This is a genomic window from Streptomyces sp. NPDC027672 (assembly GCF_055566335.1).
Window position 1 is genome coordinate 55,165 of sequence record NZ_JBVHSO010000020.1, and the last position, 55,058, is coordinate 110,222.

53 protein-coding genes (1 of these 53 running past the window's edge) are annotated in these 55,058 nt (G+C 75.0%); 22 read left to right on the plus strand and 31 right to left on the minus strand.

The window, feature by feature from the left end:
• Positions 1-231: 231 nt before the first annotated feature.
• On the minus strand, positions 232-1,245 hold the full coding sequence (locus ACZ4SV_RS33780; protein WP_468010087.1) for a lysylphosphatidylglycerol synthase transmembrane domain-containing protein: 1,014 nt from the start codon (positions 1,243-1,245) through the stop codon (positions 232-234).
• Between the two features lie 570 nt (positions 1,246-1,815).
• Between ACZ4SV_RS33780 and ACZ4SV_RS33785 the strand changes: the two genes are divergently transcribed.
• Positions 1,816-2,466, plus strand: a complete 651-nt coding sequence (locus tag ACZ4SV_RS33785; protein WP_365873841.1) for a DedA family protein — start codon at positions 1,816-1,818, stop codon at positions 2,464-2,466.
• Positions 2,467-2,509: 43 nt separating this feature from the next.
• Here ACZ4SV_RS33785 and ACZ4SV_RS33790 read toward each other — a convergent pair whose 3' ends face one another.
• Positions 2,510-3,037: a gamma carbonic anhydrase family protein gene (locus tag ACZ4SV_RS33790; RefSeq protein ID WP_365873839.1), complete on the minus strand. Its 528-nt coding sequence runs from the start codon at positions 3,035-3,037 to the stop codon at positions 2,510-2,512.
• A gap of 109 nt (positions 3,038-3,146) precedes the next feature.
• Here ACZ4SV_RS33790 and ACZ4SV_RS33795 point away from each other — a divergent pair, with 109 nt between their 5' ends.
• The 3 genes from ACZ4SV_RS33795 (at position 3,147) to ACZ4SV_RS33805 (ending at position 5,231) form a co-directional block, all read left to right on the plus strand.
• Positions 3,147-3,911, plus strand: a complete 765-nt coding sequence (locus ACZ4SV_RS33795; RefSeq protein WP_468009829.1) for an acyltransferase — start codon at positions 3,147-3,149, stop codon at positions 3,909-3,911.
• A gap of 146 nt (positions 3,912-4,057) precedes the next feature.
• A complete protein-coding gene (locus tag ACZ4SV_RS33800; protein WP_365873835.1) occupies positions 4,058-4,630 on the plus strand; it encodes a helix-turn-helix domain-containing protein in 573 nt (190 codons plus the stop codon).
• A 43-nt stretch (positions 4,631-4,673) separates the two neighbouring features.
• Entirely contained in the window at positions 4,674-5,231 is a 558-nt protein-coding gene (locus tag ACZ4SV_RS33805) for a YbaK/EbsC family protein (protein ID WP_468009835.1), read from the plus strand.
• 550 nt (positions 5,232-5,781) lie between these two features.
• Here ACZ4SV_RS33805 and ACZ4SV_RS33810 read toward each other — a convergent pair.
• Both ACZ4SV_RS33810 and ACZ4SV_RS33815 read right to left on the minus strand, forming a co-directional pair.
• Positions 5,782-7,002, minus strand: a complete 1,221-nt coding sequence (locus ACZ4SV_RS33810; protein ID WP_468009838.1) for a 4-hydroxybenzoate 3-monooxygenase — start codon at positions 7,000-7,002, stop codon at positions 5,782-5,784.
• A 68-nt stretch (positions 7,003-7,070) separates the two neighbouring features.
• On the minus strand, positions 7,071-7,478 hold the full coding sequence (locus ACZ4SV_RS33815; RefSeq protein ID WP_468009841.1) for a CoA-binding protein: 408 nt from the start codon (positions 7,476-7,478) through the stop codon (positions 7,071-7,073).
• Between the two features lie 141 nt (positions 7,479-7,619).
• On the opposite strand from ACZ4SV_RS33815, the gene ACZ4SV_RS33820 reads away from it, so the two are divergent.
• From ACZ4SV_RS33820 to ACZ4SV_RS33845, 6 genes are all read left to right on the plus strand, one after another.
• Entirely contained in the window at positions 7,620-8,459 is an 840-nt protein-coding gene (locus ACZ4SV_RS33820) for a hypothetical protein (RefSeq protein ID WP_468009846.1), read from the plus strand.
• Positions 8,456-8,995 (plus strand): SixA phosphatase family protein, encoded by a 540-nt coding sequence (locus tag ACZ4SV_RS33825; protein WP_468009849.1) that lies wholly within the window; start codon positions 8,456-8,458, stop codon positions 8,993-8,995. The genes ACZ4SV_RS33820 and ACZ4SV_RS33825 overlap by 4 nt, the downstream gene beginning before the upstream one ends.
• 36 nt (positions 8,996-9,031) lie before the next feature.
• Positions 9,032-9,658 (plus strand): YigZ family protein, encoded by a 627-nt coding sequence (locus tag ACZ4SV_RS33830; protein WP_468009853.1) that lies wholly within the window; start codon positions 9,032-9,034, stop codon positions 9,656-9,658.
• Between the two features lie 107 nt (positions 9,659-9,765).
• Positions 9,766-10,929 carry an exonuclease SbcCD subunit D gene (locus tag ACZ4SV_RS33835; RefSeq protein ID WP_468009856.1) on the plus strand — a complete coding sequence of 388 codons (1,164 nt, stop codon included), beginning with the start codon at positions 9,766-9,768 and terminating at the stop codon, positions 10,927-10,929.
• On the plus strand, positions 10,926-13,919 hold the full coding sequence (locus ACZ4SV_RS33840) for an AAA family ATPase (protein WP_468009860.1): 2,994 nt from the start codon (positions 10,926-10,928) through the stop codon (positions 13,917-13,919). The genes ACZ4SV_RS33835 and ACZ4SV_RS33840 overlap by 4 nt, the downstream gene beginning before the upstream one ends.
• Positions 13,920-14,068: 149 nt before the next feature.
• Positions 14,069-15,397: a COG1361 family protein gene (locus ACZ4SV_RS33845; RefSeq protein ID WP_468009864.1), complete on the plus strand. Its 1,329-nt coding sequence runs from the start codon at positions 14,069-14,071 to the stop codon at positions 15,395-15,397.
• Positions 15,398-15,436: 39 nt separating this feature from the next.
• On the opposite strand, the gene ACZ4SV_RS33850 is transcribed toward ACZ4SV_RS33845, so the two are convergent.
• Positions 15,437-15,883, minus strand: a complete 447-nt coding sequence (locus ACZ4SV_RS33850; protein ID WP_365875704.1) for an Lrp/AsnC family transcriptional regulator — start codon at positions 15,881-15,883, stop codon at positions 15,437-15,439.
• Positions 15,884-15,977: 94 nt separating this feature from the next.
• Here ACZ4SV_RS33850 and ACZ4SV_RS33855 point away from each other — a divergent pair, with 94 nt between their 5' ends.
• A complete protein-coding gene (locus ACZ4SV_RS33855; RefSeq protein WP_468009870.1) occupies positions 15,978-16,454 on the plus strand; it encodes a rhodanese-like domain-containing protein in 477 nt (158 codons plus the stop codon).
• Positions 16,455-16,490: 36 nt separating this feature from the next.
• On the opposite strand, the gene ACZ4SV_RS33860 is transcribed toward ACZ4SV_RS33855, so the two are convergent.
• The 6 genes from ACZ4SV_RS33860 to ACZ4SV_RS33885 form a co-directional block, all read right to left on the minus strand.
• Complete coding sequence (locus tag ACZ4SV_RS33860; RefSeq protein WP_468009873.1) at positions 16,491-17,729, minus strand: cytochrome P450; 1,239 nt, start codon at positions 17,727-17,729, stop codon at positions 16,491-16,493.
• 30 nt (positions 17,730-17,759) lie between these two features.
• Positions 17,760-19,151 carry an NAD(P)/FAD-dependent oxidoreductase gene (locus ACZ4SV_RS33865; RefSeq protein ID WP_365875710.1) on the minus strand — a complete coding sequence of 464 codons (1,392 nt, stop codon included), beginning with the start codon at positions 19,149-19,151 and terminating at the stop codon, positions 17,760-17,762.
• Positions 19,141-19,371 (minus strand): ferredoxin, encoded by a 231-nt coding sequence (locus ACZ4SV_RS33870; RefSeq protein ID WP_468009878.1) that lies wholly within the window; start codon positions 19,369-19,371, stop codon positions 19,141-19,143. The genes ACZ4SV_RS33865 and ACZ4SV_RS33870 overlap by 11 nt, the downstream gene beginning before the upstream one ends.
• 151 nt (positions 19,372-19,522) lie before the next feature.
• Positions 19,523-20,194 carry a hypothetical protein gene (locus ACZ4SV_RS33875; RefSeq protein ID WP_468009881.1) on the minus strand — a complete coding sequence of 224 codons (672 nt, stop codon included), beginning with the start codon at positions 20,192-20,194 and terminating at the stop codon, positions 19,523-19,525.
• A 1,231-nt stretch (positions 20,195-21,425) separates the two neighbouring features.
• A complete protein-coding gene (locus ACZ4SV_RS33880; RefSeq protein ID WP_468009885.1) occupies positions 21,426-23,117 on the minus strand; it encodes a DUF885 domain-containing protein in 1,692 nt (563 codons plus the stop codon).
• Positions 23,118-23,170: 53 nt separating this feature from the next.
• Complete coding sequence (locus ACZ4SV_RS33885) at positions 23,171-23,656, minus strand: Lrp/AsnC family transcriptional regulator (RefSeq protein WP_365875717.1); 486 nt, start codon at positions 23,654-23,656, stop codon at positions 23,171-23,173.
• Positions 23,657-23,716: 60 nt separating this feature from the next.
• Between ACZ4SV_RS33885 and ACZ4SV_RS33890 the strand changes: the two genes are divergently transcribed.
• Positions 23,717-24,919, plus strand: a complete 1,203-nt coding sequence (locus ACZ4SV_RS33890) for a trans-sulfuration enzyme family protein (protein ID WP_468009891.1) — start codon at positions 23,717-23,719, stop codon at positions 24,917-24,919.
• Positions 24,920-25,002: 83 nt separating this feature from the next.
• On the opposite strand, the gene ACZ4SV_RS33895 is transcribed toward ACZ4SV_RS33890, so the two are convergent.
• The 3 genes from ACZ4SV_RS33895 to ACZ4SV_RS33905 form a co-directional block, all read right to left on the minus strand.
• The gene (locus tag ACZ4SV_RS33895) at positions 25,003-26,415 is read right to left on the minus strand and encodes a GNAT family N-acetyltransferase (RefSeq protein ID WP_468009895.1); all 1,413 of its coding nucleotides are present in this window, start codon (positions 26,413-26,415) and stop codon (positions 25,003-25,005) included.
• 145 nt (positions 26,416-26,560) lie between these two features.
• Entirely contained in the window at positions 26,561-28,147 is a 1,587-nt protein-coding gene (locus ACZ4SV_RS33900; RefSeq protein WP_365875723.1) for an alkaline phosphatase D family protein, read from the minus strand.
• Positions 28,148-28,265: 118 nt separating this feature from the next.
• The gene (locus tag ACZ4SV_RS33905; protein ID WP_468009901.1) at positions 28,266-29,096 is read right to left on the minus strand and encodes an alpha/beta fold hydrolase; all 831 of its coding nucleotides are present in this window, start codon (positions 29,094-29,096) and stop codon (positions 28,266-28,268) included.
• Positions 29,097-29,312: 216 nt separating this feature from the next.
• Between ACZ4SV_RS33905 and ACZ4SV_RS33910 the strand changes: the two genes are divergently transcribed.
• Both ACZ4SV_RS33910 and ACZ4SV_RS33915 read left to right on the plus strand, forming a co-directional pair.
• Positions 29,313-30,203 carry an RNA polymerase sigma-70 factor gene (locus ACZ4SV_RS33910; protein WP_468009905.1) on the plus strand — a complete coding sequence of 297 codons (891 nt, stop codon included), beginning with the start codon at positions 29,313-29,315 and terminating at the stop codon, positions 30,201-30,203.
• A 275-nt stretch (positions 30,204-30,478) separates the two neighbouring features.
• Positions 30,479-31,240 (plus strand): GntR family transcriptional regulator, encoded by a 762-nt coding sequence (locus tag ACZ4SV_RS33915; protein ID WP_397941422.1) that lies wholly within the window; start codon positions 30,479-30,481, stop codon positions 31,238-31,240.
• A 751-nt stretch (positions 31,241-31,991) separates the two neighbouring features.
• Here the strand turns inward: ACZ4SV_RS33915 and ACZ4SV_RS33920 are convergent.
• The 3 genes from ACZ4SV_RS33920 to ACZ4SV_RS33930 all read right to left on the minus strand — a co-directional run bounded on the left by ACZ4SV_RS33920 (position 31,992) and on the right by ACZ4SV_RS33930 (position 35,084).
• Positions 31,992-33,146, minus strand: coding sequence for an ROK family transcriptional regulator (locus ACZ4SV_RS33920; RefSeq protein WP_468009911.1), 1,155 nt, complete (start codon positions 33,144-33,146; stop codon positions 31,992-31,994).
• A 98-nt stretch (positions 33,147-33,244) separates the two neighbouring features.
• Positions 33,245-33,901: a response regulator gene (locus ACZ4SV_RS33925; RefSeq protein ID WP_468009916.1), complete on the minus strand. Its 657-nt coding sequence runs from the start codon at positions 33,899-33,901 to the stop codon at positions 33,245-33,247.
• 28 nt (positions 33,902-33,929) lie between these two features.
• Positions 33,930-35,084, minus strand: a complete 1,155-nt coding sequence (locus ACZ4SV_RS33930) for a sensor histidine kinase (RefSeq protein WP_468009919.1) — start codon at positions 35,082-35,084, stop codon at positions 33,930-33,932.
• 107 nt (positions 35,085-35,191) lie between these two features.
• Here ACZ4SV_RS33930 and ACZ4SV_RS33935 point away from each other — a divergent pair, with 107 nt between their 5' ends.
• From ACZ4SV_RS33935 to ACZ4SV_RS33945, 3 genes are read left to right on the plus strand one after another with little or no spacing between them, the layout of a single operon-like run.
• Entirely contained in the window at positions 35,192-36,112 is a 921-nt protein-coding gene (locus ACZ4SV_RS33935; RefSeq protein WP_468009923.1) for an ATP-binding cassette domain-containing protein, read from the plus strand.
• A 2-nt stretch (positions 36,113-36,114) separates the two neighbouring features.
• On the plus strand, positions 36,115-36,825 hold the full coding sequence (locus ACZ4SV_RS33940; protein ID WP_468009925.1) for an ABC transporter permease: 711 nt from the start codon (positions 36,115-36,117) through the stop codon (positions 36,823-36,825).
• A gap of 41 nt (positions 36,826-36,866) precedes the next feature.
• Positions 36,867-37,310, plus strand: a complete 444-nt coding sequence (locus tag ACZ4SV_RS33945; RefSeq protein WP_365875740.1) for a hypothetical protein — start codon at positions 36,867-36,869, stop codon at positions 37,308-37,310.
• Positions 37,311-37,401: 91 nt separating this feature from the next.
• On the opposite strand, the gene ACZ4SV_RS33950 is transcribed toward ACZ4SV_RS33945, so the two are convergent.
• From ACZ4SV_RS33950 to purB, 3 genes are all read right to left on the minus strand, one after another.
• Positions 37,402-38,781: a cellulase family glycosylhydrolase gene (locus ACZ4SV_RS33950; protein ID WP_468009929.1), complete on the minus strand. Its 1,380-nt coding sequence runs from the start codon at positions 38,779-38,781 to the stop codon at positions 37,402-37,404.
• A 431-nt stretch (positions 38,782-39,212) separates the two neighbouring features.
• The gene (mug, locus tag ACZ4SV_RS33955) at positions 39,213-39,731 is read right to left on the minus strand and encodes a G/U mismatch-specific DNA glycosylase (RefSeq protein ID WP_397972932.1); all 519 of its coding nucleotides are present in this window, start codon (positions 39,729-39,731) and stop codon (positions 39,213-39,215) included.
• A 71-nt stretch (positions 39,732-39,802) separates the two neighbouring features.
• Positions 39,803-41,245, minus strand: a complete 1,443-nt coding sequence (purB, locus tag ACZ4SV_RS33960) for an adenylosuccinate lyase (RefSeq protein ID WP_365941733.1) — start codon at positions 41,243-41,245, stop codon at positions 39,803-39,805.
• Between purB and ACZ4SV_RS33965 the strand changes: the two genes are divergently transcribed.
• Positions 41,246-41,425: a hypothetical protein gene (locus tag ACZ4SV_RS33965; RefSeq protein ID WP_468009936.1), complete on the plus strand. Its 180-nt coding sequence runs from the start codon at positions 41,246-41,248 to the stop codon at positions 41,423-41,425.
• A gap of 44 nt (positions 41,426-41,469) precedes the next feature.
• On the opposite strand, the gene ACZ4SV_RS33970 is transcribed toward ACZ4SV_RS33965, so the two are convergent.
• The 5 genes from ACZ4SV_RS33970 to ACZ4SV_RS33990 all read right to left on the minus strand — a co-directional run bounded on the left by ACZ4SV_RS33970 (position 41,470) and on the right by ACZ4SV_RS33990 (position 46,495).
• Positions 41,470-42,258, minus strand: coding sequence for an SGNH/GDSL hydrolase family protein (locus ACZ4SV_RS33970; protein ID WP_468009941.1), 789 nt, complete (start codon positions 42,256-42,258; stop codon positions 41,470-41,472).
• Between the two features lie 297 nt (positions 42,259-42,555).
• Positions 42,556-43,575 (minus strand): hemolysin family protein, encoded by a 1,020-nt coding sequence (locus tag ACZ4SV_RS33975; protein WP_468009945.1) that lies wholly within the window; start codon positions 43,573-43,575, stop codon positions 42,556-42,558.
• Positions 43,572-44,978 (minus strand): hemolysin family protein, encoded by a 1,407-nt coding sequence (locus tag ACZ4SV_RS33980; RefSeq protein ID WP_468009954.1) that lies wholly within the window; start codon positions 44,976-44,978, stop codon positions 43,572-43,574. The genes ACZ4SV_RS33975 and ACZ4SV_RS33980 overlap by 4 nt, the downstream gene beginning before the upstream one ends.
• A 161-nt stretch (positions 44,979-45,139) precedes the next feature.
• On the minus strand, positions 45,140-45,565 hold the full coding sequence (locus ACZ4SV_RS33985) for a GNAT family N-acetyltransferase (RefSeq protein WP_365876413.1): 426 nt from the start codon (positions 45,563-45,565) through the stop codon (positions 45,140-45,142).
• Between the two features lie 45 nt (positions 45,566-45,610).
• Positions 45,611-46,495, minus strand: coding sequence for a TIGR03621 family F420-dependent LLM class oxidoreductase (locus tag ACZ4SV_RS33990; protein ID WP_468009960.1), 885 nt, complete (start codon positions 46,493-46,495; stop codon positions 45,611-45,613).
• A 229-nt stretch (positions 46,496-46,724) separates the two neighbouring features.
• Here ACZ4SV_RS33990 and ACZ4SV_RS33995 point away from each other — a divergent pair, with 229 nt between their 5' ends.
• Together ACZ4SV_RS33995 and ACZ4SV_RS34000 are read left to right on the plus strand one after the other, a co-directional pair.
• A complete protein-coding gene (locus ACZ4SV_RS33995; RefSeq protein WP_468009963.1) occupies positions 46,725-46,955 on the plus strand; it encodes a toxin-antitoxin system HicB family antitoxin in 231 nt (76 codons plus the stop codon).
• A 33-nt stretch (positions 46,956-46,988) separates the two neighbouring features.
• Positions 46,989-47,363 carry a fic family toxin-antitoxin system, toxin component gene (locus ACZ4SV_RS34000; RefSeq protein ID WP_468009967.1) on the plus strand — a complete coding sequence of 125 codons (375 nt, stop codon included), beginning with the start codon at positions 46,989-46,991 and terminating at the stop codon, positions 47,361-47,363.
• Positions 47,364-47,913: 550 nt separating this feature from the next.
• Here the strand turns inward: ACZ4SV_RS34000 and bioD are convergent.
• The 3 genes from bioD to bioB are packed head-to-tail and all read right to left on the minus strand — an operon-like array spanning position 47,914 to position 51,122.
• Positions 47,914-48,630 (minus strand): dethiobiotin synthase, encoded by a 717-nt coding sequence (gene bioD / locus ACZ4SV_RS34005; RefSeq protein WP_468009970.1) that lies wholly within the window; start codon positions 48,628-48,630, stop codon positions 47,914-47,916.
• A 1-nt stretch (position 48,631) separates the two neighbouring features.
• Complete coding sequence (locus ACZ4SV_RS34010) at positions 48,632-49,912, minus strand: adenosylmethionine--8-amino-7-oxononanoate transaminase (protein WP_468009974.1); 1,281 nt, start codon at positions 49,910-49,912, stop codon at positions 48,632-48,634.
• Positions 49,905-51,122 (minus strand): biotin synthase BioB, encoded by a 1,218-nt coding sequence (gene bioB, locus ACZ4SV_RS34015; protein ID WP_468009978.1) that lies wholly within the window; start codon positions 51,120-51,122, stop codon positions 49,905-49,907. Before bioB ends, ACZ4SV_RS34010 begins: the two co-directional genes overlap by 8 nt.
• Positions 51,123-51,269: 147 nt before the next feature.
• On the opposite strand from bioB, the gene ACZ4SV_RS34020 reads away from it, so the two are divergent.
• A complete protein-coding gene (locus ACZ4SV_RS34020) occupies positions 51,270-52,397 on the plus strand; it encodes an 8-amino-7-oxononanoate synthase (protein WP_468009982.1) in 1,128 nt (375 codons plus the stop codon).
• A gap of 81 nt (positions 52,398-52,478) precedes the next feature.
• Here the strand turns inward: ACZ4SV_RS34020 and ACZ4SV_RS34025 are convergent, their stop codons facing one another.
• Entirely contained in the window at positions 52,479-52,700 is a 222-nt protein-coding gene (locus tag ACZ4SV_RS34025; protein WP_365875497.1) for a DUF397 domain-containing protein, read from the minus strand.
• 9 nt (positions 52,701-52,709) lie between these two features.
• Positions 52,710-53,570: a helix-turn-helix domain-containing protein gene (locus ACZ4SV_RS34030; RefSeq protein WP_397941452.1), complete on the minus strand. Its 861-nt coding sequence runs from the start codon at positions 53,568-53,570 to the stop codon at positions 52,710-52,712.
• 211 nt (positions 53,571-53,781) lie between these two features.
• Here ACZ4SV_RS34030 and ACZ4SV_RS34035 point away from each other — a divergent pair, with 211 nt between their 5' ends.
• Complete coding sequence (locus tag ACZ4SV_RS34035; protein ID WP_397972918.1) at positions 53,782-54,237, plus strand: ATP-binding protein; 456 nt, start codon at positions 53,782-53,784, stop codon at positions 54,235-54,237.
• Between the two features lie 651 nt (positions 54,238-54,888).
• Here ACZ4SV_RS34035 and ACZ4SV_RS34040 read toward each other — a convergent pair.
• Positions 54,889-55,058 carry the final stretch of a C40 family peptidase gene (locus ACZ4SV_RS34040; protein ID WP_365883237.1) on the minus strand. Its footprint extends 304 nt past the window's final position, so the window shows 170 of its 474 coding nt (coding positions 305-474); the start codon falls outside the window, past its right edge; it ends in the stop codon at positions 54,889-54,891.

Here is a 55,058-nt window from a genome sequence, read left to right on the forward strand (position 1 = left end):
CTGACGTGAGCGGCGCCGGGCCTCGTTCCGCCGGCGCCGGGTCCCTTTCGCCGGTGTCGCGCCCCGTTCCGCCGGTGTCGCGCCCTCGTTCCGCCCCGACGGCGGGACGGGGGCGCGGTCGCCTCGGGGCGCACTCACCGGACGACCACGCCGTGGACGGCCTTGGCGCCGACTGCCTCGGAGGCGGTCCGCCGGCCCTCGCGGGTCGTCCGCGGCTCGGCCAAGGCCGGTTCACAGCACCTTCGCGCGGATCAGTGCCGACAGCACCAGCGCGCCCGGCAGCAGCGGCACCCAGTCCGTCAGCACCCGGTAGCCGATGACGGTCGCCGTGGCCATCGCGGGCTCGGCGCCGAGGGCGACCAGCGTCCACACCATGGCCGCGTCGACCGCGAGTCCGCCCGGCGCGGGCACCGCCCCGCCGGCCGTGCCCGCCGCCAGGTGGGCGAGCACCACCTGCTCCCAGGGCAGCCGCAGTCCGAGCGAGGTCCCGACGCAGGCCAGCGCGCCGGCCTGGGCCAGCGGCAGCGCGGCGGCCCCGCCCCACAGGGCGAGCACCCGGCGCGGCCGGGTGTGCACCAGGCGCGCGTCGGTCAGGGCCGAGCGCAGCAGCCTGGTCACCGGCCGCCGCAACGGCCCGACCAGCAGCAGCGACCCCGCCACCGCGGCCACCCCGCCCACGGCCACGGCGACCGGGACCAGCAGCCGCCCGTCCGGTACCAGGTCCCCGAAGCGGTCCCGGGCCGGTGACACCGCGAGCAGCGCCAGTAACACCAGTGTCTTGGCGGTGGGCTTGGCCAGCGAGTACAGCCCGATGGACGCGGTCGCCCGGGCCGGCGGCACGCCCTGACCGCGCAGGAAGCGCAGGGTGACGGCGTGCGCGCCGAGCCCGCCGGGCAGCGCGTGGTTGGCGGCGCCGGCGGCGAACTGCGAGGCGAGCAGCAGCCGCGCCGGCACCCGGTCGGGCAGCGCACCCTGCCGGGCGCAGGCGGCGGCCACCCAGGTCAGACAGGTGAACCCGGCCGCCGCCAGCAGCCACCCCGGGTCGGCCGCGACCAGCCGCCGCACTCCCTCTTCCATGACGGACCGGTGGACCAGGGCCCAGCCGACCGCGAACAGCACGGGAGCCAGGCACAGGGCCAGCCGTGCGACCCGGCCCGCCCGGCGGGACCCCGGACGCCGCGAGACCGGGCCATCCGGGGGCCGGCCTTCCGGGGCCCGGCCATCGGGGGTCCGGCTCTCCGGGATCCGGGCTTCCGGGATCCGGGCTTTCGGGATCCGGGCTTCCGGGGTCCGGCTTTCCGGAACCCGGGCTTCTGGGACCCGGCCTTCGCGGACCCGGCCTTCCGGGACCGGGTGTTCCGGAGTCGCGGGCTCCGCGCCCGGGTGCTGTGGAGCCGGGCACCCGGCCCCGGGGACGGACGGCTCGACGACCGAGACGGACCCCTTGACGGCGGTCCCCGCGCCGGTCCCCGCGACGGCGGTCCCCGGACCGGGCCCCTCGGTGACGGTCCCCGTACCGGGGCGCGGCTGCGGCAGTGGGCGGGGCGGGGAGGGTGGGATCACGAGGAGGTCGTCCTTCCGCGGCGGGCCCCGGGGGCCTGGGAGAAGCGGGCCGGGCGAAACCGCGTGGGAGCCTCCCCCTCCCGGGTGACACGGGGATGTCCGGAAACGTAAGCCGTGCCGGCGCGGCGGTGGCGCGGGCGGGCGGACCCGCGGCCGTTCACCGCCGACCAGGTAGCCTTCCCTTGGGACGCGCTGTGCATGCGGTGCCCCGAAGGCCGGAACGGCGAGGTCAGCGAAGGGGAGGAACCGGCGGTGCACGTCCAGGAATGGCTCGACTCGGTGCCCGCCGCCGTGGTCTACGCCGTGGTGGGCCTGGTGATCGGTCTGGAGAGCCTGGGCATCCCGTTGCCCGGTGAGATCATCCTCGTCTCGGCGGCCCTGATGTCCTCCCAGCACACCGGCGTCAACCCGGTCGTGCTCGGCGCCTGCGCCACCGCGGGAGCGGTGATCGGCGACTCCATCGGCTACGCCATCGGCCGCAAGGGCGGACGCCCGCTGCTGGCCTGGCTCGGCCGGAAGTTCCCGCGCCACTTCGGCGCGGGCCATGTGGCCACCGCCGAGCAGTCCTTCCAGAAGTGGGGCATGTGGGCGGTCTTCTTCGGCCGTTTCGTCGCCCTGCTGCGCATCTTCGCCGGTCCGCTCGCGGGCGTGCTGCACATGCCGTACTGGAAGTTCCTGATCGCCAACGTCCTCGGCGGCATCTGCTGGGCCGGCGGCACCACGGCCGTCATCTACTACGTCGGCGTCGTCGCCGAGGACTGGCTCAAGCGCTTCTCCTACCTGGGCCTGGCCATCGCCGTCCTGATCGGCCTGGCCTCGATGCTGATCCTGAAGCGCAAGACGAAGAAGGCCCGGCCGGAACAGCGGGAAGCGGAAGCGGAACCGGTCGGCGCCGGAGACTGACGGCGCCGGGGACTGACGGCGCCGCCGGTCCGGCCGCGGGTGCCTACTCGTGCACCCCGCGATGCTCCTTCGCCAGATCGGCGTAGAGCGTGCCGTTGAGGGTCACCCCGTCCCGCTCCTCCTCGGTCAGGCTCCGCCGCACCCTCGCCGGCACGCCCGCCACCAGCGACCCGGGCGGCACCACCATCCCCTGCGGCACCAGGGCCTGGGCCGCGACGAGCGACCCGGCCCCGATCACCGCCCCGTTGAGCACGGTCGCGCCCATCCCGATCAGGCAGTCGTCCTCCACGGTCGCCCCGTGCACCACCGCGTTGTGCCCGATCGACACCCGCTCGCCGACCGTCACCGGGAACCCGGGATCGGCGTGCAGCGTGACGTTGTCCTGCACATTGGCCTGCGCGCCGACGCTGATGCGCTCGACGTCCCCGCGCACCACGGCGCCGTACCAGACACTGGCTCCCGCGTGCAGCGTGACGTCTCCGATCACGGCCGCCGTGGGCGCGACGAACGCCTCCGGGTCGACCCGGGGCTCCTTGCCCGCGATGCCCACGACCAGCGCCTTCTGCGTCATCACCGTCTCCTCGTGTCCGGGGTGTCACCGAACCGTACGACACGGGGTGGGGCAAAGATCACAGCAGCCCGCCGTCTCCGTGGAGGCGACCGGTGAGTAACGTGAGCCCGTGCCGAAGCGCAAGAACACGTTCTCATCCTGGCGACACCGCCTGGCCCAGCGCGTCGTCCACGCGGGCTGGGCGTGGGTGCAGCGCAGGGGCTCGGTGACGGCCGAGCACCCCGGCCGCTTCCGCTTCGGCGCGATCGGCGAGGCCACCCGGCTGGCCTTCCCGCTCGGCACGGTCTTCGGCGAACCCTGGATCCGGCTCGGCTCCTACTGCATCATCGGCGAGCAGGTCACCCTCACCGCGGGCCTGATGCCCGACCTGGACCTCGGTCCGGATCCGATCCTGCGCATCGGCGACGGCGTGGTCCTCGGCCGCGGCAGCCATGTCATCGCGGACACGACGGTCACCATCGGCGACGACTGCTACTTCGGCCCGTACGTCTACGTCACCTCCACCAACCACTCCTACGACGACCCGCACCAGCCCATCGGCAAGCAGTGGCCGCGGATGGAGCCGGTGGAGATCGGGCCGGGCTGCTGGATCGGCACCGGCGCGGTGATCCTGCCGGGCGCGCGGATCGGGCGGAACGTGGTGGTGGCGGCCGGCGCGGTGGTCCGGGGCACGGTGCCCGACCACGCGGTGGTGGCGGGCGCGCCCGCCCGGGTCGTACGGCGCTGGACGCCCGGCGACGGCTGGCAGCCGCCGCTGCGGACGCCCGCGCCCGTGCCGCTGCCGGACGGGGTCACACCGGGCCAGCTTCGGGCGCTGGCGGACCTGGACGAGGACGCGGTCGCCCGGCTGGCCGCGCTGGACGCCGACGGCTGACGGCTGACGGCGTCCCCGGCACGCAGGCTCCGCGGTCCGGGCCGCGCAGTACAGTTTGGTGAACGGCCGGGTGCACCGCACCGTAGTCCAGCCGGCTGGACGTCGCTCACCACACCACTGGACCCCCCGGGATATTTGGACGCAACGTGTCGGACCTCGAACTCCTGACCCAGTCCCTGGCACGGAACGTCAGGCACTGGCGCTCGGTGCGCGGCTTCACGCTGGACGTGCTCGCCGCCCGGGCCGGTGTCAGCCGCGGCGTGCTCATCCAGATCGAGCAGGCCCGCACCAACCCCAGCATCGGCACGGTCGTCAAGATCGGTGACGCGCTCGGCGTCAGCGTCACCACGCTGCTCGACTACGAACAGGGCCCGAAGGTCCGTGTCGTCCCCGCCGACCGGGCCGTACGGCTCTGGCACACCGAGGACGGCAGCTACAGCCGGCTGCTCGCCGGCACGGAGGCGCCCGGACCGCTGGAACTGTGGGACTGGCGGCTGATGCCGGGCGAGAGCAGCCCCTCCGAGCCGCACCCCGGCGGCACGGTCGAACTCGTCCATGTCACCGCGGGCGAGCTGACGCTCACCGTGGACGGCACGGAGTACCGCGTCCCGGCGGGCGCGAGCGCCTCCTTCGAGGCCAACGTCCCGCACTGGTACGGCAATCAGGGCGACGTGCCGATGGAGATGATGATGGCCGTGTCCGTCCCGCCCGTGCCGTGAGACGCCGGTCCGGCGGGCGGGCCGGCCTTGCTAGCGTGCGGCCATGCGCGCACCCATCGGAGACTTCGACACCGCCACTCCCGCCCCGGACTGCCTGGAGGAGCTGACCGCTCCCGTCGCCGACGCCGTACGCGACTGGCAGGGCACGGTCCCGGCCGACCGCATCCTCTACGTCGACACCGACCCGCGCTGGGCGGACACCGCCGTCTTCGTGGAGCACTACGGCCGCGACCTGCTGGAGCGCTCGGCGAACTGCGTGGTGGTCGCGGGCAAGCGGGCCGGCGAGACCCGGCTCGCCGCCTGTGTGATCCTGTCCACCACCCGGGCCGACGTCAACGGCGTCGTCCGCCGTCAGCTCGGCGCCCGCAAGGCGTCCTTCGCCCCGATGGAGACGGCGACCGGCGAGAGCGGCATGGAGTACGGCGGCATCACCCCGCTCGGACTGCCCGCCGGCTGGCCCGTGCTGGTGGACGCGGCCGTCGCCGACCTGCCCTACGTCCTGGTCGGCAGCGGACGCCGCCGCGGCAAGCTGCTCGTACCGGGCAAGGCACTCGCCGAACTCCCGGGCGCCGTCGTACTGGAGAACCTGGGCATCGCCTGACCCACCACGACGGGCCGACCACACCACGACCTCGCGGGGCCCTGGGCCCGGGCCCTGAGCCCCCGGACCGCCGGGCCGCGAGCCCCGGGCTGCCGGGCCCTGAGCCCTCGAGCCTCTGGGCTGCCGGGCCCCGGGCCGTCGGGCCCTGAGTCCCGGGCCCTGAGTCCCCTGGCTGCCGGGCCCCTAAGCCGCCGAGTCCCAAGCAGCCGGGCCCCGTGTCGCCGAGTTGCCGGGCCCCGAGCCGCGGGCGCTGGGCCCCGGGCCCTGAGCCGCCGCCGAGTCCCAAGCCGCTGGGCCCCGGGGCTGACCCTGAGCCATCGGGCTGCCGGGCCGCCGGGCCGCCGAGACCGAGTCGCCGGTCCCCGGGCCGCCGAGTCGCCGAGTCCCGAGCGGCCGGGCCCCGAGCGGTCGGGCCCCGTGTCGCCGAGTCGCTGGGCCGCCGGGCCCCGAGCCGCTGGACCCCGGGCCGCCGAGTCCGAAGCCGCCGGGCCCCGGGCGCCGGGCTGCCCGGCCCCGGGCCCCGGGCCGTCGGCCGCGGTCCGGTCGGGCGTCAGTATGTGTCGGCCGTGCCGAGGTACTGCTCGGCGAAGGCTGCTGCTGCGGCTGGGGAGGAGAACAGCCGGCGCAGGCGGGCCAGGGTGGTGCCGGCGCGGTAGGGGTCTGGGTGGGAGACGCCGTGGTAGACGTCGGAGAGCCACTGGGAGAACTCCTGGTAGTCCCACACCCGGCGCAGGCACGCCGCCGAGTAGCCGTCCAGGCCCGTGCGGTCGTCCTTCGTCAGGTACGCCACGAGTGCGTCGCCGAGCAGGAACGCGTCGTGCAGGGCGAGGTTCATGCCCTTCGCGGCGATCGGCGCGACGAGGTGCGCGGCGTCGCCGGCCAGGAAGAGCCGGCCGGACACCATCGGCTCCACGACGTAGTTGTGCATGTCCAGCACCCGCTTCTCCAGCAGCCGCCCCTCGGCCAGCGCCGGTCGGTCCGCCGCGTGCAGCCGCCGCCGGAGTTCCGCCCAGACCCGGTCGTCGGGCCAGGCGGCGGGGTCGTCGCCGGGCGGGCACTGGAGGTAGTAGCGGGTCAGCTGCGCACTGCGGGGCATGTGCCCGGCGAACCCGTCGGCGTGCATGCCGAACAGCACCCGGTCGGCGGACGGCGGCGCCTCGGCCAGCAGCGCCAGCCAGCCGATTCCGTAGTCGTGCCGGACGGTCCGCGCCGACGGCGGCAGCGCGGCGCGGCTCGCGCCGCGCGCCCCGTCACAGCCGGCCACGAAGTCGCAGTGCACGAGCAGCCGTTCACCGGTGTCCGGGTCGGTGTAGGAGACGGCGGGCCGGTCCGAGTCCAGGTCGTGCAGGCGCACGTCGCGCACGCCGAAGCGGATCGCCCCGCCGCGCACGTCGGCGTACTCGCGCACGAGATCGGTCACGAGCAGCGGCTGCGGGTACACCCAGTGGTGACGTCCCGTCAGTTCCGTGTAGTCGAAGCGGTAAGCGCGTCCCCCGAAGCGGAACTCGCACTCCGAGTGGCGCTCCGCCCGCTCCGGCAGCCGTCCCGCCAGCCCGCGCCGCTCCAGCCCGCGTACGGCCCACTCCTCGATGATCCCGGCGCGCGGCCGCTGTTCGATGAACTCCCGGCTCTCGCACTCCAGGACGAGGCAGTCCACACCGGCGGCCCGCAGGATGGCGCCGACGGTCAGGCCGGCGGGCCCGGCGCCCACGACGACGACCGGGACACGGGTGGCGGAAGGGGAACCGGTGTGGGGAGAAGCAGACGTCACGCGAGCATTATGACGGTGTCCCGTCAGACGGACCGACGGGACTCCGGGGCCACGAGGGACGGAAGGGGTTAGGCCAGCCGCGGGATCTCGATCGCCGGGCAGCGGTCCATCACCATCTCCAGACCCGCCGCCCGGGTCCGCTCGTACGCGGCCTCGTCGACGACACCGAGCTGGAACCACACCGCCCGCGCGCCCTTCGCCACGGCCTCGTCGGCCACCGGGCCGGCCAGCTCGCTGTTCACGAACACGTCGACCACGTCCACGTCGAACGGGATGTCCGCGAGGGAGGCGTAACCCGGCTCGCCGTGCACCGTCTCGGCCTTGGGGTGCACCGGCACGATCCGCTTGCCGAACCGCTGGAGCACCTGCGCCACGCCGTACGCGGCCCGCCGCTGGTTCGCGGACAGGCCGACCACCGCCCAGGTGTCGCCCGTCTCGGTCAGGATCCTGCGGATCGTCGCTTCGTCGCCGTACATCGGCCGCCTCCTCGTCACTGCGGGAACTGTGTGCCGGGGCAACGCCGGACCGGCGGTGCGGATTCCCTCCGTACCCCGCCACGCTGTCCGGAATCGGCGCAAGCCGCTGCATACGGCCGCGCGCCCGCCTACGCTCGCCCCGTGCTGCGCATCCTCGACGCCCGAACCGGTGAACCCGTCCCCGCCGCGCCCGCCCGCCGCGGTCTGACCCGTATCGAAGCCCATGCCTCCGGCCTGGATCCCACGGCCCTGCGGGTCCTGCTCACCGCCGACCTGCTCGTCCGTGCCCTGGAAGTGGGCGGCACCCCGGTCTGGACGGCCCTGAGCGCCCCGCGCCACAAGGCGGAGCTGCGCACCGCCGCCACCCGCCTCGCCATCCGCCCCTTCGAGGACGGCCGCGACCTCGCCTCGGGCCTCGGCGAGGCCCAGGCCATCCACGTGATGTGCCCGGACGTCACCGGCACGCCGGGGGAGGGGCCGCTGGTGTCGGTGGCCGGGGCCGAGTGGACACCGGGACCGGAGAACGCCGGGAACACCGAGAACACCGAGAACGCCGGCGGGGGCACAGAAGGGTGGCCCACCGGCGGCCCCAGCGGCCCCAGCGGCCCCGGCGCCCCCGGTCCGCTCGGCGCGCTCCTCGCCGATCCCGCCGCCCTCCGCCTCGCCCTGCTCGCCGTCCCGCGCGGTGAACCCGTGCGGCTGGACCGGGCCGCGCTGGACGACGCCGCGGACCGCCTCTCCCGCTGGCGGCGGGCCGTCGCCGGCTGGGCGCGGCGGCCCTCGCGGCCGGTCCCCGGCGAGGTCCGCGAGCGGCTGCGCGCGGCCTGGGAGGACGACCTCGACCTGCCCGCCGTGCTCGGCGTCCTCACCGAGGTGGCGAACGCGTCCGGCATCCCGGACGGCGCCCGCTTCGAGACGTACGCCTACGCCGACCGCCTGCTCGCCCTCGACCTCACGCGTGACATCGGCGGACCCGCGTGAACCGGCCGGCGGGCGGGGGTCCGCTGCGCCGGCTGGTGGTGCTGCGCCACGCCAAGTCGGCCTGGCCCGAGGGCGTCGAGGACCGCCTCAGACCGCTCGCCCCGCGCGGGCTGCGCGACGCCCCGGCCGCCGGCCGCGCGCTCGCGGCCGGCTCCCTGCCCGATCTCGCCCTGTGCTCCACCGCCGTACGCGCCCGCCGTACCTGGGAGCTGGTCGCCGCCGAGTGGGCCACCCCGCCGCCCGTGCGCCACGACCGGCGGCTGTACGGGGCCGGTGTGCCGGAGCTGCTCCAGGTGGTGCGCGAGGTGCCGGCCGAGGTGCGTACGCTGCTGCTGATCGGGCACAACCCCGGCCTCGCGGAGCTGGTGACGGAGCTGGCCGCCGACGGCCTCGACGACGCGCTGGAGCGGGTGCGGACGAAGTTCCCGACCTGCGCGGTCGCCGTCCTCTCCTGGCACGGCAGCGGCTGGCCGGCGCTCACCCCGGGCTCGGCCCTGCTCACCTCCTTCACGGTCCCGCGCGGAAAGAAGCGCTGACCGGGCGGGCACCCGGCGCTCGCATAGGCTGGCGGGATGCAGGACGAGTACCGCACAGTGGCCCGCGCGGGCGTGCACGAGACCGAGATCAACCGCTCCCGCTTCCTGTGCGCCCTCGCCCCGGCCGCCACCGAGCGGGAGGCCCAGGAGTTCGTCGCCGCCGTGCGCAAGAAGCACGCCGACGCCACCCACAACTGCTGGGCGTACGTCATCGGCGCCGACGCCTCCGTACAGAAGGCCAGCGACGACGGCGAACCGGGCGGCACCGCCGGCGTGCCCATGCTCCAGATGCTGCTGCGCCGCGACATGCGGTACGTGGTGGCCGTGGTCACCCGCTACTACGGCGGTGTCAAGCTGGGCGCGGGCGGGCTCATCCGGGCCTACGGCGGCTCGGTCGGCGAGGCCCTGGACGCGCTCGGCACGCTCACCCGGCGCCGCTTCCGGCTGGCCACGGTGACCGTCGACCACCAGCGCGCGGGCAAGGTCCAGAACGATCTGCGCGCCACCGGACGCGAGGTGCGCGACGTCCGCTACGGCGAGGCCGTCACCCTGGAGATCGGTCTGCCGGACGCCGACGTGGACGCCTTCCGGGCCTGGCTCGCGGATGTGACGGCGGGCACGGCCGGCTTCGAACTGGGCGGCGAAGCGTACGGAGATGCCTGACAATCGGCGCCAATCGGGCATAACGCCCCTGGGGGTGGGCGGTCGTGACGGGCCGGTACGGGAGTAACCGCCCGTGATGTCAGACCCGGCGGTTAGTCTCGGGGCCCATGAGACTGCTGCACACGTCGGACTGGCACCTCGGCCGGGCCTTCCACCGGGTGAACCTGCTCGGGGCCCAGGCCGAGTTCATCGGTCACCTCGTCACCACCGTGCGTGAGCGCGAGGTCGACGCGGTGGTCGTGTCGGGCGACGTGTACGACCGCGCGGTGCCCCCGCTCGCCGCGGTCGAGCTGTTCGACACCGCGCTGCACCGGCTCGCGGACCTCGGCGTGCCCACGGTGATGATCTCCGGCAACCACGACTCGGCCCGCCGCCTCGGCGTCGGCGCCGGACTCATCGACCGCGCGGGCATCCACCTGCGCACCGAACCGTCCGCCGCCGGCACTCCGGTGATCCTTGAGGACGCCCACGGCGAAGTGGCGTTCTACGGCCTGCCGTACCTCGAACCGGCCCTGGTGAAGGACGAGTTCGGCGTCGACAAGGCCGGCCACGAAGCCGTGCTCGGCGCCGCGATGGACCGCGTCCGCGCCGACCTCGCCGGCCGCGCGCCGGGCACGCGCTCCGTCGTCCTCGCCCACGCCTTCGTCACCGGCGGCCAGGCCAGCGACAGCGAGCGGGACATCACCGTCGGCGGGGTCGCCGCCGTACCGGCCGCGGTCTTCGACGGCGTGGACTACGCGGCCCTCGGCCATCTGCACGGCTGCCAGACCCTCACCGAGCGCGTGCGCTACTCCGGCTCGCCGCTCGCCTACTCCTTCTCCGAGGCCGGCCACCGCAAGAGCATGTGGCTGGTCGACCTGGACGCGGACGGCGCGGTCACCGCCGAACGCGTCGACTGCCCGGTGCCGCGCCCGCTCGCCCGGCTCCGCGGCACCCTGGAGGACCTGCTCGCCGACCCCGCGCTGAGCGGCCACGAGGACGCCTGGGTCGAGGCCACCCTCACCGACCCGGTCCGCCCGGCCGACCCCATGGCCCGGCTCACCGAGCGCTTCCCGCACACCCTCAGCCTGGTCTTCGCCCCCGACCGGGCCCCCGACGACCCCCGGGTGTCCTACGCCCGGCGCCTCGCGGGCCGCAGCGACCAGCAGATCGCCCAGGACTTCGTCGCTCATGTGCGCGGCGCCGGCCCCGACGAGCACGAGGCGGCCGTGCTGCGCGAGACGATCGACGCCGTGCGCGCCGACCACGCCGTGCGGGAGGTGGCCCGGTGAGGCTGCACCGGCTCGACGTCACCGCCTTCGGGCCCTTCGGCAACGCCCAGCGCGTCGACTTCGACGCCCTGTCCGCCGCCGGGCTGTTCCTGCTGCACGGCCCGACCGGCGCGGGCAAGACCTCCGTCCTGGACGCCGTCTGCTACGCGCTCTACGGCTCCGTCCCCGGCGCCCGGCAGAGCAGCCAGGGCGCCGGGCTGCGCAGCGACCACGCCCCGCCCGGCACCCGCACCGAGGTCCGCCTCGAACTCACCGTCGCCGGACGCCGGCTGGAGATCACCCGGCAGCCCCCGTGGGAGCGGCCCAAACTGCGGGGCACCGGCACGACGGTCGACAAGGCCCAGACCTGGCTGCGCGAGCACGACGCCCGCTCCGGCACCTGGAAGGACCTCAGCCGCTCCCACCAGGAGGTCGGCACCGAGGTGGAGCAACTGCTCGGCATGAGCCGCGAGCAGTTCTGCCAGGTCGTCCTGCTCCCCCAGGGCGACTTCGCGCGCTTCCTGCGCGCCGACGCCGAGACCCGCGCCCGGCTCCTCGGCCGGCTCTTCGACACCCAGCGCTTCGCCGACGTCGAGAAACGGCTCGCCGAACGCCGGCGCACCACCGAGGCACGGGTGCGCGAGGGCGACACGGCGCTGCTCGCCGACGCCCACCGCATGCAGCAGGCGGCCGGTGACGCCATGGAGCTGCCCGAGCTGGCCCCCGGCGACCCCGGCCTCGCCGACACCGTCCTCGGTGCCGCCGCCGTCGCCCGCAGCACCGCCCGGGAACGCCTCGCCGTCGCCCGGTGCCGCCTGGCCGCCGCCGAGTCCGCCCACACCGCGGCCCGGAGCGCGCTGGAGGAGATACGCGAACGCGCCCGCCTCCAGGCCCGGTACGCCGAGGCCCGGCAGCGCGCCGAAGCCCTCCGGGAACGGGCCGGCGCCCACGGCGAGGACGAGGAGCGCATGGCGCGGGCCCGCAAGGCCGAGGCGGTCGCGCCCGCGCTGGAACTGCGGGAGGAGGCCGACGCCGCCCACCACCGGGCCGCGGAGGCCGAGACCCGCGCGCGTGCCCTGCTCCCCGCCGCCCACGCCGGCGCGGACGCGGGCGGACTCGCCGCCGCCGCCCGCCGCACCGCCGAGGAACTGGGCGGTCTGGACGCGGCCCGGCGCGCCGAACGCCGGCTCGCCGAACTCGCCGCCGAATACACCGGACTCGACCGGCAGGAACGCGCCGACGAGGACGTGCTGCGCGAGGCCGACGCCTGGCTCGACGGCTGGGAGACCACCCGCGCCGCCCTCCAGACGCGCGTCGACACCGCCCGGGAAGCCGCCACCCGCGCCGAACAGCTCGCCGTCCAGCGCGACCCGATGCGCCGCAGGCTCGAAGCCGCCCGCACTCGGGACGCCCAGACGGCCGAGCTGGAACGGGCGGCGCAGCGCGCGCGTGAGTCGGAGCAGCGCGCCCTGGCGGCCCGCGCCCACTGGCTCGACCTCAAGGAACAGCGGCTGGCCGGCATCGCCGCCGAGCTGGCCGCCCGCCTCACCGACGGCGAGCCGTGCGCGGTCTGCGGAGCCACCGCGCACCCCGCGCCCGCGCGCAAGGTCGCCGGCCACGTCGACCGCGAGACCGAGGACCGCGCCCTCGCCGCCTCCCGCCGGGCCGAGGAACAGCACACCGAGGACGAGCGGCACGCCGGCCGGCTCCGCGAGACCCTGGCCGCCGCCGGCGCCGAGGCCGGCGACACCGCCACCGCCGACCTCGCCGCCGAGGCCGAGCTACTGGAGCGGGAGTACACCCGCGCCCGCCGGGACGCCTCCGCCCTGCACGCCGCCCAGGAGGAACTGCGGCGCGCCGAGCGGGAGCGCGAGCAGCGGCTCGCCGACCGCCAGCAGGCCGCCGTACGGGCCGCCTCCCGGCTCACCCGCCGCGACGCGCTGGAGCGCGAACAGGCCCGGCTGGAAGCGGAGTTGGCGCAGGCCCGCGGCAGCGCGGACAGTGTGGCGGCGCGCGCCGCCCAACTGGAGCGGCTCGCGGCCCGGCTCACCGAGGCCGCCGACGCCGTACGGGCCGCCGAGGGCGCCGCCGAGCGGCTGAAGGAAGCCGACGCCCGCCTCGCCGACGCCGCCTACCGGGCCGGCTTCGACACCCCGCAGGCCGCGACGGCGGCCCTGCTCGACCCCGCCGCCCACCGCGCGCTCCAGCACCGCCTGGACGCCTGGCAGCAGGAGGAGGCCGCCGTGCGCGCGGTCCTCGCCGAGACCGCCACCGCGGCGGCCGCCCGGCAGCCGGCCGCCGACCCGGCCGCGGCCGAGCGGACGGCGGCCGCCGCCGAGCGGCGGCTGCGCGAGGCGGGCTCCGCGCGCGACGCCGCCGCCCGCTGCTGCGCCGAACTGGACCGTCTCTCCGCACGCGCCGCCGAGGCGGTGCGCCGGCTCGGCCCGCTGCGCGAGGAGTACGACCGGGTGGCCCGGCTCGCCGCCCTCACCGCGGGCACCTCCGCCGACAACGAACGCAGGATGCGCCTGGAGTCGTACGTCCTGGCGGCCCGGCTGGAACAGGTCGCCGCCGCCGCGACCGCCCGCCTGCAGCGCATGTCGTCCGGCCGCTACACCCTCGTCCACTCCGCCGACCGCAGCGGGCGCGGACGCAGCGGGCTCGGGCTGCACGTCGTCGACGCCTGGACCGGACGGGAACGGGACACCGCGACCCTGTCCGGCGGCGAGACCTTCTTCGCCTCCCTCGCGCTCGCCCTCGGCCTCGCCGACGTCGTCACCGAGGAGGCGGGCGGTGTCCGCCTGGACACCCTCTTCATCGACGAGGGCTTCGGCACCCTGGACGACCAGACCCTGGACGAGGTCCTGGACGTCCTCGACTCCCTGCGCGAACGCGACCGCAGCGTCGGCATCGTCAGCCACGTCCCCGACCTGCGCCGGCGCGTGCACGCCCAGTTGGAGGTCGTCAAGGACAGGACGGGCTCGTCGCTGCGCCAGCGCGGCACGCACTGAACGCACCGGCCCCGACCTTGATCACGAAACGGTAAGGTTCACCGGCTCCGCGGCTGCTTCGCACAACCTTCCGGCTCGGCGGGCCGTCCAACCCGCGCCCGGTACCGATCAAGGAGTACCGGTTCTCGTCCGTCCAGTTGGGGGATGTCATGAGTTCTGTCTCCGTCCGGCGCGTGCTGCGCCACGGGGCGTGTGCCACGGCCGCCGGGGCGCTGCTGGCCGCCGGTCTCGGCAGCGGGGTCGCCTTCGCCGACGACGCGCAGAGCGACCAGTTGTGGATCCAGGCCCCGTCCGAGCAGCCGGTCACCGCCGCCCCGGACGGCGGTACGGCGGAGTACCGGTCGCTGGCGCTCGGCCTCTACCACGACAACGACAACTTCACCGTCACCGGCGGCCGGCTGACCGTCGACGTCTCCGGGCTCGCCGGGGTCGCCGAGGTCGCCTGGCCCGGCACGTGCGCACCGGACGACGCCGGCACCGTCGCCGTGTGCGACACCGGCGACGTGCCGACCGGCTCCGGCGCCCAGGTGCAACTGGAAGTGCGGGCCGCCGCCGGCGCCGCCGTGGGTGCGCGGGGCACCATCGCGTACTCCGCCGAGGCCACCGGGGGACCCGACGGCCGGCTCGTCGCCCCGGAGGGCGCCGAGACCGTCGTCACCGTCGGCTCCGGCCCGAACCTCGGTGTCGGCGCGTTGCGGAGCGTGTCCGGCGTCGCCCCCGGCACCAGCCTCGCCGTGCCGTTCACCGTCACCAACACCGGCGACGAGACCGCCCATGGCTTCAGCGTCAAGATGTGGGCCACCTACGGCCTCGACGTCGCGACCCGCTACCCGCAGTGCTCCTACACCGGGCCGGACGACACCGACGACGAGTACACGCCCATGACCTATGTGACGTGCTCCTTCGACACCGACGTGGCGCCCGGCGCCACCGTGGAGCTGCCGCAGCCGCTGCGGCTCGCCGTCACCGGCCACGCGCTGTACGAGCGGTTCGACTACGAGGTCCAGCCCGGCGGCGGCGCCACCGACCTCGACGGCTCGGACAACGGCAACTCCTGGAGCATCCGTGCCGCCAACACCGCCGACTTCGCCGTGCGCGGCACCGGGGTGAGCGGCGCGGCCGGCGACACCGTCACCGCCGCCTTCGAGTTCGCCAACCACGGCCCGGCCTGGGTCGGCAACGTCAGCTCCGGGGACCCGGTCGCCGTGCTCGACTTCGCCCTGCCGGAGGGCACCACTGCTGTCTCCGTGCCCGACACCTGCCACCCCGGGCCGTCCGCCGGCCACTACGCCTGCACCCTGCCGATGTGGGCCAAGCCGGACCTGACGGCCGGCTTCCCGTTCCGGCTCCGTATCGACCGGGTCGTCCCCGACGCGACCGGCCGCGTCGTCGCCCGGCCCGAGTTCGGCACGTCCTTCGCCTTCGACCCGGACAGCGGGAACAACACGGCCCAGGTCGTCGTCAACCCGTCCGCCTGACCGTGCGGGCACCGGGGGCCCGCGCCCCCGGTGCCGTGGTCAGCGGCCCAGCGGCCGCCGGGTCAGCGGGGAGGAGTACACGACACTCGTGGTCACCGAACCGAGCGCGCCGATCCGGCCCGCCACCTGCTCCAGGTGGGACATCGACCGCGCGGCGACCTTGATGACGAAGCAGTCGTCGCCCGTGACGTGGTGCGCCTCCAGGACCTCGGGCGTCGCGGCGACCAGGTCGTGGAACGGCTTGTAGTTGCCGTTCGGATAGCGCAGCCGCACGAACGCCAGGATCGGCAGCCCCAGCCGCTCGGGATCGACCACCGCCGCGTATCCCTGGATGACGCCCGCCTCCTCCAGCCGCCGCACCCGCTCGGTGACGGCGCTCGGCGACATGGACACGGCCCGCGCCAGCTCGGCGTAGCTGACCCGTCCCTCGCGCTGGAGGACTTCGAGTATGCGCCAGTCGGTGGCGTCCGGGGAATACGCGGTCATCCCGGATGGATAGCAGGGAAAACCCCGGCAGGACAAGGGCAGGGCCGTGGATCGCCCCTTCAGGGAGCGGACCGCGGACCGTAGATTTCCCGTCATGATCAACACCGTGACCGAGAACCCCGTCCTGCGCGTCGCCCCCGCCGCCCCCGCCGAGGCCGCCGCCTACTTCCGGGCGAGCCTCGCCTTCCACGCCGACGTCGCCGACGTGGCCGCCGCGCTCGCGGCCGGCGGCGACCCCGGCTTCGCCGTCGTGGACTGCCGCTCCACCGCGTCCTGGGACCAGGGCCACGTCCCCGGCGCCGTCCACCTGCCGACCGCGCTCATCCCCGGACAGGCCGGCCGGCTCCTCGACCCCGCCGTGCCGGTCGTGACGTACTGCTGGGGACCCGGCTGCAACGGCGCCGCCCGGGCCGCGCTCGCCCTCGCCGAACTCGGCTACCAGGTCAAGGAGATGCTCGGCGGCTTCGAGTACTGGGTGCGCGAGGGCTTCGGCTACGACACCTGGCGGGGTCCGGCGCGCCGGGACGCCGACCCGCTGACCGCACCCGTCGACGGCGCGTGCGGCTGCTGACCCCCACCGCCGCGGGCGCGCGGGCCGGCGCCCCGCTCAGCGCAGCCCGTCGAACGCGATGTTCAGATGGCGGGGGCCGCGCAGCACCGCGTTCGGGCGGTACGGCGGCGGGTCCTCGACCAGGCGCGGGTTCTCCAGCCGCCGGGCCAGCTCGGACAGCGCGATCTGCGTCTCCAGCCGGGCCAGCGGGGCGCCGAAACAACTGTGGATGCCGCTGCCGAACCCCAGGTGCCGGATGTCCCCGCGGTCCGGGTCGAACCGCTCCGGGTCCTTGAACCGCTCCGGGTCCCGGTTGCCCGCGGCGAGTACCAGCCAGATCCGCGACCCCTTCGGGATCGTCACCCCGCGCACCTCGATGTCGGTGATGCAGGTGCGCTGCGGCACGAGCTGCACCGGCGGCTCGTACCGCAGCAGCTCCTCCACGATGTTGACCGACAGCCCCGGATCGTCCCGCAGGCGCCCGAGGATCTCCGGGTGGCGCAGCAGGGTCAGCATGCCGTTGGTGATCAGGTTGACCGTCGTCTCGTGACCGGCGATCAGCAGCAGCACCGAGGTGCTGAGCACCTCCATCATCGTCATCGAGCCCTCCGGGCCCTCGCTGTCGACCAGATCGGACAACAGGTCGTCCCGCGGCTCCTTGGTGCGCTGCTCGACCAGCCCGGCCAGATACATGCCGAGCCGCATCCGCGCCTCCTGCGCCGCCCGCTGGGCCTCCGCCTCCGAGCCCTGCCGGGCGACCGGGTCGAGGCTCGCCACCAGCGGGTCCACCCAGGTGCGGAACTCCGGTTCGTCCTCCCGGGGCACGCCGAGCAGCCGGCAGATCACCGTCACCGGGAAGGGATAGGCGAACTGGTCGACCAGGTCGATCCGGCGCGCGTCCCCGAAACCGTCGATCAGCTCGGTGACGATCTCCCGCATCTGGCCCCGCATGCCCTCGATCCGCCGCGGCCGGTGCGGCGGCCCGAACGCGCTGTTGGCGATGCGCCGCAGCCGGTCGTGCTCGGGCGGGTCCAGCCGCAGGAACGACGGCGGCAGCCCGCCCGTCTCCTCCCGCTGGTCCAGCCCGTCCTCCCCGGCGGCGGCCAGGTTGGCGGCGTCGGAGCTGACCCGGGGATCGTGCAGCAGCGCCTCGATGTCGTAGTAGGAACTGATGAGGTACGGTCCGCCCTCCTCCTCGTGCAGGACCGGGGTCTCGCGGAGTTCCGCGTACAGCGGGTAGGGATCGGCGCGGTTGTCGAAGTCGGTGATCCGGTGGGCCATCGAGGCGTGCGGCATGGCGGTTCCTTACGGCGTCGGGGCCGTGGGTCAGTGGCGGGAGGGGTGGAAGACCAACTGCTGGTCGGCCGGCGAGTAGCCGCTGAGGGTCACCATCGGGCCGTGGGTCGGCAGCGAGGGGTCCGGGAAGCCGGCCGGCACCGGCTGCCGGCCCTCGGGACGCCGGTCCATCGTCGGGAACTCCACCGGGAACGGCGCGCCCCGCTCGATCTGCCGCTGGTAGAACTCCAGCCACCGCGTGTGGTCGAAGCTGACGGCGGCCACGACCCGGCCCTGGTGGCCGTAGACGCCGACGAACCGGCGCTCGGCCGCCGAACCCTGCGTGATCATGATCTGCTCGCCCATCGGCGGCACCCCGACCGACTTGATGTTGACCCCGAACATCGACGACCAGAAGGCCGGCATCCACAGGTGCGGCCGCCGGTCCGTGCCGTGGCAGATCATGTTGTGCGCGGCCGTCTCCGCCTGGGCGACGGCGTTGCCCCAGTGCTCCAGCGACAGGAACTGGTAACCGAACAGCGCGTGCGGGGAGCGCGCCACGTCACCCGCCACGAAGACGTCGTCCGTGACGATGCCCCGGAAGTCGAAGGCACGGCAGCCCGCGTCACAGGCGATCCCGCGGGGCCCGGCGCCCAGCCCCGACCCGGTCAGCCACTCGGTGTTGCGCTGCGAGCCCAGCGACACCACGACCACGTCCGCCTCGACGACGCTCTCGTCGGACAGGTGCACGGCCCGCACCCTGCCGACCGTGTCGCCCTCCAGGGCGGTCACCGTGACATGGGTGCGCAGGTCCACGCCGTTCTCGACGGCGAGGTCGGCCGCGACCGCGCCCACGACCCCGCCGAGCGCGCCCACCAGCGGCGCGCCCGCCCGCTCCGCCACGGTCACCGGCAGGCCCATCTCCCGGCACGCCGAGGCGACCTCCGAACCGGCGAACCCGGCACCGATGACGAACACCCGGCGCGGCCCCGCCTTCAGCCGCCGCAACAGGCCGGCCGCGTCCTCCCGGGTGCGCAGCACGCACACGCCGTCCAGCCGGGCCTCCTCCTCCTTCGGCCACGGCCGGGCGCGCACCCCGGTGGCGATGAGCAGCCGGTCGTACTCCACCTCGTCCCCGTCGGCCAGCCGGACCCGCTTCGCTGCCAGGTCCAGCCCGGTCGCCGCGACCCCGAGGCGCCACTTGGCGTCCGTGTCCCAGCGGTGCGGCAGCTCGGTGTGGTGCGGGGAGGCCATCCCGAGCAGCACGGCCTTGGACAGCGGCGGCCGGTCGTACGGCTCGTGCGGCTCGTCGCCGATCAGCGTCAGCTCGCCGGCGAAGCCCTCGGCGCGCAGCGTCTCGGCGGCCCGCAGTCCCGCCAGCGAGGCGCCGACGATCACGATCCGGCCCTCCCGCCGCAGCCACTCCACGTAGTCAGCGGCCATCGGACGCCTCCCCGGCCCGGCCCGTGCGGGCCAGGCCGTCGGCGGTGATCGCCTGCACCGGGCAGGCCGCGACGGCCCGCGCCAGCTCCTCCCGCTGCTCCTCCTCCGCGCGCGGGTTGTAGATCAGCGACTCCTCGCCGTGCATGGCGAAGACGCCGGGCGCGAGGAACGCGCACTGCGCGTACCCCTGACACTTGTTGAGATCGACGACGAGCCTCATCGACGCTCCGCTCTGTCGGTGGCGAGGTCCGGCGCACGCCCACGGCTCGCGCGGGCGGCATCCGGACGGCGGTCTTCCCCGCTCGCCAGCATGCGAGGACGCACCGGGTGCCCGCGCGGCAGGCACGCCGATCGAGTGAGCGGCCGGCGCCCTACGCGGCGTCCGGGCGCGGACCCTCCCGGCGGCCGACCGCGAGGAGGTACCCGCTGATCAGCAGCGACCACGCGGGGAAGACCAGCTCCGCCCACGGCACGTTCGACGAGACGAACAGCAGCGTCGGCGCGGTGAGCGCACCCGCGACGGTGAGCGGGCGCGGCAGCACGCCGAGGCGGTGGCCCATCACCGACAGGGAGGACACGAACACGGCCGCCATCCGCATGGCGTAGCCCGTCATCAGCGTGTACGCGAAGTGCCGGCCGAACTCCCAGGCGGCCGCCGGCGGCGGCGGGCCCGCCGGGTGGGACACCGCGAGCACCGCGCCGGCCGCCGCCGCGGCGCCGAACATCGTGGCGGTGAAGACCAGGGCGCTGCCCAGGAAGACGGTGGCGAGGAACTTGTCCTCGGCCGCGCCGACGTGCGCGCGCACCGTGCCGGTGAACCACAGGAAGAAGATCCCGGCGAACGGCACGAGCGCCAGGGCCGCACGCAGCGCCGTGCGGCGCCCGGAGTCCGCGGGTCCCGGCACGGCCGTGTCGGCCCCTTCCGGGAGACCCAGCCTGAGCAGTACGATCGCCGCCGCCAGGAGCAGCGCGAAGACGACTCCGGCCAGCCCCGCGGCACGCGGCGCGCGCAGCGCCTCCTGCCCCGACCCGCTGCCTCCCATGCCCGGCCCGCCTTCCCGCGTCGGCCCCCGGCTACCAGCCAGCCGCCCGCGCCGCGTCCGCGCCACCGGGGGACGGCCGGACGGCGGAGCGCGGGGGGCCGGGCTGAGCGCGGTCGCCTGCGGCGCGTGCGCGTTTGTGGGGGGCGGATGGCCGAGGGGGGCGACTGGGCTGGGCGCGGTGGCCCGCGTCGCGTCCGCGTCCGGGGGGAGACTGCCGAGCGGGCCGCCGCGCGGGCGCAGTCGCCCGCGCTACCGGGAGGCGGTCGGACGGCTGAGCGGCCCGTCGCGCCGGGCGCGGTCGCCCGTGCCGCGTCCGCGTCAGGGGAGACGGCCGGTCGGCCGAGTGGGGCCGCCGGGCCGAGCGCAGTCGCCCGCGCCACCGGGAGATGGCCGGATGGCCGAGCGTCCCGTCGCGCTGATCGCAGTCGCCCGTGTCGCGTCCGCGTCAGGGGAGATGGCCGGACGGCGGAGTGGCGCCGCCGGGCCGAGCGCGGTCGCCCGCGCCACTGGAAGACGGCCGGATGGCCGACTGGGCCCGCCGGACTGAGCGCGGTCGCACACGCCATCGGGGGACGGCCGGATGGCTTGGCCCGCCGGGCATAGCGCAGTCGCCTGGGCTATCGGGGGATGGCCGGACGGCTGAGCGGCCCGTCGCGCCGGGCGCGGTCGCACACGCCATCGGGGGACGGCCGGTTGGCTTGGCCGCCGGGCATAGCGCAGTCGCCTGGGCTACCGGGGGATGGCCGGACGGCCGAGCGGGCCGCTGGGCCGAGCGCAGTCGCCGCGCTACCGGGAGGCGGTCGGACGGCTGAGCGGCCCGTCGCGCCGGGCGCGGTCGCTCGCGCCGTCGGGGGGATGGCCGGATGGCTTGGCCCGCCGGGCATAGCGCAGTCGCCTGGGCTATCGGGGGATGGCCGGACGGCTGAGCGGCCCGTCGCGCCGGGCGTGGTCGCTCGCGCTATCGGGGGATGGCCGGTTGGCTTGGCCGCCGGGCATAGCGCAGTCGCCCGGGCTACCGGAGGCGGCCGGATGGCCGAGTGGGCCCGCTGGGCCGAGGGGAGTCGCCCGCGCTATCGGGAGATGGCCGGACGGCTGAGCGGACCCGCCGGGCGGGAGCGCGGTCGCCCGGGCTGCGTGCGCGTCAGCGGGAGACGGCCGGACGGGCCCGCCGGGCCGAGTGCGGTCACCCGTGCCACCGGGAGGCGGCCGGGCGGGCCCCGCCGCCCGGCCGTCAGAGGCGGGACAGTTCGTCCAGCAGGTCGTCCAGGCCCAGGGAGCCCTGCGAGAGCGCCGCCATGTGCCAGGCCTTGAGGTCGAACGCGGCACCGTGCCGCGCGCTCGCCCGCTCCCGGCCCAGCAGCCAGGCCCGCTCGCCCAGCTTGTAGCCGATCGCCTGGCCCGGCATGGTCAGGTACCGGGTCACCTCGCTGTCCACGAAGTCGGCCGGGCGGCTGCTGCGTGCCGCGAAGAACTCCTGTGCCAGCCGGGGCGTCCAGCGCTCGCCCGGGTGGAACGGCGAGTCGGCCGGGATCTCCAGCTCCAGGTGCATGCCGATGTCGACGATCACCCGGATGGCCCGCATCATCTGCGCGTCCAGATAGCCGAGCCGCTCCTCCGGGTCGCGCAGATAGCCCAGCTCGTCCATCAGCCGCTCCGCGTACAGCGCCCAGCCCTCGACGTTGGCGCTGACCATGCCGACCGACGCCTGGTAGCGGGAGAGGTCCTCGGCGACGTGCGTCCACTGCGCGAGCTGGAGGTGGTGGCCGGGCACGCCCTCGTGGTACCAGGTCGACACCAGGTCGTAGACCGGGAAGCGGGTGAGGCCCATCGTGGGCAGCCAGGTGCGGCCGGGCCGGGAGAAGTCCTCCGACGGCGAGGTGTAGTAGGGCGCCGCCGCGCCGCCGGCCGGCGCGATGCGCGACTCCACCCTGCGCACCCGCTCGGCGAGATCGAAGTGGGTGCCGTCCAGCTCCTCGATCGCCTGGTCCATCAGCCCCTGGAGCCACTCCCGGACCTCGTCCACGCCCTCCACGTGCCGGCCGTGCGCGTCCAGGTGCGCGAGCGCCGCCCACGGCGACGCGGCACCCGGCAGGACCTTCTCCGCCTCCTGCGTCATCTCGCCGAGGAGCCGGTGGAACTCCGCCCAGCCGTAGGCGTACGCCTCGTCCAGGTCCAGCTCCGTGCCGTTGAAGTAGCGGGCCCAGCGCGCGTACCGCTCCCGGCCGACCACGTCCGGGGCGCCCTCGACCGCCGGCGCGTACACCTCCCGCAGCCAGTCCCGCAGTTCCGCCACGGCGCCGGTCGCGGCCCGCGCCGCCTCGGCCAGTTCCGCGCGCAGTGCCTCGGGGCCCGCGGCGGCGAACTCCTCGAACCAGCCGCGGCCCGCGCCGTCCGGGCCCGCCCACTCGGTGAGCTGGCCGATGAAGGCGTCCGTCGGCCGCGGTGCCGCGAACAGACCGCGCTCCAGGCCGAGTCGCAGCGACTCCCGGTAGCCGGCGTACGCGTCCGGGACCGCCCGCAGCCGCTCGGCGATCGCCGCCCAGTCCTCCTCCGTCCGCGCCGGGGTGACCGTGAAGACGTCCCGGACCGCGTGGCCGGGCGTGTGCATGTTGCCGACCTCACGCAGGTGTTCGCCCGCCTCGTGCATCGCGAGTCCGGCCGTCAGCCGCTCCCGCAGCAGCCGCCCGCAGCGCCGCTCCACGTCGCTGTCCGCGCCGGGCCGCCGCTCCGCCTCGGCCAGCTCCGCGAGCGTGGCCCGGGCCAGCTCCGCCCGCGCCTCCGCGCCCGCGGGCGAGTAGTCGGGCAGCCTGCTCGAACTCTCCCGCACACCGAGGTAGGTCCCGGTCACCGGGTCGAGGGCGAGCAGCCGGTCCACATAGGCGTCGGCGACCTGACGGGGCAGCGGGTTCGGAGTCTCAGACATGCCGCCCATCCTGGTACGGCGGCGATCTCCGCGTCACCCGCGTACGGGGGGATTCAGCTCTCGGCGTGGCCGGGCGGCAGCATCGGCCCGCACTCCCACTGCTGGAAGATCAGCCGGGTCTCCACCCGGGCCACCTCGCGCCGCGCCGTGAACTCGTCCAGCACCAGCCGCTGGAGGTCGGCCATGTCCGCGACCGCCACGTGCACCAGATAGTCGTCGGGCCCGGTCAGATGGAACACCGTCCGCGCCTCCGGCAGCGCCCGGATCCGCTCCACGAACGGGCCCACCAGCTCCCGCCGGTGCGGCCTCACCTGCACCGACAGCAACGCCTGGAGCCCGCGGCCCAGTTTGGCCGGATCGAGCCGCAGCTCGTAGCCGAGGATCACGCCCGAGCGGCGCAGCCGGGCCACCCGGTCCAGGCAGGTCGACGGTGCCACGCCCACCTGTGCGGCGAGATCGCGGTAAGTGGTCCGGGCGTCGTTCTGCAACAGCCGCAGCAGACGCAGGTCCACCGGATCCAGTACGACGGACTCGGCCATGCGCCGAACGTAACACGGCGTACGGCCCCGGTGAACCGTCCGATGTTCACCCTTCCGCTCATGGACACAGCGAGCACCGGTGCCTACGACGGCGTACGCACCACGACCCGAGCCCTGGCCACCGAGGCCGTGCACGCCGGCCGCGACGACCTCGCCCGCCAGGGCCTGCACGCCCCGCCCATCGACCTGTCCACCACCTACCCCTCCTACGACAGCCGGGCCGAGGCCGCCCGCATCGACGCCTTCGCCGCCGACGGCGCGGACCCGGCCGGGCCGCCCGTCTACGGCCGCCTGGGCAACCCGACCGTCGCCCGCTTCGAGACCGCCCTCGCCCGGCTGGAGGGCACCGAGTCCGCGGTCGCCTTCGCCAGCGGCATGGCCGCGCTCAGCGCCGTGCTCCTCGCCCGGTCCGCCGCGGGGCTGCGCCATGTCGTCGCGGTCCGGCCGCTGTACGGGTGCAGCGACCATCTGCTGACCGCCGGTCTCCTCGGTACGGAGGTCACCTGGACCGACCCGGCCGGCATCGCCGAGGCGCTGCGCCCGGACACCGGGCTGGTGCTGGTGGAGTCCCCGGCCAATCCCACCCTCGCCGAACTCGACCTGCGGGCCGTCGCCCACGCCTGCGGCTCGGTCCCGCTGCTCGCCGACAACACCTTCGCCACGCCCGTGCTCCAGCGGCCGGCCGGGCAGGGCGCGCGGCTGGTGCTGCACAGCGCCACCAAGTACCTCGGCGGCCATGGTGACGTGCTGGCCGGAGTGGTCGCCTGCGACGAGGAGTTCGCGGGCCTGCTGCGGCGGATCCGGTTCGCCACCGGCGGGGTCCTGCATCCGCTGGCCGGCTATCTGCTGCTGCGCGGGCTGTCCACGCTTCCGGTGCGGGTGCGGGCCGCCTCCGCGAACGCCGCCGAGCTGGCCCGCCGGCTCGCCGGCGACCCGCGCGTGGCCCGGGTGCGCTATCCCCGGCTCGGCGGCGCGATGATCGCCTTCGAGGTGCACGGCGATCCGCACGAGGTGATCTCCCGGGTCCGGCTCGTCACCCCGGCGGTGAGCCTGGGCAGCGTCGACACGCTGATCCAGCATCCCGCGTCCATCAGCCACCGCATCGTGGACGCCGACGACCGGCGCGGGGCCGGGGTGAGCGACCGGCTGCTGCGGCTGTCGGTGGGCCTGGAGGACGTGGACGACCTCTGGACAGACCTGGACCAGGCCCTGGGCACCCCACACCAACACCGCTCGATACCCCTACGGGAGGCGGTGCGCTGAGCGACCGGCATCCGGGGCCGACGTGCCCGCCGCGCCGGGCCCCGGACCCGCGGCAACACCGCCGGCCGGCCCTGCTACGGCGCTCAGCCGAGGTGGGGCGGGCTGGGCAGGGCCGCCGGGGCCGTGTCCAGGCGGGCTGTGATGACCAGTGTGCCCTCCTCGACCTGGTAGTCCAGCGGCAGCCCGAGGCCGCGCATCGCGGCGACCATGCCGGTGTTGGCCGCCTTGGTCACGGCGTACACGCTCGCGCAGCCGGCCTCCGCCGCCATCGCCACCAGCCGCCCGAGCAGTTCGCCGCCGACCCCCCGCTGCTGCCACTCGTCCTCGACCAGCAGCGCGACCTCCGTCTCGTCGCCGTCCCACAGCAGATGGCCGAGGCCGACGATCCGGCCGGCGGCGGTCTGCGCGGCCAGCGTCCGGCCGAAGCGGGGGCTGAGCAGGTGGTTCAGATAGCGGTCCGCGTCACCGACCGGGCCGTGGTAGCGCAGGCCCAGGGTGTGCGGCGAGCACCGCTCGTGCATCGCCCGGGCCGCGGCCAGGGCCCCGGTGTCGATCCGGCGCACCGTGATGTCGGCGCCCTCCGGCAGCGTCAGCACGTCGTCCTGGTGACGCGGCATGCGCGGTCCGAGCCGGCCGTCCAGCTCCACCAGCGCCCGGGCGCGCGCGAACTCCGTCGGGGTGAACGGCAGATACGGCCGCTCCACGGTGAGCACGCCGCCCTCGGGCGTCGGCAGCCGCAGCACGGTGTCCTCCAGGACGCCTTCGGCCGGCACCGGCGACGGGCCCCCGCCGGCCGGGACGGCGGGCAGCGACCGGATCGTGCAGCGGCCCAGCAACTGGCGCAGCGCCAGCGGAAGTTCGGAGGCGTCCAGGGCGGTGCGGGCGGCCAGCCCGAGGACCCGGGTGGGCGCGTCGACCAGATCGTGCGCGTCGGCCCGCTCGATCCAGGTGGAGCTGCCGCCGGCCAGCGCGACCGCGCGGGTGATCCCGGCCGCCGCCAGCGCGCCCGGCGCCCGCAGCAGGAACTCGTCCACCGTGCCGTCGGCCAGCGGGTGGGTCTGGAGGCTGAGGATGTCCACCCGCTGTCCGGCGAGCGCCGTGCACAGCGCGGCCAGGGAGCCCGGCTCGTCCTTGACCGTCGTCCGCATCCGCCACAGCGTGCCCGGGCCGGCCAGGCCGTCCGCGGGGTCGCCGGACCGCTCGGACCGCCCGGCCGGCCGCGCCGTGGCGGCCGGCCGGGCACCGGTATCGCTCACCGGCGGCGCGTGTCCGTGACGGCGTGCCCACCACACGTGGAAGCCCGCCGTCGCGGCCAGCACGATCGCCGACAGCACGAGCAGGGCCGGGCCGTCCGGCCCGTGCCCGATCAGGTTGGCCACGGCGTCCGCGACCGCCACCGCCGTGAACAGCGCGGCGAGTTCGACGACGTCCCGCCGCCAGTGGTGCACGGGCCGCCCGTGCTTGGCCCGGGTCACGTCAGGCATGTCTGGAGTCATGCCGCCACTGTGCAGGAGAGGTGTTGCGTGATCACGAACTGATTGTGACCGATGGGTAAAGTATGCTCCGCCCCATTTATTGCTTTTTCTACGGCCGACCGGTCGTCCTCCTTGTTCCGGTCGCCCTCCTTTCGCCCCGTTCCCCCTACTGGCCGACCCGGCCCGGCTGGAGCGTCCGCGTGAACAGCACGGTGCCGTCCTGCTCCCGCAGCCGCACCGTCAGCTCGCCGCTGTCCCCGTCGATGTCGACCTCGCCGAAGAACTGGTACCCGCCCGCGGGCGAGACGTTCGAGGCGGTGGGCGCCTTCACGAACACCCGCTCCGGACCGAAGGTGGCGTCCAGCGCGCTGGCCGGGAAGGCGCCGGCGTTCAGCGGCCCGGAGACGAACTCCCAGAACGGCTCGAAGTCGGTGAACGCGGCCCGCGACGGCTGGTAGTGCTGGGCCGAGGTGTGGTGCACGTCCGCCGTCAGCCACAGCGTGCCGGTGATCCGCCGGTGCTTGACGAACCGCAGCAGCTCGGCGATCTGCAGCTCGCGCCCGAGCGGCGCGCCCGGGTCGCCCTGGGCCACCGCCTCGAAGTTCGGCCGGTTCTCCGTCGCGTCCGGTACGACCAGACCGAGCGGCATGTCGGCGGCTATCACCTTCCACACCGCGCGCGACCGGGCCAGCTCCCGCTTGAGCCACTCCAACTGCTCCCGGCCGAGGATGCCCTGCGGGTCGGTGGTCTGGTCGTCGGGGGAGTTGGGGTTGCGGTAGGTGCGCATGTCGAGCACGAACACGTCCAGCAGCGGGCCGTGGCGCAGCACCCGGTAGACACGGCCCTCCTTCGCGCCCGGCCGCAGGGTGGGGATCGGGAAGTACTCGCCGAACGCCCGCCGGGCACGCGCCGCGAGGACGTCGACGCTCTTCTCGGTGTACCGGGTGTCGGTCGTGGCGATCACCTCGCCCGGGTACCAGTTGTTGCGCACCTCGTGGTCGTCCCACTGGACGACCGAGGGCACCTGGGCGTTGAACCGGCGCAGGTTCTCGTCCAGCAGGTTGTAGCGGAAGTTGCCCCGGTACTCGGCGAGCGTCTCGGCGACCTTGGACTTCTCCTCGGTGGTGATGTTCCGCCAGGTGCCGCCGTCGGGCAGCGCCTGGGTGGCGGAGACCGGCCCGTCGGCGTAGACGGCGTCGCCGCTGTACAGGAAGAAGTCCGGGTCCAGCCGCGCCATGGCGTCGTAGATGCGGTAACCGCCGAGGTCGGGGTTGATGCCCCAGCCCTGGCCGGCCAGGTCGCCCGACCACAGGAAGCGCACCCCGTCCCGGCGGCGCCGGGAGGCCGTGCGGAAGGTGCCGGTCACGGGCTCGCCGGTGCGGCGCGGGTCGTCCGGGTCGGCGAGCAGGACGCGGTAGTGGATCTGCTCGCCGGACGGCAGGCCGTGCAGCCGGGTCGTGCCGGTGAAGTCCGTGCCGGCGCCCAGCAGCGGGCCGTGCCAGCGGCGCGGGTCGCGGAACGACTCGGTGGCCGAGGTCTCCACGATCATCCGGGCGGGCCGGTCCGACCGCACCCAGACCAGCCCGGAGTCGGCGGTCACGTCACCGGCCTGTACGCCCCAGCCCGCCCCGGGGCGGCCGGAGCGGGCGAACGCCGGGGCCGCGCCGAGGCCGGCGGGCAGGGCCAGGGCCGCCGACGCGGCGAGGGAGCCGCGCAGCACGCTGCGGCGGCCGGGGAACGGAAGGTGGGACATGGCTGTGCCTCCAGGGACGGGATCCGGCCAATGTGCACAGCCACACCTACGGGTGCGCCACGGCGCGCACGCGAACCGGAGGTGAACTCCCGCCGGACGGACGGCGTTCAGGTCCCGCTCAGCGGCTGCCGTCCAGGATCACCCGGGCGACCAGCGCCGGGTCGTCGTTCATCGGGACGTGGCCGCAGCCGGGCAGCCGCACCAGCCGCGCGTGCGGGATGAGCCGCTTGGCGCGGATGCCCTGGCGGCGCAGCAGGACCCGGTCCCGGGTGCCCCAGGCCACCGTGACCGGCACGCCGGGCAGGGCGTCGGTGAACCGGACGGTGCCGCCCGCCCGCAGGGTCGCCTCGAAACCGGTGGCCGTGGCGAGCGCCAGCGTCTCGGCGACCACCGCGTCCGGCGAACGGCGTCCGGGCCGGGCGTAGATGGTGCTGGTCAGCGCGGTACGGCCGGCCGCGGTCCGGGACAGCCGCGTCACCAGCGGCAGCGGCATCCGCTGGGCGGCGCCGCGCATCGCGAGCAGCACCGCGAAGGCGTAGCGCCGCTCCGCGTCGGACCAGAACCCGCCGGGGGAGAGGGCGGTGACGGACCGTACGAGTTTCTCGCGGCCCAGCTCCAGCGCGAGCAGGCCGCCCAGCGAGTTCCCGGCGGCATGCGGGCGGTCCAGCTCCAGCGCCTCGAACAGGGCCGCGAGCACGGAGTTGGTGGTGGACAGGTCGTAGGCCAGACCGTCCGGCAGCGCGGGCGACGCGCCGAACCCGGGCAGGTCGACGGCGACGACCTCGCGTTCGGTGGCCAGGATGTCCACGACCGGGTCCCAGGCCTGGAGATGGTGGCCGATGCCGTGCAGCAGGACCAGCGGCTCGCCGCGGCCGACGCGCGCGTAGGACACGGTCGCGTCGCGCGGGCCGTGCGGGGTGGGGACCTTGAAGGAGACGGTGGCGGACATGGGTGCTCCTCGTCTGGGCTGCTGACGGACGCCGTAGACAGCTTGTCAGCAATTACTACCAGCGGGTAGCCCCCGTGGGTCCGGGCGTTCGCGGCCCATCGTGACCGCCGGTCGGGCCGCCGGGACCGGCGCGGCGGCCGCACCCGGCCCGGTGTGATCCGGACCGCTTGCGGAGCCGGGGGTTCCGGGTGGACACCGGCAGGCGCGTCGGCTGGGATGGGTGCCGTGACCGCACAGTTCACCGACGTCTTCGAAGAACACCGGTCCCTGCTCACGGGTGTCGCGTACCGCATGCTCGGCCGGGTCGCTGACGCGGAGGACGTGGTCCAGGAGGCGTGGCTGCGCTGGTACCACGCCGACCACGCGCAGGTCCGCGAACCGCGCGCCTATCTGGTGCGCGTCACCACCCGGCTGGCCATCGACCGGCTGCGCCAGGCGCAGACGCGCGCCGAGGCGTACGTCGGGCCGTGGCTGCCCGAACCCTGTCCCACCGAGTACGCCGGCACCGCGCCGGACTCGGCCGAGCGCGCCGTGCTCGCCGACACGGTCTCGCTGGCCGTCCTGGTCGTCCTGGAGTCGCTGTCCCCGCTGGAGCGCGCGGTCTTCGTGCTCCGCGAGGCGTTCGGCTACCCGTACGCCGAGATCGCCGCCCTGCTGGAGCGGACCGAGCCCGCGGTACGGCAGCTCGCCGGCCGGGCCCGCCGGCACGTGGCCGAACGGCGCCCCCGCTACGACGTCGACCCCGCCCGGCGCCGCGACCTCACCGAGCGTTTCCTCGCCGCGGCGGCCGGGGGCGACCTTGAGGCGCTGATGTCCCTGCTCGCGCCGGACGTCCGGCTGGTCGGCGACAGCGGCGGCAAGGCCAAGGCGCCGCTGCGCGTCCTGCACACCGCTGAGAAGGTCGGCCGCTTCCTCGTCGGCGTCGCGCGCACCGCCCCGGCCGACCTGTCCTTCCGCGCCCTGGAGGTCAACGGCGGCCCCGCGCTGCTGCTCCTGTCCGGCGGGAAGCCCGACAGCCTGTTCCAGGCCGACATCGCCGACGGCCGCGTCACCGCCGTCTACATCATCCGCAACCCCGACAAGCTCCGGCACCTGTACGGCCGCTGAGCCGCCGCTCCCGCGTGAGTCCCCGCCGTCCCGCGGGGGCTCACGCGCGCTCCGGGCCGCTTCCACCGTGAGGGTGGTGCCGCGATGTCAGCCACATGATCGCGCGCGAACCCTTCGTGAACGCTTCGCTGCCGACGGGCCAGGTACCGGCCAGGCGACCGAGGATTGGTCTTGACCAAGGGTGACGGCCGCCCTATGGTCGCAGAGAAGTGCAACAACCTTTAATAAACAAGGGCGCCAAAAACCGCCGGACCACGGCTCTCGCGGAGGACAGGGTGGGGACGACGCAGCTGGAATCGGTACCGGAACCGAAGTACTGGCATCTCAGGACCGTGCTCAGCGAGGCACTGGACTCGGAGTTCTCGGTCGGCGAGATCCTGCCCAACGAGCGGGAGCTGGCCGCCCGCTTCGGCGTGGCCCGCGCCACGCTCCGCCAGGCCCTGGAACAACTGGAGCTGGAGGGCCGGCTCCAGCGCCGCCGCGGGGTCGGCACGACCGTCGCGCCGCCGCGCGTGGGCGTGGCCGTCGACACCCGGCAGCACGAGTGGCCCGGCGCCGCCGGGGACGCCTGGCAGCCCGTCGACAGCGCGCAGGAGACACCGCCCGCCGCGGTCGCCGCCGCGCTGGAGACCGGCGCGGACGAGGCCGTCCACACCGTCCGCCGCTCCCGGACCTCCCACGGCCAGCAGGTCGCCACCGAACTGCTGTACATCCCGGTGGCCTCGGTGCCCGGCCTCACCGCGATCGACGCCCCGTCCGGCGCGGCACGCGCCCGTGCGGTGCTGCGGGAGCTTCAGCACCTGCCGCTGGAGGGCGAGGACCGCGCCGTCGAGCTGGGCTCCGCGCGCGCGGACGACGCCAGGGCGCTCGACCGGCTCCCCGGCTCGCCCGTCCTCGTCGTCACCACGCGTTTCCTCGCCCAGGGCCGCACCGCCGCCCTCTCGGTGGCGACGTACCGCGCCGACACCTGCCGGCTGACCTTCGGCGACAGACCGGACGTGGAGATACGCCACGACCCGGAATGCCGCGCTTCCTGACACAAGCCGCACACCTGACCCCGGGCAACGCACCTCGGCGACCCGGGTTCACCCGTCACCAGAGGACCGCACCGGCCAGGCGCCGGGCGGACCGGCAGGCGGCCGTGCCCGGCGGACCGGCAGACGCGAGGGTGGCGGGCCGCGCCTGACGGGCCGCTAGCCGGCCGCTCGGTGGACCGGTAGACGTGGGGGCGGCGGGCCGTGCCGGGTGGGCCAGTAGACGGCCCGTACCCGGTGGCGGGTCGGTACGAGGGTGACAGCCGTGCCCGCTGGGCGGCCCGCCGACAGCGGTCGGCCGGCACAGGACACCGATCGTGCCCCCGTGACCGGTCAGCGCTGGGGCGAGATCGCGTCCCGGCGGGCTGGCCGGCGCGAGGCTGCGGCCGAGCTGGGCCGACCGCTCGATGCGCGGGCGGCGATCAGACTCGGAGTTGGTCAGCGGGGGGCGACGATCGCGTCCGGACGGGCCGGTTGGCGTGAGACTGCGACCGTGCTGGGCCGGTCGCCCGACGCGAGGGCGACAAGCAGACTCGGGAGTTGGTCAGCGGGGGCGACGAACGCATCCCCCCCGGGGCCGGTCAGCGGGGGCGGCGAACGCACCCCGGCGGGCCGGTCAGCGGTGGTGACGCACGTATCCCGGTGAGCCAGCCAGCCAGCCGGGCGGCGGTCGCACCTCGGCGGGCCGGTCAGCCGGGGCGACGCGCCCCGGTGGATCGGCCCGCGCCGGTGCTGGCCGTGCTCGGCGGGACCGTCAGCGGCGCGTCACCGTGCCGTCCACCGCGAACAACTGCTCCTCCACATGGTCCAGCGCCAGGCGCAGCGCGCCCGAGGCGACGGCCGCCTCGCCCAGTAGCGACAGCGCGACCCGGGGCGGCCGCAGGCAGTAACGGGCCAGCTCGCGGCGCAGCGGCTCCAGGACGCCGTCCAGACCGGCCGCCCAGCCGCCCACCACGACCAGCTCCGGATCGAGCGCCAGCACCAGCGCCGCCACATCGTGCACGAGCCGCTGGATGAACCGCTCCACGGCCGCCCGGGCCCGCCGGTCACCCTCGCGCGCCAGCGCGAACACCTTGGCGACCGCCTGCTCGTCCAACGGGTGCAGCGGCTCGTCGGTGGTGGAGAGCAGCGCCTCCGGCGTCGCCTCCCGGCCCAGCAGATGCAGCGCGCCGATCTCCCCGGCCGCCCCGCCGTACCCCCGGTGCAGCCGCCCGCCGATCAGCGAGCCGGCCCCCGGGCTCAGCCCCGCCAGCACGAACACCACGTCGTCCGTCCCGGCCGCCGCGCCCTTCCAGTGCTCGGCGACCGCCGCCGCGTTGGCGTCGTTCTCCACCAGCACCGGACAGCGGAAGGACCGGCTCAGCCGCTCCCCGAGCCGCAGCCCCGTCCACTGCGGCAGGGCCGTGCTCAGCCGGACCGTGCCGTCCGCCTCCACGATGCCCGGCGTGCCCACGCCCACCGCCCGCAGCGAACCCCGCGCGACCCCGGCCCGGCGCAGCAGCTCGGCGACCGCGCCGCGCAGCCGGTCGAGCCGCTCGTCCGCCGGGGCCGCCGCGTCCACCTCCTTGGCCTGCGCGCCGAGCACCCGCCCGTCCAGGTCGGACAGGAGCGCGGCCACCCGGTGCGGGCCGATCTCCAGGCCCAGCAGGTGCCCCGCCTCGGCCCGGAACCGGAACCGGCGGGCGGGCCGCCCCTGCCGCCGGGCGCCGCCCTCGTCGGCCGCCGCCTCCACCACGAGGCCGCCCTCGACCAGACCCTCCACCACGCCCTCGACGGTCGGCCGGGACAGTCCGGTGACCCGGGTGATCTCGGTGAACGTCGCGCAGTCCGTGGCACGCAGCGCGTGCAGCACCACCGCCGAATTGATCCTCCGCAGCAGCGAGGGATCGCCGCCGGTCAGCTGCCCCACCGTCCGTCCTCCCAGCTCGCAGGCGTGTTGGCCGGATCGTACTCGTCCCGGGGCACCCCGGCGAGTGCGATACGGCACCGCTCGGGGCCGGGGCCCGCTCAACCCGGTTGCACGAACCCCGACTCATAGGCGGCGATCACCGCCTGGGTGCGGTCGCGCGCGCCCAACTTGGCCAGTATGGCGCTCACATGGGACTTGACCGTCTCCGTGCCCACGGTCAGCCGGGCGGCGATCTCCGCGTTCGACAGGCCCCGCGCCATCAGCCGCAGCACCTCCGCCTCCCGCTCCGTCAGCCGGGCCCGCTCCAGTGCGGCCCGTGCGGGCCGGCCGCCGTCGCCGTACCGGGCGGCGAGCCGCCGCACCGTGGCCGGGAACAGCAGCGACTCACCCTCCGCGACCAGCCGTACCGCGTGCACGATCTCGGCCGGGCGGGCCCGCTTCAGCAGGAACCCGTCGGCGCCCGCGCGCAGCGCTTCGTACACGTACTCGTCGTCCTCGAAGGTGGTCACCACGAGGATCTTCGGCGGCGCGGCCACCGTGCGCAGCACCGCGCGCGTGGCCTCGATGCCGTCCATCAACGGCATCCGCACGTCCATGGCGACCACGTCGGGGCGAAGTTGCCGCACCAGCGGGATGACGGCCGCGCCGTCGGCCGCCTCACCGACCACTTCGAGGTCGGGCTGCGCCTCCAGCACGGCCCGCAGACCCGCGCGGACCAGGGGTTCGTCGTCGACGAGCAGTACGGTCACCGGCATCCGGCCACCCTAGGGCCTGGCGTTCGGATCATCCCACCGGCAGCTCCGCCCGCACCTGCCAGTCGCCCTCGTCCGGTCCGGTCCGGGCGGTGCCGCCGAGCAGCGCCGCCCGCTCCCGTATGCCGCGCAGGCCGCTGCCCCGGCCCGGGCCGGGTATCGCTCCCGGCAGCGGATTGCGGACCTCCAGGGCGAGCGTGCCGCCGGTCACCGCGACCCGGACCCGCACGGGCACCGCACCCGCGTGCCGCAGCACATTGGTCAGCGCCTCCTGGAGGATGCGGTAGCCCTCGCGGGACACCGGCCCCGGCACGGACGCGACCGGACCCGTCACCTCCGCGTCGACCTGCGCCCCGGAGGCCCGCGCCGACTCCAGCAGCCGGCCCGCGTCGGCCAGCGTGGGCCGCGCGCCGGCCGGCCGCTCCGCCTCCCGCAGGACGCCGAGCACCCGCTCCAGGTCCTCCAGCGCCGCCCGGCCGGTCTCCTCGATGGCGCCCAGCGCCCGGTCGGTGAACGCCGGGTCGCCCGCCGCCCGCGCCGCACCCGCCTGCACCACCGCCACCGTCAGGGCGTGCCCGATCGAGTCGTGCAACTCCCGCGCGATCCGGGTGCGTTCCAGCAACTGCTCGGTACGCTCCTCCAGCGCCGCCAGCCGCTCGGCCGCGGACGGCCCCAGCAGCCGGCGCGCACCGGCGGTGATCAGCGCGCCCAGCCCGACGACGACGCCGTACAGGACGAGCAGCGGCAGCGGCGCCAGCAGTGCCCAGGCGGGATGCGGCGGCAGCCGGTCCAGCAACGGCGGCCCGGCCGGCGCCGCGCCCCACGCGCAACGCGTCAGCTCGAAGCAGGCGATGGGCAGCCACACCGAGGCGAACACGGCCGCGCCGCCCAGCAGCATGCGCAGCTCCAGCCACAGCACCGTGCGCAGCCGGTCCCGCCAGGTGGCCGCCGGTGCCTGGGAGATGCCCGGCTCCGGCTCGCCCGGAGTGAGCAGCAGCCGCGCCTGCACACCCTCGCCCCGGCGCACCGCGGGCACCAGACCGAGCGGGACGAGCAGCAGCGCGGGCACCCAGGGCACCGACGGGGCGACGAACAGCCAGACGCTGACCACCAGCATCGGCACCCACAGGTGGAGCAGGCGCGTGTACGTCGTCCCGCGCAGCAGCGGGCGCAGAAAGCGAGCCATGCCGTCATCGTCGCAGGCGGCACTGACAACGAGCCTCCCCCGCCCGGGGGAGCCGGTCCCCGCCGCCGGGGGAGGACCCGGCGGCCCCGCTCGGCCAGGCTGCTGCCATGACCAGCATCGACGTACGCGACCTCACCAAGGAGTACGGCGGCCGGCGGGCCGTGGACGGCCTCACCTTCAGCGTCCGGCCCGGCCGTGTCACCGGCTTCCTCGGCCCCAACGGCGCCGGCAAGTCCACCACCTTCCGCCTCGTCCTCGGCCTCGACCGGCCCACCGCCGGCACCGCCACGGTCGGCGGCCGGCCCTACGCCGCGCTCCGCGACCCCCTGCGCCGGGTGGGCGCCCTGCTCGACGCGGGCGCCGCCCACGGCTCCCGCACCGCCCGCGACCATCTGCTGGCCCTGGCCGCGAGCAACCGCCTCCCGGCCCGCCGGGTGGACACCGTGCTGGAGGAGACCGGCCTCGCCGCCGTGGCCCGGCGCCGGGTGCGGACGTACTCCCTCGGCATGCGCCAGCGGCTCGGCATCGCCGCCGCCCTGCTCGGCGACCCCGAGGTCGTCCTGCTCGACGAACCCGCCAACGGCCTCGACCCGGAGGGCATCGTGTGGATCCGCACGCTGCTGCGCCGGCTCGCGGCGGACGGCCGTACGGTCCTGGTCTCCAGCCATCTCATGGCCGAGACCGCCGTGTTCGCCGACCATCTGCTGATCCTCGGCCGGGGCCGGCTGCTCGCCGACACACCGGTGCGGGAGTTCATCCAGGCGCGGGTACGGCCGCATGTCCGCGTGCGCAGCAGCGACCCCGCGGCCCTGGCCGACCTCCTCGCCCGGCACGGCCACGACGCGACCCGGGACGCGGACGGCACCTGGACCGTGCGCCGCGCGCGCGTGGACGACCTGGGCCGGCTGCTGTCCGAGGCGGGTGTGCCCGTCCTGGAACTCGCGGCCCGGGAGGCCACCCTGGAGGAGGCCTACCTCGATCTGACGGCTGCCGAAGCCGAGTTCACCGCACCGCGCCAGGAGGCCTGACCATGCCCTTCGTACCCGTGCTCCACGCCGAGTGGATCAAGATCCGTACCCTGCGCTCGCTGCCGGGCAGTCTCGCCGCGATGTTCGTCGTCACCGTCGGGTTCGCCACGCTCGCCGCGGTCGACGCCGACGACTCCGATCCGCTGTTCTCGGTGTTCTTCGGCGTCAGTTTCGGCCAGATCGCCGCGGTCGCCTTCGGTACGACGGCCGTCGCCTCGGAGTTCCGGGGCGGCGCGCTGCGGCTGACGCTGGCGGCGGTGCCCGGCCGGGGGCGCTGGTTCGCCGCGAAGGCCGCGGCGATCGCCCTGCCCGCGCTGGCCGTCGGGCTGTGCACCGGGTTCGGCGCGCTCCTGGTGGGCCGGGCGGCCCTCGGCCCGTCCGCGCCCGGCTGGGCCGAAGGGGTGCGCGGCGCGGTCGGCTGCGGCCTGCACCTGACGCTGATGGCCCTGTTCGCGGCCGGAGTGGCGGCCGTGCTGCGCAGCGGGGTGGCGACGCTGTCCGTGCTCGTCCCGTTCCTGCTGATCGTGTCCTTCGTCGTCGGCGACCTGGCCGGTTCGGTCGCCGACTTCCTGCCCGACCGGGCCGGCGAAGTCGCCCTGCACGGCACCTGGGACGGCGCCCTCGGTCCGTGGAGCGGACTCGCCGTGACCGCGCTGTGGGCGGCGGCGGCCCTGGCGGCGGGCGCGACGGGCCTGATCCGCAGGGACGCCTGACAGAGCGCCACTTGTCAGTGGCGCCCGCTTTACTGGACCGCATGGACATCGCGAAGTGCCTGGCCCTCCTCGACCTGCTGTGCGCCCGGGAGTTCCCGGCGGCGCCCGGCAGGACGGAGCACGGCGAGAGCGGGCCCGGCTATCACATAGCCGCCTTACAGACGAGCGAGGAGTTCTGGGAGGGCGACGGCAGCGCACGGGAGGAGACGGCGGCGCAGTACGAGGCCGACCGGGACGGCCTGGCCGAGCGGCTCGGCGAGCGCTGGGGAGGGCCCCGGCACTTCAGCCTGTACAGCGTCCTGGACCGGACCCTGGCGGGCGAGGAGATCGCCGAACCCTGGGCCGGGCTCAGCGGTCACGTCCCGGACGTCCAGCTATGGCGGGTGGCGGACCGGGGCCGCTGGGTCGCCCTCGGCGTCTCCCAGTGGGACAAGGAGCTGCCGTTCCAACTGCTGGGCATAGTGACGCAGACGGACCCGCCGTGAGGGCGGGTCCGGCCGTGGCGCGCGGCGCGGGGACTGGGAGCGCTCCCGATGGCCGGGCCGGGGCTCCGGTCCGGCCGGGGCCCCGTGGGGGTCAGCTGGTGGGGAAGCTGTCGGGAGTGCTGATGCGGCTCTTGACCAGCGCTCCGGACGGGGTCAGCACACCGCTGCCGCTGTAGTCGCCGCCGTCGCAGGTGCCGGGCTTGAACGCGGCGCTGGACTCGTCGGCGTCGGAGTAGGTCCAGTTCGCGTAGCTGATCTTCAACTGGTCGAGCAGGTCCAGCCAGGCCGTGGTGCTCGCCTGGTCCATCGCCCCGCCGCCGGTGGCGCTCACCGTGCCGAACTCGGTCACGAACAGCGGCAGTTTCGAGGCCGCCCGGCTCACCGTGGAGCGGTAGGCGTCCTTGTGGCTCGCGGCGTAGAAGTGGAACGTGTACATGATGTTGGTGGCGTTGACCGGGTTGTTGACGATCTCGGTCTCGTTGGAGCCGTCGGAGACGCCCAGCGAGGACCAGCCCCGGGTGCCGACGATGATCACCGCGTCCGGGTCGGCGGCCCGGATCACCGGGATGACCTGCTCGGCGTAGGTCTTGATGGCCGACCAGCTCACGCCGTTGGGCTCGTTGGCGATCTCGTAGATGACGTTCTTCTTGGCGGCGTTGCGGGCGGCGACGGAGGCGAAGAACGTCTTGGCCCGGTCCAGGTTGTAGTTCGGGTCACCCGGCGTGAGAGTGTGGAAGTCGATCAGGGCGTACATGCCCCGGGCCTCCGCCTGGTCGACGAGGCCGTTCACCCGGCTGGTGAAGCCCGCCGGGTCGGTCTCGTAACCGTCCTCCTGGACGTACATGGCGATACGCAGCAGGTCGGCCTTCCAGTCCTTCGCCAGCGCGTCCAGGGACGCGCTGTTGTAGCACTTGCTGAACCACTGGATGCCGTGCGTGCTCATGCCCCGGAGCTGGATGGGGCGGTTGTACTGGTTGCACAGGTTCACACCGCAGACGTGCAGCTGGCCGTTGACGCCGACCGGGGTGCCGTTGCCCTGGCCGGGGTCGGTCGGGGGCTCGTCGGTGGAGCCGGTGCAGGCGACGCCGTTGAGCGTGAACGCCGAGGGCTTGGGGTTGGCGCCGGTGAAGGAGCCCACGAATCCGAGGTCGGCCGACGCGCCGGTGGCCAGCGTCCGGTTCCAGTCGACACCGGTCGCGCTGATGGTGGAGCTGGACTGCGCCCAGGTGGCGTTCCAGCCCTGGACGAACTTCTGCCCCGCGTCGGGCAGGGCGAACTTGAGCGTCCAGCCGGTGACGGGGGCGCCCAGGTTGGTGACCTTCACGCCGGCCTGGAAGCCGCCTTGCCACTGGCTGGTGACGGTGTAGTCGACCTTGCAGCCGGTGGCGGCCATCGCCGTCTGGGGACTGAGCAGTGCGGTGAGGCCCAGGACCGTGGCACAGGTCGCCAGCAGGGCCGCTATGCGTTTCACGTGCGTTCCTCCTCGGGTGAAGCGGGAACAGCAGGATGGGAGCGCTCCCAAAACCCATCGGCCCGAGACCGTACCCGGTGGATCGCGGCGCGTACAGACATGCGACCGTGAACGATGAGGCGGCCATGGCCGGCCGCTGCTCAGAGGCGGCCCCGCACGGTAGGCACCGCCCGGCGCCGGGGCCGGGCGGTCACTCGAAGGGCCGGGCGGTCGCCCGGAGGGCCTGCCGTCACCCGTAGGGCCGGGCCGTCACCCGCAGGTCCGGCCCCGTCGCCCGTAGGGTCGGCCGGTCGCCCGGAGGGCCGCCCTCCGGCCACCCGGGGAGGCCCGTGCGGCCACCCGGGGAGGCCGTGGGACTGCGGTCACCCGGGGAGGCCCGTGCGGCCACCCGGGGAGGCTGTGGGACTGCGGTCACCCGGGGAGGCCGTGCGTCATCCGGGGAGTGGGCCGGCCGTCGGGTCGGTGGTGGTGGCGGCCTGGCGGAGCAGGCGGAATTCCTCCGCCATGGTGGCCGTGGTCCAGTGCGCGTTCAGGCCACTGGGGTTGGGCAGGACCCATATCCGAGTGCCGCCGAGGGTCCGCTCCTGCGGGCCGACCTTGGCGGTGCGGTCGTCGAAGGCCGCGCGGTAGGCGGTCACGCCGACGACGGCCAGCCACTTCGGCCCGAGCCGCGTCACCTTCTCGGTGAGCAGCCGCCCGCCCTCGGCGTACTCCGCGGCGGTCAGCTCGTCCGCCCGCGCGGTCGCCCGGGCCACCACGTTGGTGATGCCGAGCCCGTACGACAGCAGCTCCCGCTGCTCGGCCGGCCGCAGCAGCCGGGGCGTGAAGCCGGACAGGTGCAGAACCGGCCAGAAGCGGTTGCCGGGCCGGGCGAAGTGGTGGCCGGTCGCGGCCGACATCAGCCCCGGGTTGATCCCGCAGAACAGCACCCGCAGGCCGGCCGCGGCCACGTCCGGGACGAGACGGTCGCGGGCGGCCTCCAGCTCCGCCTGGGTGAAGCGCGGCGAACGGGCTGCGGGAGTCAGAGGATCGCCCCGGGGGTGTAGCCGGCCGCCTCCGGATGCCGCTTGACGATCTCCTCGATCCGGCCGACGACCACCGCGACCTGGCCGGCGGCGGCACCCGTGAAGGACAGCTTGTCGGCCATCAGCGCGGTGAGCTGCTCACGGTCGAGCGGCAGGCGCTCGTCGGCGGCCAGCTTGTCGAGCAGGTCGTTGCGCTCGGCACCCTGCTCGCGCATCGCCAGGGCGGTGGCGACCGCGTTCTCCTTGATCGCCTCGTGCGCGACCTCACGGCCGACACCGCCCCGCACCGCGCCCATCAGCACCTTGGTGGTGGCCAGGAACGGCAGGTAGCGGTCCAGCTCGCGGGCGACGACGGCGGGGAAGGCGCCGAACTCGTCCAGGACGGTCAGGAAGGTCTCCAGCAGGCCGTCCAGGGCGAAGAAGGCGTCCGGCAGCGCGACCCGGCGCACCACCGAGCAGGACACGTCGCCCTCGTTCCACTGGTCGCCCGCCAGCTCGCCGGTCATCGAGGCGTAGCCGCGCAGGATGACCATCAGGCCGTTGACGCGCTCGCAGGAGCGGGTGTTCATCTTGTGCGGCATCGCCGAGGAGCCGACCTGGCCCGGCTTGAAGCCCTCGGTGACCAGCTCGTGCCCGGCCATCAGCCGGATCGTCTTGGCCAGCGAGGACGGCGCCGCCGCAAGCTGCACCAGCGCGGTGACGACCTCGTAGTCCAGCGAGCGCGGGTAGACCTGGCCGACCGAGGTGAACGCCTGCCCGAAGCCCAGGTGGCGCGCGATCCGGTCCTCCAGGTCGGCCAGCTTGGCGGCGTCGCCGCCCAGCAGGTCCAGCATGTCCTGCGCGGTGCCGACCGGGCCCTTGATGCCGCGCAGCGGGTAGCGGGCGAGCAGCTCCTCGACCCGGCCGTAGGCGACCAGCAGTTCGTCGGCGGCGGTCGCGAAACGCTTGCCCAGCGTCGTCGCCTGCGCGGCCACGTTGTGCGAACGGCCGGCCATGACCAGCTCGGCGTACTCGCCGGCCAGCTTGCCCAGCCGGGCCAGCACGGCCACCGTGCGGTCGCGCATCAGCTCCAGGGAGAGCCGGATCTGCAACTGCTCGACGTTCTCCGTGAGGTCGCGCGAGGTCATGCCCTTGTGCACGTGCTCGTGGCCGGCGAGGTCGTTGAACTCCTCGATCCGCGCCTTCACATCGTGCCGCGTGACCTTCTCGCGCTCGGCGATCGAGGCCAGGTCGACGGTGTCGAGAACACGCTCGTAGTCGGCGATCGCCTCGTCCGGCACCTCGATGCCGAGGTCCTTCTGGGCGCGCAGCACGGCGAGCCAGAGCTGCCGCTCCAGCCTCACCTTCTGCTCGGGGGACCAGAGCGTGGCGAGCTGGGCGGAGGCGTAGCGTCCGGCGAGGACGTTCGGGATGCGGGGCTTGGCGGGCGCAGAAGTCACGTGTCCAGATTCTACTGGCGGTTCGTGCAGGCCGGCGCCACGCCCCCGCTCGGCGGAACCTACGAGACGCGCGCCACTCGGGACGCGCCGACCGGCCGCCCGCGCGCCCGGCTGGCCCCGGTGATGCTGCGCCTGCCCGTGCCGGTGGTGCTACGGCTGGCCGGTCCCGCTGGCGTCTAGCCGACCGGTCCTGGTGGTGCTGCGTCCGGCCGGTCCCGGTACGGCTACGCCTGTGTCTCGTACGGCAGCAGGTCCGGGCGCTTCGGGGGGCGGCCGTCGCCCGAGGAGCGGCCGGTGAGGCGGCGGCCTATCCACGGCAGCAGATGCCGCCGGGCGAACCGGGCGTCGGCGATCCGCCGCGCCACCCAGGCCGGCGGGGCCGTCGCCGCCATCGGCACGTGCCACCCCGTGTCCTCCGGCTCGTACCCGAGCGTCTGCCACACCGCCTCGGCGACCCGGCGGTGCCCCTCCGCCGTCAGGTGCAGCCGGTCCACGTCCCACAGCCGGGCGTCGGCCAGCGCGGGCGCCCCGTACAGGTCGGCCACCAGGGCGCCGTGCTTGCCGGCCAGCTCCTCCACGCAGGCGAACAGCTCCTCCATGCGCGGCCGGAACCGTTCCAGGACCGGGCCCTGGCGGCCGGGGCTGCGCATGAGCACGAGCTGCTTGCAGGAGGGCGCCAGCCGCTCCACGGCCTCGGTGAGCAGGTCCCGGACCCGGCCCATGTCGCACTTGGGGCGCAGGGTGTCGTTGAGCCCGCCGACCAGGGTGACCACGTCGGCGTTCATGGCCGCCGCCACCGGCACCTGCTCGTCGACGATCTGCTGGATGAGCTTCCCGCGCACGGCGAGGTTGGCGTACCGGAACCCGGGTGTGCGGGCGGCCATCCGCGCGGCGAGCACATCGGCCCAGCCCCGGTAGGAACCGTCGGGCAGCAGGTCCGACATGCCCTCGGTGAAGGAGTCGCCGACCGCGACGAGGCTGGAGTACGGGGGAGAGGGGGTATTCGTCTGCATGGCGACAGCGATCGTATCCCGGCGCCATACCCGCCGGTCGGTCACCCCGTGGCAGCCCGCCACCGCGACACATGCCGCGACCGGCCGACCCTCTCCACCGCACCGTCCGCGGCCTGCCAACCGCCTCCCCGGCACATCCCGCGGCCGGCCGGCTGCCTCTACAGCGCGTACCGCGGGCGGTCGGCTGCCGCCCCCGCACATCTCGCCGCCGGCCGGCTGCCGCCCCCGCACCCACCGCAGCCGGCCGGCCGTCTTCGCGGTGCGCGGTGCGCGGTACGCCGTGCCGCCTCCGCCCCGTCACCCCGGGGCCGGCTGGCCGAACAGCTCCCGCAGCACGTCCTCCATGGTCACCAGGCCCGCCAGCCGGCCGTCGTCGCCGAGCACGGCCGCGACGTGCGTACGGCTGCCCCGCATCGCGGTGAGCACGTCGTCCAGCGGGGTGGCCTCGCGCACGCGGGCGATCGGCCGCATGTCCCGCAGCCGGAACGGCACGTCCGGCGGCGAGGCGTCCAGCGCGTCCTTGATGTGCAGATACCCCACGATCCGGCGGCCGTTGTCGACCACCGGGAACCGGGAGAAGCCCGACTCGGCCGACAGCCGCTCCAACTGCTCCGGAGTGACGCCCACGCGCGCGTAGACCACCCCCCGCAGCGGTACGACCACGTCCCGCACCGGGCGGCTGCCCAGCTCCAGGGCGTCGTGCAGCCGTTCCTGCGCCCGGCCGTCGATCAGGCCGGCCTCGCTGGCGTCCTTGACGATCTCGGCGAGCTCGGTGTCCGTGAAGGTCGCCGCGACCTCGTCCTTCGCCTCCACCCGCAACAGCTTCAGCAGCCCGTTCGCGAAGGCGTTGACCGCGAAGATCACCGGGCGCAGCGCCCGGGACACCGCGACCAGCGGCGGGCCGAGCAGCAGCGCGGTGCGCACCGGTTCCGCCAGGGCGATGTTCTTCGGCACCATCTCGCCCAGCAGCATGTGCAGGTACGTGGCGAGGGCCAGCGCGATCACGAAGGACACGGCGTGCCCCGCGCTCACCGGCAGACCCACCGCGTGGAACACCGGCTCCAGCAGACGCGCGATCGCCGGCTCGGCCACCACACCGAGCACCAGCGTGCACAGCGTGATGCCGAGCTGGGCGGCGGCCAGCAGCGCGGAGACGTGCTCCAGACCCCACAGCACGCTCCGCGCGCGCCGGTCGCCCTCCTGGGCCAGCGGCTCCACCTGGGAGCGGCGCACCGAGATCAGCGCGAACTCCGCACCCACGAAGAAGGCGTTGACGACGAGGGTCGCCAGACCGATCAGCAACTGCACGGCGCTCATCGCGTCCCCTCCCGCGTCCGCCGGGCCCCGGTGTTCCGACCGGCCCGCTCACCCCGCCCGGCACCCCGGCTCCCCGCGGTCCCGTCGGCCCGTTCGTCGTCCAGCGGCGCGTGCAGCAGCAGCCGGGCGGCCCGGCGGCCCGAGGCGTCGACCACCTCCAGCCGCCAGCCGGCCACCTCGACGCTGTCGCCCGCGGCCGGTATCCGGCCCAGCTCCGCGGCGACCAGGCCGGCCAGCGTCTCGTACGGCCCCTCGGGCGCACGCAGTCCGACGCGCGCGAGCTGGTCGGTGCGGGCGGCGCCGTCCGCCGCGTACAGGGCCCGGCCCTCCTCGTCGGCGCCGGCCGCGGCGAGGTCGGACGTCTCGTGCGGGTCGTGCTCGTCCCGCACCTCGCCGACGACCTCCTCCACGATGTCCTCCAGGGTGGCCACCCCGGCCGTACCGCCGTACTCGTCGATGACGACGGCCATGGTGCGCCGGCCGCCGAGCCGGTCCAGCAGCCGGTCCACGGTCAGCGACTCGGGCACCAGCAGCGGGTCCCGCATGATCTGCGCGACCGTGCGGTGGCGCCGCTGGCCCGCGGGGACGGCCAGCACGTCCTTGATGTGGGCGGTGCCCACGACGGAGTCCAGGCTGCCCCGGTAGACCGGGAACCGGGACAGGCCGGTGGCCCGGGTGGCGTTGGCCACGTCCTCGCAGGTCGCCTGCGTGTCGAGGGCGACCACCTGGACGCGCGGGGTCATCACGTTCTCGGCGGTGAGGTCGGCCAGGTTCAGGGTCCGCACGAACAGCTCTGCGGTGTCCGCCTCCAGGGCGCCCTCCTTGGCGGAGTGCCGGGCGAGGGCGGCCAGCTCCTGCGGGCCGCGCGCGGAGGCCAGTTCCTCGGCCGGTTCGACGCCGAGCCGGCGCACGAAGCGGTTGGCCGTGTTGTTCAGGTGGGCGATGAAGGGCCGGAAGGCCGCGCTGAACACGCGCTGCGCGCTGCCCACCCGCTTGGCCATGGCCAGCGGCTGGGAGATCGCCCAGTTCTTGGGCACCAGCTCGCCGACGACCATCAGGAACACCGTCGACAGGGCCGTGCCGAGCACCAGCGCCACCGAACCCGCCGTGCCCCGGGACAGCCCCAGCGCCGTGAACGGTCCGGACAGCAGCTTGGCGATCGACGGCTCGGCGAGCATGCCGACCACCAGGTTGGTGACGGTGATGCCGAGCTGCGCGCCGGACAGCTGGAACGTCAGGGTCCGTACGGCCTTCAGGGCGCCCGCGGCACCGCGCTCGCCGCGCGCGGCGGCCCGTTCCAGCTCGCCGCGGTCCACCGTGGTCAGCGAGAACTCCGCCGCCACGAAGGCGCCGCAGGCCAGCGACAGCAGCACCGCCAGCAGGAGGAGGAGCACTTCGGTCATCGGGTCACCCCCTTGCCAGGATCGGACAGGGCAGGGGAGAACGCGCGGTGTCGCGGACTGGGAGGCTCGCCCATGGGCGGACGCTCACAACCTTTCATAGAGGGCCGAGTGCTCCCTCCAGGGTAAAGGATGGGCAAAAAAGCCGTCGCCCGGTCCTTCTCTCAGTCCGTGAGCGGCTTCACCCAGCGCCGCCACTGCTCCTGCGGCCCGTACCCGGCCGCCTTCCAGGCGTGGTGCGCGGACGCGTTGCGGACCAGCACCATGGCGTCCGCCCGCCGCCCGCCGAGCCGTACGAAACGCTCCTCGGCGGCGGCCAGCAGCGCCGAGCCGATGCCCTGCCGGCGCCGCCCGGGAGACACCGCGAGCCGGTACAGGTGGCACCGCCAGCCGTCGAAGCCGGCGATCACCGTGCCCACCAGCTCGCCGTCCAGCTCGGCGAGCAGCAGCGCCCCGGGATCACGGCCGGTCAGCCGCTCCACACCGGCGCGGTCGTCGCTGATGCTGGTGCCCTCGGCCGCCGTCCTCCAGAAGGCGAGGACGGCGTCGAGGTCGTCGGGAAGGGCGGCGCGTATCCGCAGTTCGGTCATGTCCTCATCATGGTCGGCACGGCCCGGCGGCCTGCCCGCCGTCCGTCACGCGGACTCCTCACGCAGCCGCGCCAGCACCGGCGCGAACGCCTCCATGTACGGCTCCAGCACGGTCAGGTACGAGAACCCGTACCGCTCCCGCTGCGCCCGCACCTTCGCCACCACGTCCTCCAGCGGGCCGGCCAGCACGATCGGCAGGTCCAGCGCCCGGTCCAGGGTCAGCCCGGGCTTGTGCTCCAGCAGGGGCCGCAGCACGGGCTCCGGGTCGTCGGTGACGGCCGCGAGCTGGATCAGCAGGTTCAGCTCGGCGGGCTCCGCCCGGTCCGCCGCCGCGTGGTAGCGGGCCAGCCGCTCGTCCAGTTCCCCGGCGCTCAGCGGGTCCAGCGCGCCGGCCGTCTCGCCCGGCCGGGCCCCGGTGAACGCGGCGATGTCCGCGTGCGCGGCGGTCAGCCGCAGCATCCGGTCACCGTTGGCGCCGATCAGCACCGGCACCCGGGACTGCACGGGTCGCGGCTGGTGCTCCTCGGAGCCGAGCAGCCGCGTCAGCTCCGTCACCGTGCGCTCCAGGTGGTCCACCCGCTCGCGCGGCGAGCCGTACGGCAGTCCGGCCGCCTCGTGCTCCGCCGGGACGTACCCGGTGCCGAGGCCGAGTTCGAGCCGGCCGCCGGTCAGCGCGTCCGTGGTCGCCACCTCGCGGGCCAGCAGCGCCGGGTTCCAGAAACCCGCGTTCAGCACGAAGGTGCCGACCCGGGGCCGCTCGGTCGCCGCGGCCGCCGCGACCAGGGCCGGGAACGGCGCCACCGTCCCCAGGTGGTCCGGGACGAGGATCACGTCGTAGCCCAGCTCCTCGGCGCGCCGGCACTTGGCCCGCCACTCGGCGGCGGGCGCCGGCGTCAGCAGATTGACTCCGAAGCGGAACGGTCGCGACATGAACTCTCCCTCATCTGAGCGGACTTGGACCCACCGATTGCATCATGCCCGCGCCCGCCCGCTCACCCACCGGCCGTGCGGCCGGGCGGGGGGCACGCGGCGTCCGCCGGGACCGCCGCCCCGCCGCCGGCACCACCCGTGGCGGGACGAGCGCGGGGCGCACCCGGGCCCGGCGCGGTGCGACCGTGCGCCCTTGGCGCTGCTAGCGCGGTGGCGCTAGCGTCGAGACATGGCGAAGACCCAGCTGAACGTGCGCGTGGACGAGGGCACCGCCCGCGCGGCCCGCGAACGCGCCCTGGCCCGCGGCATGAGTGTCAACCGCTATATAGAAGAGCTGGTCAGACAGGACGCCGGCGAGGCGGGCCGCACCTTCGTGGAGGCCGCCGCCGACTTCATGCGGCGGTACGAGTCCGTGTTCGCCGAGGAGTCCCCCGAGACACACGGCACCGGGGCCCGGTGACGGCCGCCCCGCCGGTCCGGTGAAGCAGATCCCTTGAACGATCTCAGCATCGACCTCGCCTGGCTGCTCATGCTCGCCGAGCAGAAGACCCCGGGCGACCCGCAGGTCACCGACTGGGGCGCCCTGGTCGCCGCGGTCGCCCGGCACCGGGCCGAGATATTCGGCGTGCCCGTCTATCCCGACCCGTACGCCCGCGCCGCCTCCCTGCTCCAGTTGCTGATCCACGTACCGGCCCTGGAACGCGCCAACGCGCTGTTCGCCTCCGCGGTCGCCTACGCCTATCTGGTCGCCAGCGGCGAGAAGGTCACCACCACCCCCGAGCAGGTCCGCGACCTCGCCCGGCTGGTCAAGGACGGCGCGGCGGGCGTCGACGACATCGCACGGGAACTGCGCCGCTGGAGCGCCTGACGCGCACGGGCCGGCACGGGTCCGGCCCGCCGGCCCCGTGCACAGCCGCACCGGCGCGCACCCGGGTCCGGACTGGTGCCGCCGCGCATGATCGGTGACTGCGGCGACGCCGGGCCGCGAGGGCGTTGCGCGTCGCAACGGGTGGTTCCCGCGGGGGGGCTACGGCGCCCCCCGGGCCGGAACGCCCGCGTGTACGGGGTCGTGGACGGTGCCGCGCCGGGTCACCGGTCGTGGACGGTGCCGCGCCGGGTCACCCCGCGTCTCTGCCGGGGTTGCGGGGCCTCCCGGATCCGGAACGCCCGCGCGCTCCGGGTCCGGTCCGGTGTCGCCGTGCGCCTCCGGTGGGTACGGCGGCGTCGGGCCGAAAGCCGCGTCGCGCCGGGTCACCCCGCGTCTCCGCCGGGGTTACGGCGCCCTCCCGGCCCCGGAACGCCCGCGCGTCCGGGGTCGTGGATGGCGTCGCACCGGGTCACCCCGCGCCTCCCCGACCCGGAACGCCCCTGCGTCCCGGGCCGTGGACGGACTCGCGCCGGATCACCCCAGGCCGGGGCTACGGCGCCTCCCGGGTCCGGAACGCCTCCGTGTCCCAGGTTCCGTCCAGGTGGGGGGCCAGCCAGCTCGGGGCGGCCAGGCGGAACGCCGTGGGCGGCAGTGTGCCGGCGCCGGCGGGCAGGGCGCCGAGCAGCGGGGCGCCGGCGACCTCCGGCAGGTCGGCCACATTGCAGCGGGCGGCCAGGTCCGGGTCGTCGGGCCAGCTGCCGATCACCACGCCGGTCAGCTCCAGCTCCCGGCGCCGCAGCTCGCGTGCCGTCAGCTCGGTGGTGTTGAGCGTGCCGAGCCCGGCCTGCGCGACGAGCAGCACCGGCGCCTCCAGCAGCCGGGCCACGTCGGCCAGCGTGCCGCCGGCCGCGTCGAACCGCACGAGCAGCCCGCCCGCCCCCTCGACCAGCACCAGATCGTGCTCGGTGGCCAGCTTGGCGGCCCGCTCGGCCACCTCCTGCGGGTGCACCGGCGCCCGCCGGGCCCGCCGGGCCGCCGTGCCCGGCGCCAACGGCTCCGGGTAACGGGCGACTTCGGCGGCCGTGACCGGCCCGGCGAGCCGCGCGACCTCGTCCGCGTCCCCGCGCTCGTCCGGGCCCACGCCCGTCTGGGCGGCCTTGAGCACGGCCACCGAACGCCCGGCCGCGAGTGCCGTGGCGGCGACGGCCGCGGTGGTGACGGTCTTGCCGACCTCCGTGCCCGTTCCCGTGATCACCAGTACCGGCATGTCATCCCTCCCGCGCCGCGGCGCACACCGCGCGCGCGATCCGTGCCACGTCCTCGTCCGAGGTGACGTAGGGCGGCATCGTGTAGATCAGGTCCCGGAACGGGCGCAGCCACACGCCCGCCCGTACCGCCGCCTCGGTCGCGGCCCGCATGTCGACCTCGTGGTCGAGCTGGACCACTCCGATGGCCCCGAGGACGCGGACGTCCCGCACCCCGGGCAGCTCCCGCGCCGGCGCCAGGCCCTCCCGCAGGCCCGCCTCGATCCGCTTGACCTCCGCGAGCCAGTCCTGCCCGAGCAGCAGCTCGACGGAGGCGCAGGCGACGGCCGCCGCCAGCGGATTGCCCATGAACGTCGGCCCGTGCGCGAGCACCGGCACCTCGCCCCGCGAGATGCCGTCGGCCACCCGGCCGTTGCACAAGGTGGCCGCCAGGGTCAGATAACCGCCGGTCAGCGCCTTGCCCACACACATCACGTCGGGGGCGACCGCGGCGTGACCGGCCGCGAACAGCGCGCCGGTACGGCCGAAGCCGGTGGCGATCTCGTCGAAGACCAGCAGCACGTCGTGCGCGTCGCACGCCTCCCGCAGCACCCGCAGGTACGCGGGGGAGTGGAAGCGCATCCCGCCCGCGCCCTGCACCACCGGCTCCACGATCACCGCGGCCAGCTCGTCCGCGTGCCGGGCGATCAGCTCGCGCAGGTGCGTGGCGTAGGACTCCTCGTACGCGGCGGGCGGCGGGTCCGCGAACACCTGCCGCGGCAGCACCCCGGCCCACAGCCCGTGCATCCCGCCCTCCGGGTCGCACACCGACATCGGCTGCCAGGTGTCCCCGTGGTAGCCGCCGCGCCAGGTCAGCAGCCGCTGCTTGGCCGGCCGGCCGAGCGAACGCCAGTACTGCAGGCACATCTTCACGGCGACCTCGACCGACACGGACCCCGAGTCGGCCAGGAAGACGTGTTCCAGGCCGTCCGGCGACACGTCGACGAGCAGCTTGGCGAGCCGGACGGCGGGCTCGTGCGTGAGCCCGCCGAACATCACATGGCTCATCCGGTCCAGCTGCCCGCGCGCCGCCTCGTCGAGGACCGGGTGGCGGTAGCCGTGGATGGCCGACCACCACGACGACATGCCGTCGACCAGTTCGCCGGAGCCGTCCGCCAGCCGCAGCCGGACCCCGCTCGCCGACTCCACGACGAGCGGCCGTGCCTGCCCGGGCATCGGGCCGTAGGGATGCCACACGTGCCGCCGGTCCAGCTCCAGCAGCTCCGGTACGCCGATCTCAGGCATTGGGCGCGAGGTCGGTGCCGGCGCCCCGGCGGCGTACGGCGACGAGGTCGGTGCGCGGCTCGGCGGCCGTCGTGACGCCCGCCGTACCGCAGACGCCGCCGTCCTCGTGCGCGCCGCAGCCCGCGCCGGCGTGCGACCCGCACCCGGCACCCTCGTGCGAGGCGCACCCGGCAGCCTCGTGCGACCCGCACCCGCCCGCCGCCGCGGCCCGGTGTTCCGGCAGCGTCACCTCGTCGGCGCCCTCCACCTCGAAGCCGGCGTCCGCGATCATCTCCAGGTCGGCCTTGCCGGCCTGGCCTTCGCTGGTCAGGTAGTCGCCGAGGAAGATGGAGTTGGCCAGGTGCAGCGCGAGCGGCTGCATCGAGCGCAGGTGGACCTCGCGGCCGCCCGCGATGCGCACCTCCGCGTCCGGGCAGACGAACCGCACCATCGCGAGGATCCGCAGGCAGCGCTGCGGGGTGAGGTTCCACTCCTTGGCCAGCGGGGTGCCCTCGAACGGGATCAGGAAGTTCACCGGCACCGAGTCCGGGTCCAGCGCGCGCAGCGAGAACACCACGTCCACCAGGTCCTCGTCGGTCTCGCCCATGCCCGCGATGAGCCCGGAGCAGGCGGACAGGCCGGCCGCGTGCGCCTTCCGCACCGTGTCCACCCGGTCGGCGTAGGTGTGGGTGGTGGTGATGTCCCCGTAGGTGGACTCCGAGGTGTTCAGGTTGTGGTTGTAGGCGTCCGCGCCCGCCGCGCGCAGCCGTTCGGCCTGACCGTCGGAGAGCAGCCCGAGGCAGGCGCACACCTCGACGCCCTCGTTCTGGTCCTTGATCGCCTTGATGGTCTGCGAGACCCGGTCCACGTCCCGGTCCGTCGGACCGCGCCCGCTTGCCACCAGACAGACCCGCTTGGCGCCGCCCGCGAGCCCGGCGGCGGCGGCCTCGGACGCCTCGTCCGGCTTGAGCCAGGTGTACTTCAGGATGTCGGCCTTCGAGCCGAGCCGCTGGGAGCAGTACGAGCAGTCCTCAGGGCACAGACCGGACTTGAGGTTGACCAGATAGTTGAGTTTCACCCGTCGCCCGAACCAGTGCCGGCGCACCTTTCCGGCCGCGGCCACCACGTCGAGCAGGTCGTCATCGGAGGTGGCCAGCACGGCGAGCGCTTCCCCGCGCGTCGGCAACTCGCGCCGAAGCCCCTTGTCCACCAGCGTGTTCAGCAGGTCCATGAGGCCCGATCCTGTCCTACGGGACCGCCCCGGGCCAAGGAGACTTCACACAACACGGACGCTTCACCGTGTGGGTATTGCCACACAGTGGGCGGGCGGCCGGGCCGCTATGGTCTGTCCGCTACCTACAAAAGCACCGGAGGAGCCATGGCGTTCGGCTGGATCGACGAGCAGGCCCGGGCGCGCCGCCGCGCCGGTCTCGTCCGCACCCTGCGTCCGCGCCCCGCCGACTCGCCGCTGCTGGACCTGGCGAGCAACGACTACCTGGGTCTGGCCCGCCATCCCGAGGTCGTCGCGGGCGCGGCCGAGGCCGCCCGCGTCTGGGGCGGCGGCGCCACCGGCTCCCGGCTGGTCACCGGCACCACCGCGCTGCACACCGAGCTGGAGCGCGAGCTGGCCGCGTTCTGCGGGTTCGAGGCGGCCCTGGTGTTCTCCTCCGGGTACGCCGCGAACCTGGCCGCGGTCACCGCGCTCGGCCCGCACGGCTCGCTGATCGTCTCCGACGCGGGCAACCACGCCTCACTCATCGACGGCTGCCGGCTGGCCCGGGGCGGCCGGCAGGTCGTCGGGCACGCCGATCCGGAGGCCGTGCGCAAGGCCCTGGCCACGCACCCGGGCCCGGCGATCGTCGTCTCCGACACGGTGTTCTCGGTCGACGGCGACCGGGCACCGCTCGGCGCGCTGGCCGAGGCGTGCCGGGAGTACGGCGCGGGGCTGGTGGTGGACGACGCCCACGGCCTCGGCGTGCTGGGCGACGGCGGCCGGGGCGCGCCGTACGCGGCCGGACTGGCGGGCGCCGAGGACGTGGTCGCCACGGCCACCCTGTCCAAGTCGCTGGGCGCCCAGGGCGGGGTGGTGCTCGGGCCCGCCCGGGTGATCGACCACCTGGTGAACGCGGCCCGGACGTTCATCTTCGACACGGGCCTGGCACCGGCCGCCGCCGGCGCCGCGCTGGCGGCGCTGCGGCTGCTGCGGCGCGAGCCCGGCCGGGCGGCGCGGGCCCGCGAGGTGGCCGCGGAGCTGCACGAGCGGCTGACCGCCGCGGGTCTGGAAGCGGTGCGTCCGGACGCCGCGGTGGTCTCCGTGCGGGCCCCGTCCCCGGAGGAGGCGGTGCGCTGGGCGGCCGGCTGCCGGACGGCGGGTCTGGCCGTGGGCTGTTTCCGTCCTCCCTCCGTGCCCGACGGCATCTCACGGCTGAGGCTGACCGCCCGCGCCGACCTCTCCGGGGCCGAGATCGAACGCGCTGTACGAGTCATCGGCGACACGCGACCGTGAGTCGGCGGACACGGCCGAGTTGCGCCCGAAAGGAATAGGGAACCGATCGATTCCGGACTGGTATGCGAGCCGGTGTCCGGATCAGAGCGTGGTGACGAATCCGGTCCAGCTCGCGGCGGAGAAGAGCAGTGCGGGCCCGGCCGGGTCCTTCGAGTCGCGTACGGCGAGCAGCCCGGCCGCGGGGCCGGAGCGCGGCCGTGCCGCCTCCACGCAGTTGTTCGCGCCCGTGCTGTAGCTGCTGCGCAGCCAGCGCACGTCGTGCAGATCGGTACTGGCAGGGACGTTCCGAGGCAGAGCTGACATGGTGCCTCCTTACACGCCGTCACCTATCCCGGCGATGTAGTCCAACGAGTCCTCGGGGGAAAGGGCGTGGAACTGAAGGGTGCTGAAGGCCTCGGAGTAGGCCTCCAGGTCTTCTTTCCGTTCCAGATAGAGGCTACTCGTCAACTGGTCGAGAACAACTACATCCAAATCGGAAGTGCTCGGAAATGAGAAGATAACGAAAGGCCCGGTGAGGCCGATATGCGCCCCCGCCGAGTAGGGCAGCACTTGGAGCCGTACCTGCGGCAGCCGGGCGGCGTCCATCAGCCGCTCCCGCTGCCGGGCCATCACCCCGGGACCGCCGACCTCGCGGCGCAGCACCGCCTCGTCCAGGACGGCGCTCAGCACCAGCGGCGGATCCGAACGCAGCACGTCCTGCCGGGCGAGCCGCACCTCCACCAGAGTGTCCAGGCGGTCTTCGTCCAGGTCCTTCACGGCCGCCCGGGTCACCGCGCGGGCGTACTCGGCGGTCTGCAGCAGCCCGGGCACCACGGTGGTCTCCAGGGTGCGCATCACGCTCGCCTGTGACTCCAGGCTGATGAAGTCCCGGTACGTGGGCGGCAGGACCCCGCGGTAGGCGTGCCACCAGCCGTGCCGGCCGCCCGTGTCCTCCGAGCCCGCCAGTATCAGCAGCAACTCCCGCAACTGCCTGTCGCGCACCCCGTAGGCGTCCAGCAGCAGCCGCAGATCGGCCGGTTTCACTCCGCTGGACCCGGTCTCGATGCGGCTCACCTTCGACTGGTGCCACCCGACCAGCCGGGCCGCCTCACCGCTCGTGAGCCCGGCGCCGGTACGCAGCGTGCGCAGTTCGGCGCCCAGTTTGCGACGGCGCACCGCGGGGCCGTTCTGCATGGGCTCCTCCTCACTCGGTCCGAGCCGTCCCGATACGGTCTCGCGTCGCAGAGTTCACCGCTTCGAGCGACAGATATATGCATATCTTGGGGGATCGCCCCCGTGACCGGTCCGGCGATGGCAGTCTGACGGACAAGCACCAGTCCGGGACCGTACTCGAACCCACCGCTGTATGTCGGACCGCGGTCCCGTGGGAAGGGACGACGCCGCCATGGCAGACCATCTGGAAGCCTCCGTCACTCTGCCGAGCGATCCCGCCTCGGTGTCCGCCGCCCGCTCCTACGTCGTGGGCACCCTCGCGGAGTGGGGCCTGCCGTCCGACACGGAAGTGGCCGACACCGTGCGCCTCATCGTCTCCGAACTCGCCACCAACGCCGTTCAGCACACCCTCGGCCAGTCACCCACCTTCACGGTCGACATCGCGCTGCGCCGTGACGCGCAACTGAGCATCGGTGTCACGGACAGCCATCCCCGCCTCCCGAAGAGACTGCCCGCCGCCGTGCAGCAGGACAACGGGCGCGGCATGGTCATCATCCGCTGGCTCACCGCGGAGTGCGGCGGCAGGCTCCACATCCGCCCCACCCGGGAGGGCGGCAAGACGGTCTCCATCGACCTGCCCTGGACCCTCCCGGCCGCCCCCGTCCCGGCGGTCCCACGGGACTCCTGAACATCCGTCGGCGGGGTGGGGAGGGGGGCCGAGGGGCGACGCTGTGCCCGGCGGGCGGTACGGGGGGGGCGGAGGGGCGCCCGGCGCCCGAACGCCCGCCAGAGGTGAAGGCGGGCGGTACGAGGAGGCCGAGGGGCGTCCGGCTCCCGTACCCGCCGGAGGTGCCCGGCGGCCGGTGGGAGGGGCCGAGGGGCGTCCGGCGCCTGAACGGCCGCCAGGGGTGCCCGGCGGGCGCTGGGAACGGATCGAGGGGCGTCCGGCGCCTGCCCCCCAGAGGACGAGGGACCGAGGGGCGTCCGGCGCCCGAACGCCCACCGGAGGTGCCCGGCGGGCGTACGGGGGCGTGCGGGGGAGCGAGGGGCGTCCGGCGCGCACGCCCGCCGGGCGTGCACGGGCCTGGCACGGGCCTGCGGGCTCCGGGCGCGCGGTCCGGCGGACCGGGCGGGCCCGAAGGGCCGCGAGGGCCCACAGAGCGCCGCGGAGGCCCGAGGGGCCAGGGGGCCCCGCAGCGCGCGCCACGGCCGCTGTGCGGGCCGTACGCGGCCCAGGCCGGGGTACGGCGCCGCGGTGCCCGCCCCTGGGCCTCAGGCGGCCACCGGGGCCGGTGGCGGCGCGGCCCTGCCGCCGGAGCCGCCCCGGCCCGGGCGCGGGTCAGCTGACCCGGCCGTACCAGACGCTCCTGGTCCAGATCTTCTGCAGCCGCACCACGTCCCCGGTCCTCGGGGCGTGCCAGATCTTGCCGTGGCCGGCGTAGATGCCGACGTGGTAGACGCTGGAGCCCGAGTGGAAGAACACCAGGTCGCCGGCCTTGCGGTGGCCGG

Excerpts from the sequence above, each read along its gene's own strand:
- ACZ4SV_RS33790 (WP_365873839.1), bottom strand. The coding sequence starts at position 3,037 with ATGACGCAGAAGGCGCTGGTCGTGGGCATCGCGGGCAAGGAGCCCCGG.
- ACZ4SV_RS33805 (WP_468009835.1), top strand. The coding sequence starts at position 4,674 with ATGCGCGCACCCATCGGAGACTTCGACACCGCCACTCCCGCCCCGGAC.
- ACZ4SV_RS33815 (WP_468009841.1), bottom strand. The coding sequence starts at position 7,478 with ATGTACGGCGACGAAGCGACGATCCGCAGGATCCTGACCGAGACGGGC.
- ACZ4SV_RS33830 (WP_468009853.1), top strand. The coding sequence starts at position 9,032 with ATGCAGGACGAGTACCGCACAGTGGCCCGCGCGGGCGTGCACGAGACC.
- ACZ4SV_RS33835 (WP_468009856.1), top strand. The coding sequence starts at position 9,766 with ATGAGACTGCTGCACACGTCGGACTGGCACCTCGGCCGGGCCTTCCAC.
- ACZ4SV_RS33845 (WP_468009864.1), top strand. The coding sequence starts at position 14,069 with ATGAGTTCTGTCTCCGTCCGGCGCGTGCTGCGCCACGGGGCGTGTGCC.
- ACZ4SV_RS33850 (WP_365875704.1), bottom strand. The coding sequence starts at position 15,883 with ATGACCGCGTATTCCCCGGACGCCACCGACTGGCGCATACTCGAAGTC.
- ACZ4SV_RS33855 (WP_468009870.1), top strand. The coding sequence starts at position 15,978 with ATGATCAACACCGTGACCGAGAACCCCGTCCTGCGCGTCGCCCCCGCC.
- ACZ4SV_RS33860 (WP_468009873.1), bottom strand. The coding sequence starts at position 17,729 with ATGCCGCACGCCTCGATGGCCCACCGGATCACCGACTTCGACAACCGC.
- ACZ4SV_RS33865 (WP_365875710.1), bottom strand. The coding sequence starts at position 19,151 with ATGGCCGCTGACTACGTGGAGTGGCTGCGGCGGGAGGGCCGGATCGTG.
- ACZ4SV_RS33870 (WP_468009878.1), bottom strand. The coding sequence starts at position 19,371 with ATGAGGCTCGTCGTCGATCTCAACAAGTGTCAGGGGTACGCGCAGTGC.
- ACZ4SV_RS33875 (WP_468009881.1), bottom strand. The coding sequence starts at position 20,194 with ATGGGAGGCAGCGGGTCGGGGCAGGAGGCGCTGCGCGCGCCGCGTGCC.
- ACZ4SV_RS33880 (WP_468009885.1), bottom strand. The coding sequence starts at position 23,117 with ATGTCTGAGACTCCGAACCCGCTGCCCCGTCAGGTCGCCGACGCCTAT.
- ACZ4SV_RS33885 (WP_365875717.1), bottom strand. The coding sequence starts at position 23,656 with ATGGCCGAGTCCGTCGTACTGGATCCGGTGGACCTGCGTCTGCTGCGG.
- ACZ4SV_RS33890 (WP_468009891.1), top strand. The coding sequence starts at position 23,717 with ATGGACACAGCGAGCACCGGTGCCTACGACGGCGTACGCACCACGACC.
- ACZ4SV_RS33895 (WP_468009895.1), bottom strand. The coding sequence starts at position 26,415 with ATGACTCCAGACATGCCTGACGTGACCCGGGCCAAGCACGGGCGGCCC.
- ACZ4SV_RS33900 (WP_365875723.1), bottom strand. The coding sequence starts at position 28,147 with ATGTCCCACCTTCCGTTCCCCGGCCGCCGCAGCGTGCTGCGCGGCTCC.
- ACZ4SV_RS33905 (WP_468009901.1), bottom strand. The coding sequence starts at position 29,096 with ATGTCCGCCACCGTCTCCTTCAAGGTCCCCACCCCGCACGGCCCGCGC.
- ACZ4SV_RS33910 (WP_468009905.1), top strand. The coding sequence starts at position 29,313 with ATGGGTGCCGTGACCGCACAGTTCACCGACGTCTTCGAAGAACACCGG.
- ACZ4SV_RS33925 (WP_468009916.1), bottom strand. The coding sequence starts at position 33,901 with ATGCCGGTGACCGTACTGCTCGTCGACGACGAACCCCTGGTCCGCGCG.
- ACZ4SV_RS33930 (WP_468009919.1), bottom strand. The coding sequence starts at position 35,084 with ATGGCTCGCTTTCTGCGCCCGCTGCTGCGCGGGACGACGTACACGCGC.
- ACZ4SV_RS33935 (WP_468009923.1), top strand. The coding sequence starts at position 35,192 with ATGACCAGCATCGACGTACGCGACCTCACCAAGGAGTACGGCGGCCGG.
- ACZ4SV_RS33940 (WP_468009925.1), top strand. The coding sequence starts at position 36,115 with ATGCCCTTCGTACCCGTGCTCCACGCCGAGTGGATCAAGATCCGTACC.
- ACZ4SV_RS33945 (WP_365875740.1), top strand. The coding sequence starts at position 36,867 with ATGGACATCGCGAAGTGCCTGGCCCTCCTCGACCTGCTGTGCGCCCGG.
- ACZ4SV_RS33970 (WP_468009941.1), bottom strand. The coding sequence starts at position 42,258 with ATGCAGACGAATACCCCCTCTCCCCCGTACTCCAGCCTCGTCGCGGTC.
- ACZ4SV_RS33975 (WP_468009945.1), bottom strand. The coding sequence starts at position 43,575 with ATGAGCGCCGTGCAGTTGCTGATCGGTCTGGCGACCCTCGTCGTCAAC.
- ACZ4SV_RS33980 (WP_468009954.1), bottom strand. The coding sequence starts at position 44,978 with ATGACCGAAGTGCTCCTCCTCCTGCTGGCGGTGCTGCTGTCGCTGGCC.
- ACZ4SV_RS33985 (WP_365876413.1), bottom strand. The coding sequence starts at position 45,565 with ATGACCGAACTGCGGATACGCGCCGCCCTTCCCGACGACCTCGACGCC.
- ACZ4SV_RS33990 (WP_468009960.1), bottom strand. The coding sequence starts at position 46,495 with ATGTCGCGACCGTTCCGCTTCGGAGTCAATCTGCTGACGCCGGCGCCC.
- ACZ4SV_RS33995 (WP_468009963.1), top strand. The coding sequence starts at position 46,725 with ATGGCGAAGACCCAGCTGAACGTGCGCGTGGACGAGGGCACCGCCCGC.
- bioD (WP_468009970.1), bottom strand. The coding sequence starts at position 48,630 with ATGCCGGTACTGGTGATCACGGGAACGGGCACGGAGGTCGGCAAGACC.
- ACZ4SV_RS34010 (WP_468009974.1), bottom strand. The coding sequence starts at position 49,912 with ATGCCTGAGATCGGCGTACCGGAGCTGCTGGAGCTGGACCGGCGGCAC.
- bioB (WP_468009978.1), bottom strand. The coding sequence starts at position 51,122 with ATGGACCTGCTGAACACGCTGGTGGACAAGGGGCTTCGGCGCGAGTTG.
- ACZ4SV_RS34020 (WP_468009982.1), top strand. The coding sequence starts at position 51,270 with ATGGCGTTCGGCTGGATCGACGAGCAGGCCCGGGCGCGCCGCCGCGCC.
- ACZ4SV_RS34025 (WP_365875497.1), bottom strand. The coding sequence starts at position 52,700 with ATGTCAGCTCTGCCTCGGAACGTCCCTGCCAGTACCGATCTGCACGAC.
- ACZ4SV_RS34030 (WP_397941452.1), bottom strand. The coding sequence starts at position 53,570 with ATGCAGAACGGCCCCGCGGTGCGCCGTCGCAAACTGGGCGCCGAACTG.
- ACZ4SV_RS34035 (WP_397972918.1), top strand. The coding sequence starts at position 53,782 with ATGGCAGACCATCTGGAAGCCTCCGTCACTCTGCCGAGCGATCCCGCC.